The organism is Staphylococcus sp. acrmy, from assembly GCF_022690565.1.
Classification (GTDB): Bacteria; Bacillota; Bacilli; order Staphylococcales; family Staphylococcaceae; genus Staphylococcus; species Staphylococcus caledonicus.
In genome coordinates, this window is record NZ_JALCVE010000008.1 from 57672 (window position 1) to 106555 (window position 48884).

48 protein-coding genes, 1 rRNA gene and 2 pseudogenes (1 of these 51 only partly in view) are annotated in these 48884 nt (G+C 32.9%); 21 read left to right on the forward strand and 30 right to left on the reverse strand.

The genetic code is table 11. The features are described 5' to 3' along the window. Window positions 1-893 carry the 3' portion of an aldehyde dehydrogenase gene (locus FH144_RS09160; RefSeq protein ID WP_242315300.1) on the forward strand. Its footprint begins 490 nt before the window's first position, so 893 of the gene's 1383 nt are visible here — the last part of the coding sequence; its start codon lies beyond the left edge, outside the window; its stop codon occupies window positions 891-893. 85 nt (window positions 894-978) lie between these two features. Here the strand turns inward: FH144_RS09160 and pglS are convergent, their stop codons facing one another. Both pglS and FH144_RS09170 read right to left on the reverse strand, forming a co-directional pair. Next, window positions 979-2019, reverse strand: coding sequence for a 6-phosphogluconolactonase (pglS, locus tag FH144_RS09165; RefSeq protein WP_242315301.1), 1041 nt, complete (start codon window positions 2017-2019; stop codon window positions 979-981). A 154-nt stretch (window positions 2020-2173) separates the two neighbouring features. Continuing rightward, complete coding sequence (locus FH144_RS09170) at window positions 2174-2347, reverse strand: hypothetical protein (RefSeq protein WP_107507706.1); 174 nt, start codon at window positions 2345-2347, stop codon at window positions 2174-2176. A 335-nt stretch (window positions 2348-2682) separates the two neighbouring features. Here FH144_RS09170 and FH144_RS09175 point away from each other — a divergent pair, with 335 nt between their 5' ends. Continuing rightward, the gene (locus tag FH144_RS09175) at window positions 2683-3723 is read left to right on the forward strand and encodes a C45 family autoproteolytic acyltransferase/hydrolase (protein ID WP_242315303.1); all 1041 of its coding nucleotides are present in this window, start codon (window positions 2683-2685) and stop codon (window positions 3721-3723) included. 89 nt (window positions 3724-3812) lie between these two features. On the opposite strand, the gene FH144_RS09180 is transcribed toward FH144_RS09175, so the two are convergent. The 3 genes from FH144_RS09180 to FH144_RS09190 form a co-directional block, all read right to left on the reverse strand. Continuing rightward, entirely contained in the window at window positions 3813-4655 is an 843-nt protein-coding gene (locus FH144_RS09180; RefSeq protein ID WP_242315305.1) for a DUF4097 family beta strand repeat-containing protein, read from the reverse strand. Further along, entirely contained in the window at window positions 4652-5209 is a 558-nt protein-coding gene (locus FH144_RS09185; RefSeq protein WP_242315307.1) for an HAAS signaling domain-containing protein, read from the reverse strand. The genes FH144_RS09180 and FH144_RS09185 overlap by 4 nt, the downstream gene beginning before the upstream one ends. 96 nt (window positions 5210-5305) lie before the next feature. Beyond that, window positions 5306-5791: a hypothetical protein gene (locus FH144_RS09190; RefSeq protein ID WP_198612377.1), complete on the reverse strand. Its 486-nt coding sequence runs from the start codon at window positions 5789-5791 to the stop codon at window positions 5306-5308. 214 nt (window positions 5792-6005) lie between these two features. On the opposite strand from FH144_RS09190, the gene FH144_RS09195 reads away from it, so the two are divergent. Next, a complete protein-coding gene (locus FH144_RS09195) occupies window positions 6006-6566 on the forward strand; it encodes a thioredoxin family protein (protein ID WP_242315308.1) in 561 nt (186 codons plus the stop codon). Between the two features lie 125 nt (window positions 6567-6691). On the opposite strand, the gene pmtD is transcribed toward FH144_RS09195, so the two are convergent. The 7 genes from pmtD to FH144_RS09230 form a co-directional block, all read right to left on the reverse strand. Beyond that, window positions 6692-7420 (reverse strand): phenol-soluble modulin export ABC transporter permease subunit PmtD, encoded by a 729-nt coding sequence (pmtD, locus tag FH144_RS09200; protein ID WP_242315310.1) that lies wholly within the window; start codon window positions 7418-7420, stop codon window positions 6692-6694. Next, window positions 7421-8293 (reverse strand): phenol-soluble modulin export ABC transporter ATP-binding protein PmtC, encoded by an 873-nt coding sequence (pmtC, locus tag FH144_RS09205; RefSeq protein WP_107508288.1) that lies wholly within the window; start codon window positions 8291-8293, stop codon window positions 7421-7423. After that, window positions 8293-8979 carry a phenol-soluble modulin export ABC transporter permease subunit PmtB gene (gene pmtB, locus FH144_RS09210; RefSeq protein WP_242315313.1) on the reverse strand — a complete coding sequence of 229 codons (687 nt, stop codon included), beginning with the start codon at window positions 8977-8979 and terminating at the stop codon, window positions 8293-8295. Before pmtB ends, pmtC begins: the two co-directional genes overlap by 1 nt. Continuing rightward, complete coding sequence (gene pmtA, locus FH144_RS09215; RefSeq protein WP_242315315.1) at window positions 8976-9875, reverse strand: phenol-soluble modulin export ABC transporter ATP-binding protein PmtA; 900 nt, start codon at window positions 9873-9875, stop codon at window positions 8976-8978. Before pmtA ends, pmtB begins: the two co-directional genes overlap by 4 nt. After that, window positions 9872-10252 (reverse strand): PSM export ABC transporter transcriptional regulator PmtR, encoded by a 381-nt coding sequence (gene pmtR / locus FH144_RS09220; protein WP_107508285.1) that lies wholly within the window; start codon window positions 10250-10252, stop codon window positions 9872-9874. The genes pmtA and pmtR overlap by 4 nt, the downstream gene beginning before the upstream one ends. 163 nt (window positions 10253-10415) lie before the next feature. Further along, entirely contained in the window at window positions 10416-10592 is a 177-nt protein-coding gene (locus tag FH144_RS09225) for an SE1626 family protein (protein ID WP_242315317.1), read from the reverse strand. Between the two features lie 177 nt (window positions 10593-10769). Then, on the reverse strand, window positions 10770-10865 hold the full coding sequence (locus tag FH144_RS09230) for a Trp-rich small protein (RefSeq protein WP_242315319.1): 96 nt from the start codon (window positions 10863-10865) through the stop codon (window positions 10770-10772). A 195-nt stretch (window positions 10866-11060) separates the two neighbouring features. Here FH144_RS09230 and FH144_RS09235 point away from each other — a divergent pair, with 195 nt between their 5' ends. Then, on the forward strand, window positions 11061-12347 hold the full coding sequence (locus FH144_RS09235; protein WP_242315321.1) for an aminotransferase class I/II-fold pyridoxal phosphate-dependent enzyme: 1287 nt from the start codon (window positions 11061-11063) through the stop codon (window positions 12345-12347). Between the two features lie 75 nt (window positions 12348-12422). Here the strand turns inward: FH144_RS09235 and FH144_RS09240 are convergent, their stop codons facing one another. From FH144_RS09240 to groES, 5 genes are all read right to left on the reverse strand, one after another. Then, window positions 12423-12647, reverse strand: coding sequence for a hypothetical protein (locus FH144_RS09240; RefSeq protein ID WP_242315331.1), 225 nt, complete (start codon window positions 12645-12647; stop codon window positions 12423-12425). Window positions 12648-12960: 313 nt separating this feature from the next. Next, complete coding sequence (locus FH144_RS09245; protein ID WP_242315384.1) at window positions 12961-13332, reverse strand: DUF2992 family protein; 372 nt, start codon at window positions 13330-13332, stop codon at window positions 12961-12963. A 703-nt stretch (window positions 13333-14035) separates the two neighbouring features. Then, the gene (locus FH144_RS09255; protein ID WP_242315333.1) at window positions 14036-14479 is read right to left on the reverse strand and encodes a GNAT family N-acetyltransferase; all 444 of its coding nucleotides are present in this window, start codon (window positions 14477-14479) and stop codon (window positions 14036-14038) included. Window positions 14480-14842: 363 nt separating this feature from the next. Further along, a complete protein-coding gene (groL, locus tag FH144_RS09260) occupies window positions 14843-16462 on the reverse strand; it encodes a chaperonin GroEL (protein WP_242315334.1) in 1620 nt (539 codons plus the stop codon). Between the two features lie 49 nt (window positions 16463-16511). Further along, window positions 16512-16799: a co-chaperone GroES gene (groES, locus tag FH144_RS09265; RefSeq protein ID WP_242315336.1), complete on the reverse strand. Its 288-nt coding sequence runs from the start codon at window positions 16797-16799 to the stop codon at window positions 16512-16514. A 176-nt stretch (window positions 16800-16975) separates the two neighbouring features. On the opposite strand from groES, the gene mroQ reads away from it, so the two are divergent. Beyond that, entirely contained in the window at window positions 16976-17716 is a 741-nt protein-coding gene (gene mroQ, locus FH144_RS09270; protein WP_242315338.1) for an intramembrane glutamic endopeptidase MroQ, read from the forward strand. Window positions 17717-17778: 62 nt separating this feature from the next. Here mroQ and FH144_RS09275 read toward each other — a convergent pair whose 3' ends face one another. Continuing rightward, window positions 17779-19431 carry an SdrH family protein gene (locus FH144_RS09275; RefSeq protein WP_242315340.1) on the reverse strand — a complete coding sequence of 551 codons (1653 nt, stop codon included), beginning with the start codon at window positions 19429-19431 and terminating at the stop codon, window positions 17779-17781. A gap of 185 nt (window positions 19432-19616) precedes the next feature. Here FH144_RS09275 and FH144_RS09280 point away from each other — a divergent pair. The 6 genes and pseudogenes from FH144_RS09280 (at window position 19617) to agrA (ending at window position 24652) form a co-directional block, all read left to right on the forward strand. Further along, window positions 19617-20240, forward strand: a pseudogene (locus FH144_RS09280) (nitroreductase family protein). 136 nt (window positions 20241-20376) lie between these two features. Then, entirely contained in the window at window positions 20377-21162 is a 786-nt protein-coding gene (locus tag FH144_RS09285) for a carbon-nitrogen family hydrolase (protein ID WP_242315386.1), read from the forward strand. Between the two features lie 735 nt (window positions 21163-21897). Beyond that, a complete protein-coding gene (locus FH144_RS09290) occupies window positions 21898-22464 on the forward strand; it encodes an accessory gene regulator AgrB (protein WP_107508275.1) in 567 nt (188 codons plus the stop codon). A 2-nt stretch (window positions 22465-22466) separates the two neighbouring features. Then, on the forward strand, window positions 22467-22607 hold the full coding sequence (agrD, locus tag FH144_RS09295) for a cyclic lactone autoinducer peptide AgrD (RefSeq protein WP_242315342.1): 141 nt from the start codon (window positions 22467-22469) through the stop codon (window positions 22605-22607). A 26-nt stretch (window positions 22608-22633) separates the two neighbouring features. Next, complete coding sequence (gene agrC / locus FH144_RS09300) at window positions 22634-23923, forward strand: quorum-sensing sensor histidine kinase AgrC (RefSeq protein WP_242315344.1); 1290 nt, start codon at window positions 22634-22636, stop codon at window positions 23921-23923. Window positions 23924-23935: 12 nt separating this feature from the next. Beyond that, on the forward strand, window positions 23936-24652 hold the full coding sequence (agrA, locus tag FH144_RS09305) for a quorum-sensing response regulator AgrA (protein ID WP_242315346.1): 717 nt from the start codon (window positions 23936-23938) through the stop codon (window positions 24650-24652). 52 nt (window positions 24653-24704) lie between these two features. On the opposite strand, the gene FH144_RS09310 is transcribed toward agrA, so the two are convergent. The 7 genes from FH144_RS09310 to FH144_RS09340 form a co-directional block, all read right to left on the reverse strand. Next, window positions 24705-25670 carry a carbohydrate kinase family protein gene (locus FH144_RS09310; protein ID WP_242315348.1) on the reverse strand — a complete coding sequence of 322 codons (966 nt, stop codon included), beginning with the start codon at window positions 25668-25670 and terminating at the stop codon, window positions 24705-24707. After that, window positions 25671-27158, reverse strand: coding sequence for a sucrose-6-phosphate hydrolase (locus FH144_RS09315; RefSeq protein WP_242315351.1), 1488 nt, complete (start codon window positions 27156-27158; stop codon window positions 25671-25673). It abuts the gene before it with no gap. Window positions 27159-27259: 101 nt separating this feature from the next. Continuing rightward, window positions 27260-28210 (reverse strand): LacI family DNA-binding transcriptional regulator, encoded by a 951-nt coding sequence (locus FH144_RS09320; RefSeq protein ID WP_242315353.1) that lies wholly within the window; start codon window positions 28208-28210, stop codon window positions 27260-27262. 105 nt (window positions 28211-28315) lie between these two features. Beyond that, window positions 28316-29560 carry an ammonium transporter gene (locus tag FH144_RS09325; protein ID WP_242315355.1) on the reverse strand — a complete coding sequence of 415 codons (1245 nt, stop codon included), beginning with the start codon at window positions 29558-29560 and terminating at the stop codon, window positions 28316-28318. Window positions 29561-29737: 177 nt separating this feature from the next. Next, window positions 29738-29962: a sulfurtransferase TusA family protein gene (locus tag FH144_RS09330; protein ID WP_107508267.1), complete on the reverse strand. Its 225-nt coding sequence runs from the start codon at window positions 29960-29962 to the stop codon at window positions 29738-29740. 19 nt (window positions 29963-29981) lie between these two features. After that, window positions 29982-31058 (reverse strand): YeeE/YedE family protein, encoded by a 1077-nt coding sequence (locus tag FH144_RS09335; protein ID WP_277953165.1) that lies wholly within the window; start codon window positions 31056-31058, stop codon window positions 29982-29984. A 246-nt stretch (window positions 31059-31304) separates the two neighbouring features. Then, entirely contained in the window at window positions 31305-31943 is a 639-nt protein-coding gene (locus tag FH144_RS09340) for a redox-sensing transcriptional repressor Rex (protein WP_107508265.1), read from the reverse strand. 238 nt (window positions 31944-32181) lie between these two features. On the opposite strand from FH144_RS09340, the gene FH144_RS09345 reads away from it, so the two are divergent. Beyond that, window positions 32182-34119 (forward strand): ABC-F family ATP-binding cassette domain-containing protein, encoded by a 1938-nt coding sequence (locus FH144_RS09345; RefSeq protein ID WP_242315360.1) that lies wholly within the window; start codon window positions 32182-32184, stop codon window positions 34117-34119. Between the two features lie 432 nt (window positions 34120-34551). Here FH144_RS09345 and tsaD read toward each other — a convergent pair whose 3' ends face one another. Genes tsaD through tsaE form a run of 4 tightly spaced genes read right to left on the reverse strand, consistent with a single transcriptional unit; the run spans window position 34552 to window position 37114 of the window. Further along, window positions 34552-35577 carry a tRNA (adenosine(37)-N6)-threonylcarbamoyltransferase complex transferase subunit TsaD gene (tsaD, locus tag FH144_RS09350; protein ID WP_242315362.1) on the reverse strand — a complete coding sequence of 342 codons (1026 nt, stop codon included), beginning with the start codon at window positions 35575-35577 and terminating at the stop codon, window positions 34552-34554. Continuing rightward, window positions 35570-36034 (reverse strand): ribosomal protein S18-alanine N-acetyltransferase, encoded by a 465-nt coding sequence (gene rimI, locus FH144_RS09355; protein ID WP_242315364.1) that lies wholly within the window; start codon window positions 36032-36034, stop codon window positions 35570-35572. Before rimI ends, tsaD begins: the two co-directional genes overlap by 8 nt. Beyond that, complete coding sequence (gene tsaB, locus FH144_RS09360) at window positions 36007-36672, reverse strand: tRNA (adenosine(37)-N6)-threonylcarbamoyltransferase complex dimerization subunit type 1 TsaB (protein ID WP_242315365.1); 666 nt, start codon at window positions 36670-36672, stop codon at window positions 36007-36009. The genes rimI and tsaB overlap by 28 nt, the downstream gene beginning before the upstream one ends. Then, window positions 36653-37114: a tRNA (adenosine(37)-N6)-threonylcarbamoyltransferase complex ATPase subunit type 1 TsaE gene (gene tsaE / locus FH144_RS09365; RefSeq protein WP_242315367.1), complete on the reverse strand. Its 462-nt coding sequence runs from the start codon at window positions 37112-37114 to the stop codon at window positions 36653-36655. Before tsaE ends, tsaB begins: the two co-directional genes overlap by 20 nt. Window positions 37115-37638: 524 nt before the next feature. On the opposite strand from tsaE, the pseudogene ilvD reads away from it, so the two are divergent. The 9 genes and pseudogenes from ilvD to ilvA all read left to right on the forward strand — a co-directional run bounded on the left by ilvD (window position 37639) and on the right by ilvA (window position 48324). After that, window positions 37639-39327: pseudogene (ilvD, locus tag FH144_RS09370) on the forward strand (dihydroxy-acid dehydratase). 17 nt (window positions 39328-39344) lie between these two features. Further along, entirely contained in the window at window positions 39345-41126 is a 1782-nt protein-coding gene (gene ilvB, locus FH144_RS09375; protein ID WP_242315368.1) for a biosynthetic-type acetolactate synthase large subunit, read from the forward strand. Next, complete coding sequence (locus tag FH144_RS09380) at window positions 41123-41371, forward strand: ACT domain-containing protein (protein WP_107508257.1); 249 nt, start codon at window positions 41123-41125, stop codon at window positions 41369-41371. The genes ilvB and FH144_RS09380 overlap by 4 nt, the downstream gene beginning before the upstream one ends. Before the next feature lie 125 nt (window positions 41372-41496). Further along, entirely contained in the window at window positions 41497-42501 is a 1005-nt protein-coding gene (ilvC, locus tag FH144_RS09385; RefSeq protein WP_242315370.1) for a ketol-acid reductoisomerase, read from the forward strand. A gap of 19 nt (window positions 42502-42520) precedes the next feature. Continuing rightward, on the forward strand, window positions 42521-44056 hold the full coding sequence (locus tag FH144_RS09390) for a 2-isopropylmalate synthase (RefSeq protein ID WP_242315372.1): 1536 nt from the start codon (window positions 42521-42523) through the stop codon (window positions 44054-44056). Next, window positions 44053-45096, forward strand: coding sequence for a 3-isopropylmalate dehydrogenase (gene leuB / locus FH144_RS09395; RefSeq protein ID WP_242315374.1), 1044 nt, complete (start codon window positions 44053-44055; stop codon window positions 45094-45096). Before FH144_RS09390 ends, leuB begins: the two co-directional genes overlap by 4 nt. 15 nt (window positions 45097-45111) lie before the next feature. Further along, window positions 45112-46482 (forward strand): 3-isopropylmalate dehydratase large subunit, encoded by a 1371-nt coding sequence (leuC, locus tag FH144_RS09400; RefSeq protein ID WP_242315376.1) that lies wholly within the window; start codon window positions 45112-45114, stop codon window positions 46480-46482. A 2-nt stretch (window positions 46483-46484) separates the two neighbouring features. Beyond that, window positions 46485-47054, forward strand: a complete 570-nt coding sequence (leuD, locus tag FH144_RS09405) for a 3-isopropylmalate dehydratase small subunit (protein WP_242315378.1) — start codon at window positions 46485-46487, stop codon at window positions 47052-47054. 13 nt (window positions 47055-47067) lie between these two features. Then, window positions 47068-48324, forward strand: a complete 1257-nt coding sequence (ilvA, locus tag FH144_RS09410; protein WP_242315380.1) for a threonine ammonia-lyase IlvA — start codon at window positions 47068-47070, stop codon at window positions 48322-48324. Window positions 48325-48793: 469 nt separating this feature from the next. Here ilvA and rrf read toward each other — a convergent pair. Beyond that, window positions 48794-48884 (reverse strand): 5S ribosomal RNA (gene rrf / locus FH144_RS09415); the annotation flags it as partial.

Consider the following 48884-nt stretch of genomic DNA (forward strand, 5'->3'; position numbering starts at 1 on the left):
CCGTCGTCGAAGGCGGTATTGAAGAAACACAAACATTAATCCATCTTCCATTTGATTATATGTTCTTTACTGGCAGTGAAAAAGTAGGTCAAATTGTTTACGAAGCAGCAAGTAAAAACTTAGTTCCAGTGACACTTGAATTAGGTGGTAAATCACCTGTAATTGTTGACGATACTGCTAACATTAAAGTTTCAAGCGATCGCATAAGTTTCGGTAAGTTTACGAATGCAGGACAAACTTGTGTGGCACCTGATTACATTTTAGTTAATAAGAAAGTTAAAAATGAGCTTATTGAGGCGCTTAAACAAAGTATCCAAGAATTCTACGGTGCTAATGTTGAAAATAGTCCTGATTTTGGTCGCATAGTTAATGATAAACATTTTAATAGACTGAATGATTTATTAAAGGTGCATGAAAATAATATTGTTTCTGGTGGGCACACTAATGCTGGGGAACGTTATATTGAGCCAACTATATTGGATGGTATTACCCCTGCTTCAAAAATTATGCAAGAAGAAATCTTTGGTCCATTATTACCTATCATTACTTATGATGATTTAAATGAAGCATTTGATATTGTTCAAAGTAAAGCGAAACCACTTAGTCTTTATCTATTTAGCGAAGATGAAAATACAACGCACCGTGTGCTTAATGAACTGTCATTCGGCGGTGGCGCAATAAATGACACCCTTATGCATCTTGCTAATCCTAATTTACCGTTTGGCGGTGTAGGGGCATCAGGTATTGGACAATACCATGGTAAATATACATTTGAGACATTTAGTCATAAAAAATCTTATATTTTCAAATCTACACGCTTAGATTCAAGTATTATCTATCCACCCTATAAAGGAAAATTGAAATATATTAGAACCTTCTTTAAAAATTTATAAATGCTAAGATTAAAAAACGCGAAGAGGTTGGGAAACCGATAAACGGTGTTCCAACCTCTTCGCGTTTTATATTTTATTGAAGTTTTTATTTATCTAAGAAGCCGACGAATATGCCTTCAGGGGCTATGTGTTTATTATCTTTTGCCGTTAATTTACCGCTGTTAGTATCACGGCTAAATACAGTTACTTTATAATCTCCTTCTTGGTGCGCACACACTAAGTATTCATCAGATTCAGTAATATTGAAATCTCTTGGGAATTCTCCACCACTTTTAACAATTTCAACTGGGTTAAGCGCAGCGCCATCTTCAGCTACAGTAAATACTGCAATACTATCATGGCCACGGTTACTTACATACAAGCTTTGTTGGTCATGTGATAAGCGTACGGCAGCTAATTTAGTATCGCCATCAAAGTCTTCAGGAATAGTTAAATGACGCTCAAGTTCTTCAAATTGACCATCGTTATATTGCATGACACTCACATAATTAGATAATTCATGCACTACGTAGGCATATTTTCCATTTCTATGAAAAGCAATATGTCGTGGACCATCTTGATCTTTGAATTTTGTAATTTCATGCTCTTTGAAACCTTCATCACCAAATGTATAAGCGACTACTCTATCTGTTCCTAAGTCTGTAGCTACTACATATTTTCCATCAGGTGTTTCATTAATATAATGTACATGAGCATTGTCTTGACGTTCATGACTACCAGTAGTATAGTCATGCGCTAATTCTTCAATTAATTTAACTATTTCGCCAGTTTCTTTATTTAATTGGTAAATACGTGCCAGTCCTGCTCCGTATACCGCTTCAAATAAGAATTTACGATTTCTTGATACAGAAATATAACATCCTGTGCCTTGAGATGACTCTAAACATTTATTAATTAAAGTTAACTGTCCTTCATCATCTTTTTTAAAAGCAGCTACACCGCAGTCATCGCCTTCTTTAGTAATCGCATATAGGAAATCTTCTGTTTGAGCTAAATATGTTGAAGCTTGTATGTCATAACCTGTTTCAACTGTTTCAATTTGTCCTGAATCTTCATTTAATTCAAAACGATAAATGCCTTTGCCTTCTTTTTTCGTATATGAACCAATATATCCTCTCGTTGACATATAAATACCTCCATTAAGTTAATATCTTCATTTTATAAGACGATAGACACTTATGCCAATGATTCTTACTTTATACGTAATGTTATGTTAAATATGTTGATAAAATAAAAAACCAATAACCTCAATGAATGAAGTTACTGGCTTTTATCACTTATTATGCGTTATTGCTCTCGATATCAGATACAATTTCTTTTGTTTTTCTTTCGATATCTTCAAAGTCTTTTTTGAAGATGTAAGCAAATGCAACTACACCTACACCAACTACTAATGAAGTAATAGCTACAAAGCTTAATACGAATTTGCATAAACCTTTAATTAAATCCCACATTTACGTTTCACCTCTGAAATAGAAATAAGTATGTTTACAATATTATATATTATCATACTTACTGTTATGGTTAAATAGATACCTTTTTCATCTTTTTTATAAACATAAGTACATTTCTTATAAATTCACTATTTTAAACGATTTGCATGGTTAATATTTCAAGCCACCCACCAAGATTTAAACGTATTCAATACTTTTCTATAAGTACCACTAAACACAGTATCCCCTCCTTGTGTTTTTGGTTAATCTTGCTATCATGTTTAGTATAGTTATATCTTTAATTGAATTCAATTAACCTTATATTACAAATTATTAAATTTTCAGGAGGCCTTCTCATGCAACAAGTTAAATCAGATATTATGACTTTTCGAGGGTCACATTTCGATTTAGGAGTTAAAACTGCGCAATGGTTGAAACAAACTCCTTTATTAGAAAATCGTGAGCGAGAATGGAAAAAACGTATGCCTCGTTTTGATATAGATGTCGTAGAAACACACGCAATCTTCCAAACGTATGCACCAGAAATTTGGGAAGAATTGATGGGGATGCAAGAAGTCCTTAATTTACCTACCAAGCAAATGATATTAAACTTTGGACATTATCGCTTTACAGACCTAAAAGAAAGCGGATGTACTGTTTTTCAAGGTCAAGACTTTATGGTGCGTAATTATGACTATCATCCTGCGACTTATGATGGAAGATATTTATTGTTTCAACCTAATGACGGAGGGCTTGCTCAAATAGGACCTACTTCACGTGTAACTGGACGAATGGATGGTATGAATGAAGCTGGATTATCAATGGGTTATAATTTTATGCATCGTAAACATCCTGCTAATGGCTTTGTTTGTTATATGATTGGTCGTTTAGTTTTAGAATATTGTAAAGACGTTGATGAAGCCATCCGCTTTTTAAAAGAAATACCTCATAGAAGTTCATTCAGCTATATCTTAATGGATAAACATTTAAACCATGCTATCGTAGAAGTTACACCACGTTCTTTTGATGTAAGACATGATCATGTGTGTACCAATCACTTTGAATTATTAACGCATGAAAATCGTAACTATACTAAAGAATCTAAAGAGCGTCTCGAACGTGCAGTTAATCAAACTTCACAAGATTTAGATCAGTTCACAGCCTTTAAATTATTTAATGACCCGCAATATGAAATATATAGTAAACTATTTAGAAGTTGGTCAGGAACAATACACACTTCTATGTATGAACCTCAAAAATTAATTGCTTGGATGACTTTAGGCGAGAATCAAACCCCTACTGCAATCGACTTTAATGCTTGGCTTCAAGGTAAAGAACTTGAACTCACACAGTTCACAGGACAACTAGATACTGATTTAACATTCGCTAATTATTAAAAAGGAGCAGAACGACGAAAACTAATATAATCTCGAAGATTTCATCGTTCTGCCCCATCCTCTATTTTTCAAAATGAGTCGTGAGTTACTTATTTAATTATTATATCATCTTTAATAGTGTAAAACTCTATCACATTATCACTTTGACCTACTTTACCTTTTTCGAAATATTTATTATTAACTTTGGCTTTACCAGCGCCAGGATATAATTTTAATAACGTATTTTCAGGTTTGGTTTTATAGCTAAGATGAATACTTCCTTGTTTGATAGATGCTTTAATATCACTTTCTGAAGCCATATGTTTAAAATCAATAAAGCCTTTCTCGACTAAAAAGAGTGAATCTTTCACATTACTTTCATTCACTCGCATTTCAGAAACATTTCCTTTAAAACGACTATTTTTTATAATGCTATTATTTATATTTAAATTTGCCGTTTCATTATTAAAATTCACATTTTGTACTTTAGCATTTGAAATATTTAATGGTCCACTATCTTTCCTTATGTCAGCGTGTTTAAGCTTAATATCATGAATATTCAACCTACCCACACCAGAGTTTATATTTAAATTTTTAATTTTATCCTCAGGAATAGTAATACGAATATAATTTTTACTTTGATTAAATGGGTTAAGATTAAAGCTATATCCCCTCTTGGACGATCTTCTTTCAACAATTGACAATTTATCATTTTTAGCCTTAACTTTTAAATCATTGTTTCCATAAAATCTTACACGATAATCCTTACCTTTTGTAATCTCAATTTTTGAACTGAAACTATTAACATCGAGTTGAGTGATTCTTTCATCATCAAATTTTTTATTAAATTTAAACTTTTTATACACATCTTTCTCATGTACAAACCATACTAACGTGGCTGCTAAAAAGAAACCTATAAAAATGACTAATCCAACAATTATTATTTTCTTCATTGACGAATTCTTCCTTTAACTGTTTGGATATACCAAGACAAATATTTTAAAACTAATCTATATATATTCTGAGTCGTCTTTATAATCAGGACTAGCAATATAATACCGATGCCTGCATAAGAAATACTAAAAAGAATGTTACTAAATGAATTAGGAATGCCTCTCACTATACTTGATATTATAAGTAGCAATGGAAGACAGAGTAGAGATAGTGAAAATAGAAAAGCAAAAAACAATACAAATAAGAATATTAAAATTGGTATGATAATAAAGAAAAAAGAAATGGCGCCTAAACTTAAAGAAGCCATAATGGCTCTGATAATGTTACGTAAATTAGGCGTCACTTTCGCGTATGAAATTGCTTTTTTAGCTTTTGCTTCTTTACCAATAATGTGCGGTTCTTTTAGGTTAGATAATATCTCTTGTTCCGATTTACCTCTATTCTCTTGTTCGTAAAAATAATTTTCATAGTCATTCATTAATGTATCTTTTTCATCACGAGGCAATTGATCTAGTTCTAACTCAAGTTCATTTAAGAATGTAATCTTGTCCATTTTATTTCACGTACTTTCATCTTTGGTTTGTCGAAAAGAAACGATTCTATCTATATCAGTTATGTCTTTGCTTACTACCACTATGCGTAAAATAATTTAACGACTAAAGAATTCAATCCTTTTAATAATATTATCTTTATACAATATTGATAATTTCATATGGTGCTCTTTATCGATGTAGACAAGCGCATCATATCCTTTACCAACTTTGTCTTTACGATATTCATTACCTAAATAATTGATAGCCTTATTGATATGATCTCCAATTTTAACATCAAAGTTTGTATTAATATCACTATCTTTCACTAGGATAATACCTTTTACTGTATTATGTTTATTCTTTACTTTTACAGTTAAATTTTTATGATTTTCATCATTATAAAATTTATATCTATCTAACTTAATATGTTTATTAATTATGTATCCTTCGTTATTAAAGTCCTCATCTAGTTGTACATCATTTATTTTAATATCTGTGAGATCAACTGTTTTTTCATTTTTATAAATTGTTAAACTCATAACGACAATAAAAGAGATAATAGTAAAAATTGTAAATATTATCCATCTATTTTGAATGCGCAAACTTACCACCACTTTTGTCTTAATAAATTTAATATATCATATCCTATATCTTTGCTTCATCAATATTGTAATTTATAAATCTTACATATTTGTTATATATGAAGTAAATATGTTTTTAAACCTTTTGTATTCGCTTTTAATAAAAGTATTATAAATATCTATCACTTTGAAAACTTGTTATACTGATTAAAGTTAACTTAAGGAGGTTTTACTGATGATTAACCTAAAAACATACTTTAATCATAGTCAACCAATCGATGACTATATTGCTAATATGACTGTAAATAAAGATAATGTCTTACACATTTATGAAGCTTTTAATATGCCTTCAAATGATAAAAGAATTAAAGATTTAAAGGATGCTTCATATTCAAAAATCTTAGTAATTAGCGAAGACTGGTGTGGCGATGCAATGATGAATCTACCCATACTAAAACACATTAGCGAATATTTAAATCTTGAAGTGCGAGTTTTCCATAGAGATGAAGATACGCAACTAATTGATCAATATTTAACAAATGGAACTGCTCGTTCAATTCCTATCTTTATCTTTTTAAATGATAATTATGAAGAAGTTAAAGTATGGGGACCTAGAGCAGATGAAGCTCAAAAATTTGTGTCTGAATTAAGAGCACAACATTTTCCAGATAAAGATGCTCCAGATTATGAAACTAAGGAAAAAGAAGTTCATCATGAAATAGCCTCAAAATATAAAACAGATTCTGAATTATGGCGCCATGTGTATGACTCTATTGTTAATAAATTATCAAGTTAATAGGTAGTAAGAAGGAGCGAGACTGAAATCGTATGTAATTTCAAAAATCTTATCGTTCCACTTCGTTAAAGTTATCTAAATTAAAACTGGGACATTTTTTATTAATGTCCCAGTTCTTTTTAGGCTTAAATATCTCTTTTAGCAGCGTATAACAGATTAGCAATAAATAATACTACAATTGAAGCAATTGAGATGAACCATTGCCAATTTGTAAATTTAATATTGTCTGTTGATGATTTCTCAGTTAAATAACTGAATGGGATATACTTAAGTGATTTTTGAATATCGTCTCCCCATTCTGGAATTAAACCGATAAATGGTTGTATGAATGGCACGATGAATACTAAGAATATACCTAATGTGAAAATAACTGCTGGTTTTTGAACGATTAATGTAATTAAAAATAACAATAATCCAAAGAACAGTAAAAAGATTAGGTAGAACCAAATATTAGTTAAAAACTTATCACCATCTATATTTTTACCATCAGTAAATGATTGAATAATTATCATATTGATATAAGTAATGAACGTAAAAATAAATGAAATTAAAATAATTGAAATTGTTTTAGCTATCACATAGCCTATTCTACTTTTCAATTTGTTCATATACAGTTGGATTGTACCTTGAGAATAGTCACGAGTAATAGTTTTAATAACTACGAGTAATCCAAAGAATAGAAACATCCAATTGGCCATTGGTAAAATCATTGAATAATCTACTTTATCACTATTACGTACAAATAAAACTGTCATGCCAGCGAGTAAACCCCAGATAATAATTAAAGCAATATATGTTAAGTAACTTTTAAAGAGACTAATAATATCATATTTTACTAATTGTAAATTCCTCATTTATTTGTCACCTCTTTGATTAATATTAAAGTAAGTATCACGAAGCGAACTTTTACGTGTTTCAAGATATTTAGGATAGATATCTTTTTGCGCAAGTGCTTTGATTAACGCTTGATAATCTTGTTGAGCTTTAATCATTATTTCGCCACTATTTTTGTGAGATTGTAGTACATTAAAGTGCTCTGTTAAGTATTCAAGTGCTACATTAAAGTCTTCTGTATCTACTTTAACTGACGTATAATCTTGTGCGCCGCCGTCTTTCATATTCACATCTTGCACAAAGTTGCCATCTCTTAAGAACACAGCTCTGTCGCAAATCAATTCAATATCCTCAAGTTTATGACTGGAAATTAAGATTTTCATTCCTAATTCATTTACTAATGATTGAATAGTTTCTAATACGTCAATTGAACCATCTGGGTCCATTCCATTTGTTGGTTCATCTAAAATTAAGTACTTAGGTTTATTCATTAGTGAAACTGCAATTGCTAACTTTTGTTTCATACCCATTGAATATTTTTTAACCTTTTTCTTAATATATGGTCTCATGCCAAATGCATCTATAATTTTATCTGCATATTGTTTATCAAAACCATCGCCTAATACTTGCGCAAATAGTCTCAAATTATATAGGCCTGTTTTATTATCATATAACTTTGGATGTTCAATTAAATAACCTACATTTTCATTATCGTTAAGTTGAACTTTTCCTTTAAAATTAATAATATTTCCATTCATTACTTTCATTAAAGTTGTTTTACCAACTCCATTTTTTCCTATTAAACCTACGATTTGGCTTTCTCCAAAATCGAAATTGATATTATCTAAAACATTGTTAGTGCCATATGTTTTAGTGATGTTTTCTAATTTCATCAAAACCCTCCTTCAGTGTTATGAGTATGTTTTTTAATACGTTTTAATTGAATCAAGTAATTGATAGCCATCCAACCGGCGCTAAGGATAAGCACTCCATAATTTAGATACACCATGAATAGGTTACTATTAAATTCATTTTTAAAGACTAATGAATTGATGGCTGAAAAGATAATCATTACTGCAAATGGAATAACTAACATCATTAATATGATGTAAGCTGTATAAGATATGTATTCACGCTTTTTCTCAGTATTTTTATTAAAAGCGATTGGAATACTTAGGAAGTGAACTGCTATAAACGAAATCATCGTTGAATAACGTAAGGAATTAACTTCCACATTTGCCGCTTGGAAATTGTATAAACCGATGATAATTGCACCGATTAATGTAAGTACAATACATGAGATATAATTTGCGTTTAACATATCTTTTTTTGATACTGGCAAACTTTCATAGAACAGATATGAAGTTTTGCCCCCGAGTCTTCTGTTTATTCTAAATAAATGACCTGAGTCGAGTATGCTAATTAACATTAATGTAATAGCTATCGGCGTATAAAAAAGAAATTTTAATTCAAGCTTAGATAACACCATGACATATAGTGGATATATTACAAGTAAAATAAGGTACAAAGCGATTGTCCAACTACGTAATTTAAGATTTCTAATTAACAGTTGTTTCATTGTTTCAACTCACTTTGATGCCCATCTTTATTGATGTTACTATTATCTGATTTCTCTAGAAAAATCATTAATTCTTCAATACTTGGGTGTTTTATATCCACTTGCGATCCAAATAATTCTTTAAAGACCTGTGCATGTTGCGTAAAGCCTAAATATCCAGTTGTCTTTTCTTCTTTATATAGCAATAACTCGTTTAGTTCCTCGTCTAAATCTTTAGAATCACCACGAATAATAAAATGTTCTTCTTGCAATTGGTTACGATATCCTTGTAATTTAACTTCACCATCTTTTAAATAGACTAGATAATCAGCAATTTTTTCTAAATCTGAAATAATATGTGTCGAAATAAATACTGTTTTATTTTCATCGATTAGTTCTGCTTGAAGAATCTCTAGAACTTCATTTCTTACTATTGGATCTAGCCCTGCAGTAGGTTCATCAAAGATAAACAACTCTGCATGATGACTTAGCGCTAATGCTAACGATAGCTTCATCTTCATCCCCGTAGAAAAGTGTTTTATCTTAGTTTTATACGGTAAATTAAATTTAGTTAAATAATGTTGAAATAATGAAGCATCCCACTCGCTATAAAAAGGTGATATTATATTTTCAAGTTTTTTTATTGTCCATTGCTGGTTAAAATAAATTTCAGAATAAACAAAACCTATTTTGTTCTTAATTAGTTGGGGAACTTGAGACATTTTCTTCCCTAAAACTGTTATTTCACCGCTATCACTTGCTAATAAATCCATGATTAAGCGTATAACTGTTGTTTTACCTGCCCCATTTCCACCAATAAAGCCTGTCACAAAACCTTGAGGGACACTGAAGGATACATCTTTTAATGAAAATGTCTTATTATGATAATTAACATTTTTTAATTCGATGGCGTTCATTCTTCTTCCTCCTCATAAATTAAAGTAAGTATTTCCTTTAATTCTTTAAGAGGCATCCCTATAGTTTTAGCTTCTTTAGTAATAGACCGAGCTAAATTCTCAATGACGAAGAATTGTTTTTCTTTTAAGATTGAACTATCTTGCTCTTTAACAAATGTTCCTTTACCGCGAATCGTTGTAACGAAGCCTTCCTTCTCTAAATCTTCGTAAGCACGTTTAGTAGTAATTAAACTTACTCGCAAATCTTTAGCTAATTCCCTCATTGAAGGTAAATGACTTCCCGCTTCAACATAACCTTTTAAAATATTCTCTTTAATTTGTTGTTTAATCTGTTCATATATAGGTCGTTCGCTGCTGTTTTTCAAGATTATCTTCATCGCTGTCCCCCTTCATCAACTGTATATAAACAATATATACACTATATACAGATTTGTAAAGTATTATTACTAAAAATTATGTATATCATAGTTATCATTCCATTTTCTCTATAAGAAAAGACTCTTTAAAAGTGTTCACACTTAAAAAGAGTCTATTAAATAATCATTTTTTATTTTTTCTTCTATCGTTACTTCTATTTATAAATGCACATATCATAAACATAATCGCAGCTAATAATAATTTTACGCCTTGATTCTCATGTCCGGTAGCTTGTAAATAATAACCTACTATAAATAAAATAATTGCTAACCCAACAAAGATCTTTGTTAAATGCTTCATCAATTTCAGTCACCTCAATATCATTATTATAACAAATGAACTATCTTGTATGTATACTTCATCTATTTATTAGAAATTGAAATTTATTGCGCTTATGTTAAAATTGAGATATCCACAGATTACATTACACAACCCCTAACTTGCAGCACCAAGTTAGGGGTTTTAGTGTAAGGTCATCTAATTATCTTTCCACTTTGTTTCTAACCAAATTCGAAAAATAACTAGTATGCCTCCAGTAATTAGTGTCATCATACCATCCAAAACCCACGACATTACACTACACCTCCACAAAGTAAAGTGTCATATCTCTCGATGACCTGTTTCAATTTTAACATAAAAAGCGAACAAATGTTCGGTTTTAAAAGAAAATAATCTTCTCATCCAGGCATCTCATACAAGAACGCTTTATCTTTAGTTCAAATCAAGATATTATAATATTGTATATTAAATTAAAGTGAGGTTATCAATATGAATCCTTTAGCACAAAACTTAAATGATCAACTCGTAGACGCGCGTCCTGAAATCTTAAGTATGCTATCAAGCTTAGGACAAGCAATGTATTATCCTAAAGGCATCTTATCTCAATCAGCTGAAGCCAAATCAACAAAATATAACGCTACAATCGGTATGGCTACATATAAAGACAAAAAAATGTATGCTGATGCTTTATATGGTGTTTATAATCACCTTTCTCCAGATGAAGTCTTTCCATATGCTCCACCTCAAGGCATAGAAGGCTTAAGAGATTTATGGCAACAAAAAATGTTAAAAGAAAATCCTGATTTATCTAAAGAATCAATTAGTCGCCCAATTGTTACTAATGCCTTAACTCATGGCCTTTCATTAGTGGCTGATTTATTTATTGAAAATGGAGATACTCTATTATTACCAGCACACAATTGGGGCAACTATAAATTAATCTTTAATACTCGCCATTCTGCAAATATTGAAACATACTCAATTTTTGATCATGAAGGTCATTACACTACAAATTCTTTAGTTTCTACATTGAAAAATTATAATCAAGATAAAGTTACTTTAATTTTAAATTATCCTAATAATCCAACAGGCTATACACCTACTAGTGAAAAGGTTGCTACAATTGTGTCAGCCATTGAGGAATTAGCTAATAAAGGTACTAAAGTTATCACAGTAGTAGACGATGCTTACTATGGTTTATTCTATGAAGATGTCTATAAACAATCCATTTTCACAGCAATTAATAATCTTAATAATAACAACATCTTACCTATCCGTTTAGACGGTGCGACAAAAGAATTCTTTGCTTGGGGATTACGTGTTGGATTTATTACATTTGGTGTAAATAATGAAACTGCTAAAGACGTATTGGAAGCTAAAGTTAAAGGGCTTATCAGAAGTAATATTTCAAGCGGTCCTATGCCTTCTCAAAGCGCAATTAAATATGTTCTTGAAAATCATGAACAATTTGATAAAGAAATTCAACATAATATTGATACATTGCATGAACGCTACAAAGTCACTAAAGACGTGGTTTATGATGATAAATACAAAGACCACTGGCAAGCTTACGACTTCAACTCAGGCTATTTCATGGCTATTAAAGTAAAAGGTGTAAACCCTGAAGAGTTACGTGAGCACTTAATTAATAAATATTCAATTGGTGTGATTGCGTTAAACGATACAGATATTCGTATTGCATTTAGTTGCGTTGAAAAAGATGACATTCCACATGTATTCGATTCAATCGCACAAGCCATCGATGATCTAAAATAATATTATATAATATATAAATATGCATCCGAAAAGTGAGACGGAAGTCGCCTTTCGGATGCTTTTTACTGTTTAAAATTAATTATTTCTTTTCACTAAAAAATTCAGTATTAACCATATTACTTGAATCAAAAATGGTACGCTAAATAATCCAATTAATAACCATATAAATGCCATAGATTCCCTGTGTGTAGCAGTAATTAAACCATTATTTAAAGAATATATTATTATAGCTAAAAGTAATATAAGCCAAAATACAGTTATCCCCCACCAAAGTATCCATGATAACTTCGATAACTTCATTTAACCATCTCCTTTTATTACTACCATATCATTTAAACAAGAATCATGATCGCATAAAAAACGTTTCCCACGAGTTTAATTTACTCATGAGAAACGTCTTATAAAAATTAATTAAAATGTTTTTTATAAAATCTGTTACAGTTTCAATAGCTTTATTACAACTTTCACAGAATTATGTTACTTATATAACAAAGCTTTTAAAGCTAGATTTTGACTTTAAATCATATCATTATTTTAAGTTTTTATATTCTATTAATACATAATAATATTATTGTTTTTAAGCGTGCATACACTCATCAATGAATTTAAAACATTAATGTCCTTTATGCTTTTCTTTAGCTTTATTTTTCTTAATTTGTCTCTTTCTCTCTTTAATTAAATCTCTATTCGCCTTACCTTTCTTCTTAGATTGTTTTTTATTTAATTTTTGCTCTTCTTTTATAGCTATTTGAGCTTTAGTAAAATCTTTTTTCATTTTTTGTTCTTTTGCTACTTTTCTTTGTAACCTTTTCGGGTTAATTTTTCGTTTTTTCTCTTTAGTTCTTACACTTGTTTGCGTATTGTCGATTATTACTAATAAATAATTCTCGATAAAATAAAAGATTTCTTCCTCATTTGATTCTGAACCAAAGGTAAACTTTGCAAATTTAGATTTATTTCCTACTTTGTATTCAACTAACCCAATAAAGAATTAACCATCATGAAATATAGATAGCTCCATGCTATCCCTCCTCTTAAATATTTCAGAAATGAGGGACGACCTGAGGAGGAAGGTTACTGACAGATACCTCTATCTGTATTGGGACTACCAACCCAATTGTGTTTTTACATTTCTATAACTAGTTTAAAATAAATAGTAAAAATTTCAATAGTATAATCAATCTACTTACACTATGTAACCACTAATTTCATATCCGTCCATTGGATTTTTTCCATTTCAGTAAACTTAATATTTTTATAAACTTTAACATTATATTTCATATAGATAATGATTCTATCTTTTTATTCATTATAATATTTTTTCATCTAGTTTTACTTTTAAGTACGCACTACCTATTATGATTACTATACTAATAACTATATAAACTTTTTTACCTTTCAAACGTTCATTCCTCTGATATGAATTAATAGCTAAGTTTTATAATAAAAATAACATATATCAAAAATTTTCTACTACATCTTTTAAATAGTCTTATGGTAAAACATATGAGTATGAATTTGCATTTTATTAAATAATACAAAAAACGTTTCCCACGAGTTTAATTTATTCATGAGAAACGTCTTATAAAAATTATTTAAAAGATTTTAAGTCAACAAACCTATATTACATCATACCTAGCCATATATCATTGTGAAAACGAATTTACATAGACATATGTGTGCAAACTTTATAAATTTTTTGTAAATCCAACTGTAGTATTATAATAACCACTATTATTATATAAATTGTGAGCCGCTAATCTCTCTTTTCTATCACCGCTATTAAGTGTTATAACTTTGCAATTTAATTGTTTAGAAAAATTTTCGGATTCACGTAATAATTTATTGCCGAGACCTAGACCTCTATAATTAGAATTTATAACAAACGCAAGTACTCTCATATACTTTCCATTTCTTTCATAAAACAACATTTTACACATACCAGATAAGCCAATAATTTTATTGTTTTTAATTAATAATAGTAAATAATAATCTTTATGGTTATGTATTTCAGTTAGTCTCTCTATCAATTCATTTCTATTTGGTGAATATCCCAAATCTTTAAATAATTCACTCAACTCATCTAACTTTTCAAAATCGTCTTCATTAAATAATCTAGTATATACACTCATTAAATATTTTTACCCCTTATCTGTATCCTATGTACTTTTCTTTTTATAATATTTTTCTTTTTCATCAAGTTTTACTTTTAAGTACGCACTACCTAATACGATTACTATACTAAAAACTATAATAACTATATAAACTTTTTTCTATTCAAAACGTTCATTTCTCTGATGTGAATTAATAGTTAAGCTTTATAATAAAATAACATATATCAAAAATTTTCTTCTACATCTTTTAAATGGTCTTATGGTAAAACATATGAGTTCACATTTTTTTAAATAATAAAAAAACGTTTCCCACGAGTTTAATTTACTCATGAGAAACGTCTTAAAAAATGATTTTAAAGGTTTTAGGTCAATGTCCCTATATTACATCATACCAGGCATGCCGCCCATACCTGGTTTATCATTGCTATCAGGTTCTGGGATATTAGCAACTACTGCTTCAGTTGTTAAGAACATTGCAGCTACACTTGCCGCATGTTGTAATGCTGAGCGTGTTACTTTAGTAGGGTCTACAATACCTTCTTCAAGCATATTGACCCATTCATTTGTTGCTGCGTTGAAACCTACACCTGCATCTGCATTTTTAAGTCTTTCAACAATAACTGAACCTTCAAGTCCAGCATTTTCAGCAATTTGGCGAACTGGTGCAGATAACGCTTTAAGCACGATATTTACGCCAGTAGCAACATCGCCTTCTGCATCGATGTCATTCACTTTATTATAGATATTAACTAGTGCTGTACCACCACCTGCTACAATACCTTCTTCTACTGCAGCACGTGTTGAGTTTAATGCGTCTTCAATACGTAATTTACGTTCTTTCAATTCTGTTTCTGATGCTGCGCCAACTTTAATTACCGCTACACCGCCAGCTAATTTAGCTAAACGCTCTTGTAATTTTTCTCTATCGAAGTCTGAATCAGTTTCTTCAATTTGAGATTTGATTTGGCTTACACGAGCATCGATACTGTTATCATCGCCATCACCATCAACTACTGTAGTGTTGTCTTTAGTAACTTCAACTTTATTTGCACTACCAAGCATATCAAGAGACGCATCTTTTAATTCTAATCCTAAGTCATTCGTAATTACAGTCGCACCTGTTAAGATAGCTAAATCTTCTAACATTGCTTTACGACGGTCACCAAAGCCAGGAGCTTTAACTGCAACTGCTGTAAATGTGCCACGCATACGGTTTAAGACGATATTAGTTAACGCATCGCCTTCAACTTCATCTGCCACAATTAAGATTGGACGACTAGATTGAACGACTTGTTCTAATAAAGGTAAGATATCTTGAAATGAAGAAATTTTCTTATCAGTCACTAAGATATAAGGTCTTTCTAACTCAGCAATCATTTTATCTGAATCAGTAACCATATATGGAGATTGGTAACCTCTATCAAATTGCATACCTTCTACAACTTCTAATTCAGTATCTAAACCATTAGATTCTTCAATAGTAATAACACCGTCATTACCAACTTTATCCATTGCTTCTGAAATGTATTTACCGATTTCTTCATCCGCTGCAGAAATAGCACCTACTTGCGCAATTTCATTTTTATTTTCAACTTTTTGAGAAATATCATTTAATGCTTCAACAGCTACTCTTACTGCTTTATCAATACCTTGACGTAAACCTACAGGGTTCGCACCACTTGTTACGTTTTTTAGACCTTCTTGAATCATAGCTTGAGCTAATACAGTAGCTGTAGTTGTACCGTCACCGGCAATTTCATTTGTTTTATTAGCCACTTCTTGAACTAATTTCGCACCCATATTTTCATATGGATCTTCTAATTCGATTTCTTTAGCGATTGTTACACCGTCATTAGTAATTAAAGGCGCTACGTATTCTTTGTCTAAGACAACATTACGTCCTTTAGGTCCAATTGTTACTTTCACAGCATTCGCTAATTTATCTACCCCGCGTAACATTGCTTGACGCGCATCTTCTGAAAATTTAAGATCTTTAGCCATTCATTTTACCTCCATTATTGCTTAAAATTTTTCAATATCGTTTTATATTTTATTTTTCAATGATTGCTAGTAAATCATCTGCGTTTAGAATTAAATGTGTTTCATCGCCACGTTTTACTTCAGTACCAGCATATTCTTGGAATACAACTGTGTCGCCTTCTTTAACCTCTGGAGCAACTTTTTCACCATTATCTAAAAGGCGTCCTGAACCTATGGCCACGACTACACCTTCATTTGACTTTTCTTTTGCGCTATCAGTTAATACGATTCCACTTTTAGTTGTTTGTTCTTGTTCTTTTCTTTCGATAATCACACGATTTCCTAATGGTTTAAGCATGATTGTTCCTCCTTAACGGGTCATTTTTAGCACTTAAATATCACAAGTGCTAATCTATCATTTATATTAATCAAAGTTGGTCAATATTTCAAGCGATATGATTCTATTATACTTTGTATATAACTTAAATTTACGATAAACTAATTGAAGTTGAAATTCTAATTTGGAGGTTACAAATGGCACGAATTTGGGTAGCAAGTTTAACATTAGTTATATACGCATTAGCACAATTTTTACCCCTGATGTTACAACAAACCCCGCTTTTTAGTGATTTATCAGGAATGGCGTTAGCCAAAGCTAATATATATACACAAGTCATACTCTTTATCATAGCTGCAATTTTAATCATTTGGTTAAATTTAATTATTAAGAATCCAACTTCTCTTGAAAAAGGATTCAAAGAACCTAAGCGCTATATCATGCCTTGGGCGTTGTTAGGGTTTGTGATAGTGATGGTCTATCAGATTATGGCCGGTGTCATTAACATGTGGATTTTCGGTCAACCACAACAAAGTCCAAATACTCAAAAAATCATGGCTATCGCAAGACAACTACCTATTTTTATACTTCTTATTTCTTGTGTAGGTCCAATACTTGAAGAATATGTCTTCAGAAAAGTTTTATTTGGTGAAATATATAATAAAATCAAAGGTAATAGAATTGTTGCTTTCTTAATAGCTTCTATTATAAGTTCACTACTTTTCGCACTCGCACATGATGATATGAAATTCCTCCTTATCTACTTTGGAATGGGAATGTTATTCTCACTAGCATATGTATTAACAAAACGTATCGCAGTACCTATCTTCATACATATGTTCCAAAATGGCCTTGTCGTTATCATGCAGTATTTCTTTGGAGACACATTAAAAAATTTACAAGAACAAACTAATTTTATTTTTCATCTTCTATTTTAAGTCACATAAATACGCATCTTATCTGCCCTATCCTTTAACAGCAGATTGAGATGCGTTATTTATTATGTGGATTTTTTAAAACGTTTATAAAGATAAGCTCCTGTGACACCAGCAAAGATAATTATAATAGAAGTAATCAATGCGATATTAATATTCTTATATTTATCATTATTATTATTTGCAGACTCTTTATCATCCTCATTTGAATCAATGATTTTATCTTGATCATGACTATGAATATCCGCTTCTTCATCGGATTTTTTATCGCTCGGTTTTTTCAAGTCTGGCATAGAACCTATTTCACCAGTAATCAGTGCTAGCACTTGTTCATCTAAATTTTTATAATAGTTCTTAGCATTTAAAGGATTAAAGTATTCAAATCTAAAATAGTTAGAATCTCTTTGTAGCGAATTTAAATATTCATTATTAAAAGACTGTTTTCTAAACAATCTATAGAAGTCTTGATCAGTTACATATTCCTCATTATTACCTAAACGATTGATTTGATTAATAATAAATGGATTATATTTATATGAACCTGTGGCTAAACTTTGAAATCTATTCAACAATGTAGCGGTAGAATTATCATTTCTGCCTCTGTAATTAACGTTACCATTGTCATCATAATTATTATTGTTAGCATGTGAATACCCATTAGATAAATCATCACCGTAATGCCATTGATGACGATTTGAGCTATTCATTGAAAAATCATTCTTGTCATTGTGTTGATTAGTATTATTTTGACTGCCATTGTGATAATGAGGATAAACATGATGAATAACTGAATCAGTCACATTATTATGTTGTTCATTGTAGCCATTCTGAACATTCTTATGTGATTGCTTAGTTCCGGATGTTTGTGAATGATTGACGTTTGAGTGATTTCCTTGAGAACCATTATTCGTATTTGAGTTATTATTATTTGAAGTGTGAGAACCATGCTGATTATCAGTACGATGTTCAGTATTCCCATTCGACGTATTTGAACCATTATTTTTACCTGATGAATTGCCATTATGCTTAGGTGGTTGATGAGAATTATTAGAATTCGAATGGTTATCGCCTTTGCTTGGCTCTTCCTTACTTGGTTCTTCCTTGCTTGGTTCCTCTTTACTTGGCTCTTCTTTACTTGGCTCTTCTTTACTTGGCTCTTCTTTACTTGGCTCTTCTTTACTTGGTTCTTCTTTACTTGGTTCTTCTTTACTTGGCTCTTCTTTACTTGGTTCTTCTTTGCTTGGCTCTTCCTTACTTGGTTCTTCTTTACTTGATGCCTCTTCACTAGAGGTATTGTCTTCTGTACTACTATTATCAGTGTTTCCTTGAGGCTTCTCATCTTTGCTTACATCAGTAGTTGTGTCTGGATTATTATCTTGAGTACTATCTTCTTTTTGATTAATTGTACCCGCTTGTTGAGAGCTAGGTTCTTTATTTCCATTTGTATCGCCTTCTTGTTGAGAAGAACTGTCTGGAGAGAGTTGACTCTCGTTATCAATAGAATTACTTGGTTCATTAGTATTTTGAGCATTTTCAGATTCATTCATTGAATCATCATTAGACGCTTTAGAAGTATCAGATTGATTACTTTGATTAGCTTCTTGGTCTTTAACATGCGTGTTTGCCTTGTCAGTAGATTCTTCTGCATAACCTTGGTGACCAATCAAAGTTGTCCCAATCGCTAAAGCGATACTAGTATGCGCTATTTTCTTTTTCATCAATCTTCACCTCCTCATGTCTCTTATCAATTCTAGTATAAAGAATAAAATTAAAGAATGCATTCATATACACTGAATGAAAAAGAATATTAATATTTTTGACATTTTTTGTTATATAATATTTTACTTATTTCGGTATAATATTTATACTTAGAGTGTATCTTAAAACAAAGGAGACAGATATTATGGGTTTATTTAACAAAGAAAATACAAAACCATTTTTAAAAGAAGTAGAAAACAGACGTACGATTTATAATACTGAAACAACAATTTCTATTAAAGATCAAGAACTAGAGGAAATTATTGAATAAGTGGTAAAATTCACACCTTCAGCATTTAACTCACAATCAACACGTATTGTTTTACTATTAAATGATCAACACAATAAATTCTGGGATAACACTAAAGTTGCATTAAAAAATAAAATGGGAGCAGATCGTGATTTTGCGCCTACAGAACAACGTATTGATGGATTTAAACATTCTTACGGTACAATTCTTTATTTCGAAGATAAAGATGTTATTAAATCATTAGAAGAAAAAATGCCAAACTATGCAGATTACTTTGAATCATGGTCAGTTCAAGCGAATGCAATGCACCAATTCGCAATTTGGATGGCATTAAGTTCAAAAGGTATTGGCGCTTCATTACAACATTATAATCCATTAGTTGATGAAGTTACTGCAAGAGAATTTGATATTCCATCTTCATGGAAATTAATCGCTCAAATGCCATTTGGTGATATTCGCGAACAAGCTGGCGAAAAAGAAATACAACCTACTGAAGATCGTATTATTATTAGAAAATAATCGTTTCTTCTCTAATAACAGTCTGGGACATGTCATTGTCCTGGACTGTTTTATTATGTAAAAAATATCTCAATTTTTGATTTTCAAAGCTTCCTTTAGTAAATTAGAATTAATCTAGCAATGAGGGGCGATAATGATGAAGATTCAAGTATTTCAGTTTTGTGTGGAATATGGTGATGTAGAAAAAAATGAACAAAAAATAAAAAATTGGTTCGATAAAGAACTAAATCCTGAAACTGAAGTTGTGGTTTTACCAGAAATGTGGAATAACGGTTATGCATTAGATCAACTAACTGATAAAGCAGATAAAGAATTAAGCCGTAGCTTCCCTTTTATTCAAGATTTAGCTCAAAAGCATAACGTAGATATTGTAGCTGGGTCAGTATCAAATAGTCGAAACGGTAAAATTTATAATACTGCCTTTACTGTATCGAATGAAGGTCATCGAATCAGTAAATACGATAAAGTTCATCTCGTGCCTATGTTAAATGAACCGACATATTTAGAAGATGGCAAAGCAGTGCCAGAACCTTTTACATTGTCTTCAGGCGTTTCCGTAACACAAATTATTTGTTATGATTTACGTTTTCCAGAGTTATTAAGATATCCTGCTAGAAAAGGCGCACAAATTGGGTTTTATGTAGCACAATGGCCTACTGCACGTTTAAATCATTGGAGAGTGTTGTTACAAGCTAGAGCTATTGAAAATGATATGTTTATTGTAGCTTGTAATGGTACAGGTAATGATGGAAACACTGATTATGCCGGCCATTCAATGATTATTAATCCTAATGGAGGTATCTTGGCAGAACTAGGACAGGAAGAAGATAGCATTTATGCCGAACTTGACTTAAATGAAGTAGACACTCAAAGAAAGAATATTCCAGTCTTTGAAAATTTAAAACTAGAGATGTATAAATAAGAATCGGTCAACTTAAAAAGTCGTGAGTTTGGGAGGGACTCACGACTTCAACTTGTTATTAAGGGAATGTTTTTACAGTTAATTATAACTTTTGGGGATGTTATTAATTATGAAAATTGTTCATTTCAGTAAATACTTAAATTTACGATAGCTCACACTTTGAAAACAACTAACTTCTATATTTAATAATAGCTAAGTTAATTATCTTCCACTGAGTTTAAAACTTCAGCGAACGTTTACACATATTCATTAATAAGTTGGGAGGGCTTATTAATGAATGTAATCTACTACACGAAGAAAACAAAGTTAAATGAATACTTTACAATGAAATTTACAATATCGACAATGCGCATTAAAACATTATCGATAACGAAGCATTAACTAAAGTTCATCAACACTCCTTCCAACTACAAGCAAAGGTTAGCATGATTTTGCAACTACAAACAAAACCACTTAAAACCCTTACCAAAACAAAAAATAATAATTTTAAAGACTAAGATTATTAAGTTTTTATCACATCTATGTGATATAAGTTTATTAAATCATATGTTTCATTTTATTTTTTAATTATTTCTCAACTTACAATTTTTCCTGCTAAATTGTAAGTTTTTATATGTTAAAATATTACATATAAATTATTTTCGACAGTTAAGTATTTTTTTCAAACAGTTACGCATTAGTCCCCAGACTGGTTGCACTAAATTGTATAATAGCTACAAGGAGAGTGGCACGATATTGAAAGCAATTGATAAAAAGATTGAGCAATTTGCAAATTACTTACAAAAGAGAAACAACCTTGATCACATTCAATTTTTAAAAGTGCGTTTAGGGTTACAAGTCGCGGTAAGTAATATTGCAAAAACAATTGTAACTTATGGTGCTGCGCTCATATTCCACACATTTCTATACACTCTTATAACACATGTTTGTTACTTTTTAGTTAGACACTATGCACATGGGGCTCATGCGAAATCATCGCTGCTATGTCATATTCAAAATTTAATTTTGTTTGTTGCATTACCAGCAATGGTTGCCTTTTTTCAAGTAAATGTGGGTATAATGTATACGGTTGCATTACTAGGGTTGGTACTTATAGTGATATTGGCGCCAAGCGCTACTAAAAAACAACCGATACCTCCCCCTTTAGTAAAACGAAAAAAGGTTTTAGCAATCATTCTTACAGTAATTTTGATAATTATTTCTTTTGTAGTACCAGAACCATTTAAACAATTAATTTTATTAGGAGTAACTCTTGAAAGTATTACTCTACTACCAATCTTTTTTCCTGAGGAGGATAAATAATTATGATGTTTTTTGCTGATTTATTTTTCAAATTTTTCACTGCTATTTTAGAAACTCTTGGTAATGTTGCTGCTTACAAACCATGCTTTGGTTATTTTGATGAAGCTGAAGTGCCAGAAGAATTAACTAACTTAAAAAGATAATATTCGTTAGAGAGTGTGGGAGAAATATGGATGTAATATCTAATGTGCCATTAGCTTTTTTTCAAGGATTTCTCTTATTTTTAATCGCTAAAATCATTTTAGACATAAAGTATACTTTAAGGGATTATTTAGCCATTTTAGTGGTTATAATCCCTTCTGCTTTTTTATATTATTTTATAGGTAGTATCTCAATTTTATACTTACTGATAGGTTGCGGATGCATCTTATATACCAAGGTAAAGCTTTATTCAGTAATAGCGGTTCTAAGCAGTGCTATCTTAATGTTTACTAGTAATTTTGTAGGTTTTTTAGTTGTAGTCTTTTTAGAAAAAATCGTACATAACACCTTAGTGGTTTTCGTGCTATTTATTATAGCTTTTTCTATCATTTCAATAGGACTCGCTTATTCATTTAGATTTTTACTAAAAAAATTAAAACAATCTTACTTATCTATTAATAGTACATATCTAACGGTTATTTCTGCAGTTTTAATCTTATCTTTTATAATTTTGTATGCTTATTCGCATATTACGAATGTAAGCGAAAATTCGATTAAATTATACGGCCTTATTTTCATTGGAATTATTTTTTCATTCACTATCATAATCACCTTCATTTCTCACTATACGTTACGTGAACTTCGTTATAAACGTAATGTTCAAGAGATTGAAACGTATTATGAATATACGTTACAAATCGAAGCAATTAATAATGAAATGCGGAAATTCAGACATGATTACGTGAATATTTTAACCACTATGTCGGAGTATATTAGAGAAAATGATATGAATGGCTTAAAAGAATACTTTGAAGACAATATCGTGCCGATGAAAGATAATCTGCAGATGAATTCGATTAAAATTAATGGTACTGAGAATTTAAAAGTACGAGCAATTAAAGGTCTCGTGACTACTAAGATTCTACAAGCTCAAGAAAAGAACATTCCTATTAGTATTGAGGTGCCAGAGTTAGTTGAACATATTGAAATGAATACGATTAATTTAAGTCGAGTGATTGGCATTATTATAGACAATGCTATAGAAGCGTCAGAAGATCTTGATGATGCCCTAATCAGAATTGCCTTTATCAATACCGAAGCCTCTGTCATGTTTATTGTGATGAACAAATGTAAAGAGAATATGCCACGTATTCACGAGTTGTTCCAAGAGCGCTTTTCAACTAAAGGAGAAAACCGTGGCTTAGGTTTAAGTACTTTGAAAGAAATTACAGATTCTACGGAAAATGTGTTATTAGACACTACCATCGAGAATGAATATTTCGTTCAAAAAGTAGAAATTATAAATAATATGTCATAAGGACGTGATATCTTGAAAATATTCATTTGTGAAGATGATGTTAAACAACGTGAAAATATGGTTTCAATTATTAATAATTACATAATGATTGAAGAGAAACCTATGGAAATCGCATTAGCTACAGATGATCCTTATGAAATTATCGAAAAGTCTAAAGAAACGAACGATGTAGGCTGTTACTTTTTAGATATTCAATTAGAAGCAGATATGAATGGAATCAAATTAGGGAGCGAGATACGTAGGTATGACCCTATTGGAAACATTATATTTGTGACTAGCCATAGTGAATTAACATATTTAACGTTTATTTATAAAGTATCGGCAATGGACTTCATTTTTAAAGATGATCCTGATCAATTAAAATCAAGAATTATTGATTGTTTAGAAACCGCACATACACGTTTAAAATTACTATCTAAAGAAAGTACGATTGAAACTATTGAATTAAAACGTGGCAGTAATTCAATTTATGTACAGTACGATGATGTGATGTTTTTCGAATCATCATCTAAATCTCATCGTCTCATTGCGCATCTTGATAATCGTCAAATCGAATTTTACGGTAACCTGAAAGAATTAGCGCAATTAGATGACCGCTTCTTTAGATGTCATAATAGTTTTGTAGTTAACCGTCACAATATAGAGTCGATTGATTCTAAAGAACGAGTGGTTAATTTTAAAAATGGCGAACACTGTTATGCTTCAGTTCGTAATGTTAAAAAAATATAATACATTAAAGCCAGCTGTTATCTTAATTATCAGCTGGCTTTATATTTATATGTTATTGTCTAAGTTCTTTCTCAACTTCTTCAAGTGTAGGGATACTTTCAATTGCGCCATATTGTGTAGCTACTTTAGCGGCTACTAAGTTACTAAACTCGAGGATGTTTTGTCCTTCATTTTCAAAAAGATCAGAAATAGTTGTGGTAGTACTGTTCAATATTCTACTTATTGCTGCGCCTATAAAGGCATCTCCAGCACCGGTTGTATCAATCGCTTTGACTTTGAAACCGTCATGATGAATGCTTGTGCCATCTTTAAGAATGATGCTTGCGCCTTTTGCACCTTGAGTGTAAATAACAGCTTCCACACTTCCTTGGAACAACGACTGTATCGCTCGTTGTTCATCTTGTTCTCCAGTTATAAATTCAATTTCTTCGTCAGAGACTTTTATAATATTAGCTTTAGGGATAAATTCTTGGATGGCTTGTTTACATGCTTCAGCGCTATCCCATAAAGGTAAGCGTACATTAGGGTCAAAGACGATTGTCCCCTCTGCTGCTTTAAATTTCTCAATCATCGTTCTATGTGCTTCTTTCATCTCACTTTCAACTAAATCGACTGAACAGAAGTGCATGATATCATTTTGATTAATTGTTATGTCATCTAAATATGCTGGCTTATACAGCATATCTGCTGAAGGTTTACGATAGAATGAGAAGTCCCGTTGTCCATCTTCTTTTAAACTCACAAATGCAAGAGCAGTATTAGCTATTTCTGTGCGTTTAATATATTGTGTCCCTACACCAATTTTATTGAGCGTCTCTACTATAATGTCCCCAAATGCGTCATTTCCCAGTTGTGTAACCATTTCAGCGTGTCCACCTAGTTTCTGTACCACACAGGCTACATTCGCTGGTGCACCCCCTACTTGGCGACTAAATTGTTCAACATCTTTTAATTCAGAATTTGTCACATTTGGAATAAAATCGATTAATGCTTCACCTAATGCATATAATGTTCTCATTTAATCCTCACCTTTAAGTTCATATTTTGTAAACTCTAAATAGACTTGTCTTGATTCAGTTGATGTCTTGATGCCTGTTGAAATGTCATCAGGAAAAATTCTTGAAGTAAGCACGCGTTCTCCATCATTACAAAATATTTCGATACTTGAGGTATCTACAAAAATTTGTAGTTGCTTTAACGGAGTATCTAAGGTAGTACGTCTTGTTACATCTTCTACATTATCTGGTAATAAGCCACTTTCAGAACGATCCAACGTGATAGTTTGTTGCTTACTATTGTACGTAATTAAAGTCGAATTTAATTTAGAAGTACGTAATTCAAAATAAAGTTCTGATGCTTCATTTTCCAATATATCAATGATTAGTTCATATTGTTTACCCTCATAAGGTCTTAGTGTAGTTGGAAATTTATTAGCATAGCCTAGTGCTGTTTCTTTATTTCGTCGTAATTTCTCTAGTGCTTTAAGCGGGCGTTGACGTAATTTGCCATCTTCAATAGTTAGTTCTCTTGGTATTGTTAAACAATGTGCCCATCCTTCACTATCAGTAGGATAATTGATTTCAGGTAAGCCCATCCAACCAATTAAAATACGTTTCCCATGTTCATCAGTAAACGTTTGAGGAGCATAGAAATCGAAACCATTATCAAGTTCTATAAATTCACCATGATTGAACTGAAGTGTTTCTAAGTCTAAATTTCCAATTAGATATCCCGATTGATAAATATTTCTAAATTTATCACCTTGAGCGTCAATACCTTGAGGACTAAATAAGATAACATCTTTATTATCTAATTCGAAGTAATCTGGACATTCCCACATAAAACCAAAGTCTTCTAGCTCAGTCTTCAACTCTCCTACTAATGTCCATTCCTCAAGCTGATTGTTCTCGGCTTTATATAGTAATAGTCGTCCTAGTTCTTCATTATTCTGTACACCTATAATCGCATAATACTGACCGTCTTTTTGAAATACTTTTGGATCTCGAAAATGACTAGTGTAACCCTCAGGTTGATGAGCTATGACTGGCTTGTCCAGTTTTTTAACAGTTCCATCTTCTTCTACTTTCGCTAGCATTTGACTCGCTACTCGATTCCAAGATTCATCTCGATGGTTACCGGTATACATATAATACAGTTGCCCTTCATATTCAAAAGCGCTACCACTATAGACGCCATGACTGTCATATAGCGTATCTGGCTTTAAGATAGCACCTTGAGGCTCAAAGGTTACTAAATCTTCACTAGTGTAATTAAACCAGTATTTTAACCCGTGAACAGCTCCTAAAGGAAACCACTGATGTGATACATAATATTTGCCCTTAAAATAGATTAATCCGTTTGGATCGTTAAGTAAGCCTGTTTCAGGTTGAATGTGAAATGTCTGACGATACATTGACGTTTCGACTTGTTGCTTTAAAGTATCTAGTTGTGATTGATCTACGTCTTCCAAACGACGATAGCGTTCTTCTCTTGACCACTCTGTCATATTAATCCTCCATTTATAGACAAATTGATATCTTCTTTATCTCTATTTTAGCATTGCGCATGGTATCGGTTCCATATATTTTAAATAAATACTTCTATTTTTTATATCTCAATCGATAATACCGTTTCTTGAACTACATTTTTTGAGAAAATTAATTCATGTAATTGTTTCATTGCTTGTTTACCAGCTTCAAAGTAATTAAATTTAACTGTTTTAATCGTTGGAGATACCAGTTGTGTCATCAGGTCTCCTCCAAAGCCATATATTTGTGGCATATCAGAACTATCGCCACTTTCAGAACAATACTTATGAATAGCTAACGCAATAGAATCTGTAGCCCCTATAAGAACATCCATTTTAGGTAAATCTTTTAATACTTCGGCTACGTCACGCATCGCCTCTTCATATTGGAACGACGTTTTAAAGAGCCGTGGTTTAATCTTATATGCGTGTAGCTCATCGATAATTCCTTGTTTCCGCTTCACACCTACTGCGATATCGTCTTCACTCACTCCAAAGAAACACGCTTCACGTAGTTGTTGTTGACCAATACGAGTACCCACGAGTTGACCTGCTTGGTAGTCGTCATGAATGACGCTATGTAATTTATCATGAGCTTGACCTACTAATATAACCGGCACATCTATCTTATCAATGACCTCTAAATGTTGAGCCGTTAAAGTAGTAGCCATTAGCACAATACCGTCTACTTTACTTCTCGAAAATGTTTCAAGTGCCATAATCTCAGCTTGAACATCTAAGCCAGTATAGTTTAATAGCAATTGATATTGATGTTCCTGACATACATCTACGATACCTTTTATCGTTTCATCAACAGCATGTGAATTCATTCTCGGTATGATGGCTCCGATTAAATTCGTATGTTTGGCTCTTAAACTTTGGGCAAATTGATTGGGTTGATAATTATGTTCAGCAATAATACGACTTAATTTTTCTTTAGTATGTGGACTGACTGATCCATCATTTAGGAAGCGGGAGACCGTACTTTTAGACACTCCCGCTAGCTTTGCGATATCTGATATATTTTTCATTAGTATAATCACCTAAATTAGTAACAATTTAAGATATATTTTATCACATATATAATCACTCAAAGTAAAATTTTGTTATAGTTTTTGAATTTTAAATGAAAATAATTAATATCTTTTATTTAATTTATTAAGTTCACCGTAGAAGTAAGCTTTTTCTCCATGAACAAGTTGATCTAAACCTCTCTCATTTTCTTCTTTAGTTATCGCTAATGGTGTACATTTTTGTAGTACTTTTCCAATTATCCAAGTTAAAACAATAGTATATAAGACAACCACTACCACTGCACTTAATTGAATTAATACTGTATGTAAATGGCCGTTGTAAACGAAACCATTGATAACATCAGGATTAACTTCTTTCGATTGAAATACGCCGGTTAAGACTGCTCCTACTACGCCACCAGCTCCATGGATACCAAATGCATCTAATGTATCATTATATTTAAATTTTTCTTTAATCACATTAATTACAATGTAGCAAACGACGCCACCAATCATAGAAATAATATAGGCATTAAAATAATTAACGTAACCAGCAGCCGGTGTAATCGCTACTAAACCAGCAAGCATACCTGATAACAACCCAAGTAAACTCAATTTTCTAGTCAAAATATATTCGAGCACTAACCAACTAAAAGCGCCACCACTCGCTGCAATGACAGTATTCACAAATGAAACAAGCGCGATATTGTTGAATGCGTAGGCACTGCCAGTATTAAATCCATACCATCCTATCCATACTAAAATACCACCAATTAAAGTAATTAATAAATTATGCGGTTGGATTTTTTCAGTGTCTTTATTTTTGCCGAGCATTATAGCAAGAATAAGTCCTGATACACCTGAGGTAATATGTGCAACTGTTCCTCCGGCATAATCAAGTGCATCTAGTTGTTGAATCCAACCGCCACCCCACACCCAATGTGCTACTGGAGAATAAATCAGTACCACCCAAACTAAAATAAAAATAATAAATGGGATAAATTTCATACGTTCTGCAATAGAGCCTGAGAGTATTGAAATAGCAATCGTGCAGAACATCATTTGGAATAACATAAACAAAGCGAATGGGATATGCGGACTTAATTGTTCATTAATACCAAATCCTACATGTTGTAACCCTAAAAATTCAAAATCTCCTATCACTAGATTCCCTGTTCCAAAACTTAATGAGAATCCAACCGTAATCCATACGAAAGTAACGATAATCATTGCTGCCATACTTTGCATTACTGTATTAAGTACGTTCTTCGATTGGACAAGCCCTCCGTAAAAAAGACTTAATCCTGGTGTCATAAGCCATACGAGTAAAGTACAAAGAAATAAAAAAATTGTGTCATCCATCTTCATTATTACCACTTCCTTTGAAAATATCATAATGATACATTTCGAAGTTGGCAAAAATACGTAAGATAAAATGACACAATTTGTAACTAAATATAACATAATCATATTGGGACTTGTTAATCTTTTCAATTATTAAAAATTGATTACTAGCGTCCCAACTGAATTAAATTTATCACATCATTATGCTTTTTGAACTGTAATCGTCCATGAAGCGTCGTCAAGTTGTTCATAATTTGTAACAGGATAACCTTGTTCAGCTGCCCAGTTAGGAATCGCTTCAGTGGCTTGTGTGCAGTCGAAATCAATTTTTAATTCATCGCCATTATCTAATGACTGCATTTTCTTTTGTGCTTCGATTAATGGGAATGGACATACCATACCTACTGTACCTAATTCATATAACATCTTTATTCCTCCTTAAAATTTAAGTCGTTTGAGGTTGTTGTGATACAGATTGAGTAGATTGTTTTTGTAACTTTTTCATAGGTCTTACAAAAATGAAATAACTCATAAACCAAGTACCTAAAATCATAGATACTAAACCAATCCAACCTTGCCAGCTTAACGCTGCTGTTTCAACTAGACCATTACCAATTGAACAACCGCCTGCTACTGAAGCACCGAATCCCATGCAGATGCCTCCGATAGCACTGTTACGGATTGTAATTTTGTCTGGTAAACGCCATTTAAATTCTTTAGCACCTCTAGCCGCTATATATGAACCAGCAAATATTCCTAGGATTAAAAATACACCCCAGTCTATAAATTTTAAATCTCCAGTTATTAAAAATTGAATTAAATTCGCAGATGGTGTTGTAATACCTAGACCGCCTTCACGACCTGTTGAATAGCTCATCGGCCAAGCGATTAATGCAATGATTCCCACTGCAATACCAGCTAAAAATGGATGATATCGCTTTTCAAACAAATAGTGTCTTATGCCAGTATATTTCTGTTTAAGTTTAGACACAGCTACTTTTGGTTTAGGTTTGCGCAATGTACGCACAACTAATGTAATTGTAATAATTAATAAAACTAAGACTAAAATCCACGCTGGAATACCAGTCGTTTGTGACATACTTGCATTAACATTTGTCGGTGTATTGACCTTTTCCATTAAAGGAAGTAAAATACCCGTCTTCGTAACTGCAGCGGATAAAGCATATAAAATTAAGGCTACCCAGCTACCAATAAGGCCTTCGCCAGCTCGGTACCAAGTTCCTGTTGCACATCCTCCAGCTAAAACAATACCGATACCAAAAATAAATGAACCGATAATTGTCCCGATTACTGGAAATGTTTCATGAGCTATTGTTATGACTCCGAAACTCGTTAAAGCTAATAAGCCGATACTTTGAACGGTAATGGCTACTAATAAAGCATAAAACATTTTATTATTCTTTTGCACATACATATCTCTAAAGCCACCTGTTAAGCAAAAACGTGTACGTTGCATAACAAAGCCTAGTAGTATTCCTACGATAAGACCGCTAATAATCATCCATGTCAAAAGCAATTCATCCTTTCCCGATTAATTTACTAAGATATTATAATAGAAAGTTACACTTTTGGCAATACAAGACGGTTATTTACATTAGTGAACATCATTTATTGGTTTGCAAGATCACAAATTATTAATGTCTTAGTCTTTTATTTTTATAAAATTATAGTTAGACATAAATAAAGCTCTTTAATCTATGGATGCGATTAAAGAGCCTTACTTATTTCTCTGTCATTTTTGTCGTATTTAATTTGAATAATTTTTCATAAAGAATAGTAGTGATTGAAGTTCAATACCTAAATCTATATGATGAACTTGTACGCTACTTGGCGTTTCAACTCTAGCTGGTGTAAAATTTAAGATACCTTTCACATTTGCTTCTACTAAGTTATCAACTACTTGTTGAGCTACATTTTCAGGAGTAGTGAGGATAACCACACTAATTCCTTTCGATTCGAGAACTTCTTTTAAATTATCCATATCGTGAATCGTTACATCGCCTATTTGAGTTCCAATGATGTTTGAATCAATGTCAAAGGCTTCAGTAATTGTCATTTCATCGTGTATAGAAAAGTTATACGTTAGAAGTGCACGTCCTAAGTTACCAACACCTACGATGCCAATGTAAATATTATCACTGTCACTAAGTTCTGATTTGAAGAATTCTAGTAAGCTATCAATATTATAGCCATAACCTTTTTTACCTAATTCTCCAAAATAAGAAAAGTCTCTTCTAATAGTGGCCGACTCTATATTGAGTGCTTCGCTAATCGTTTTAGAGTTCACTCGATCAATTCCTTTAGACTTCAAAGTATTAACGAATCTATAATATAACGGTAGTCGTTTCAAGGTTGCACGAGGAATCTTAGCATGATTTTGAGCCATTTTTTGTGTCCCCCTTTTGTTTGAATTTTTAATCTATGTATCCAAACTAATTAGAGTGCAATTAGTCATTACTGTGAAATCTATATTATGCCCTATAATGAATACTGGAATATTATACCTTAACACTTTTTAAAAATAAATATCTTAGTTTCATGAAAATATGTTATACGGTAAAATATAGAGTAATATACAACGGAAAATTTAAAATAAAATAATAAATATAGAAAGGTGAAACTTAATGATACTCTTGCAATTAAACGATATTTCGAAGTCGTTCGACGGTGAAGATATATTCACACGTGTTAATTTCGAAGTTAAGACCGGAGAACGAATTGGCGTCGTTGGTCGAAATGGTGCCGGCAAGTCTACATTAATGAAAATTATTGCAGGTGTTGAAGATTACGATAGTGGCCATATTTCTAAAATTAAAAATCTTAGTATCGGCTATTTAACTCAACAAATGACTTTAAATTCATCAGCTTCAGTTTTTGAAGAAATGTCGAAGCCATTTGAACATATTAAAAAGATGGAAGCTTTAATTAAAGAAGAAACGGATTGGTTAGCAATACATGCTAACGACTATGAAACCACTGAATATCAGCAACACATGGAGCGTTATGAATCTTTATCTAATCAATTTGAACAATTAGATGGCTATCAATACGAAAGTAAAATTAAATCAGTGTTACATGGACTTAATTTTACTGAAGAAGATTTTAATAAACCTATCAACGACTTTAGTGGCGGACAAAAAACACGCTTATCTCTTGCACAAATGTTACTAAGCGAACCCGATTTATTACTACTGGATGAACCGACGAACCATTTAGACTTAGAAACGACTCAATGGCTAGAAGATTATTTAAAGTATTTTAATGGCGCAATAGTTATTATTAGTCACGATCGTTATTTCCTAGATAAGATTGTTACTCAAGTATATGACGTTGCATTAGGTGATGTTAAACGCTATGTAGGTAATTATGAACAATTTATAACACAACGTGATAAATACTATGAAAGTCGTATGCAAGAATATGAGAAGCAACAAGAAGAAATTAAACGTCTTGAAACATTTGTTGAAAAAAATATTACACGTGCATCCACAAGTGGTATGGCTAAGAGTCGTCGCAAAACATTAGAAAAAATGGAACGCATTGATAAACCAATGTTAGATGCTAGAAGTGCTAATATTCAATTTGGTTTTGAACGTAATACGGGTAATGACGTCATGCATGTGCGTGACCTAGAAATTGGTTATAGCTCCCCTATTACTCAACCTATTAATTTTGAAGTTTCAAAAGGCGACCATATTGCAATTATCGGACCAAATGGCGTAGGAAAAACGACTTTGATTCAAACGATTGCGAATCGTCAACGTAAATTAGGTGGCGAAGTCACATTTGGGGCTAATTTACAAATTGGTTATTATGATCAAAAACAAGCTGAATTTAAATCAAGTAAGACCATCTTAGATTACGTATGGGATCAATATCCTAATATGAATGAGAAAGATGTGCGTGCGGTACTTGGTCGTTTCTTATTCGTACAAGACGATGTTAAAAAAATTATTAACGATTTATCCGGTGGGGAAAAAGCCCGCTTACAACTAGTCTTACTTATGCTACAAAGAGATAATGTGTTAATCCTTGATGAACCGACGAACCATTTAGATATCGATTCAAAAGAAATGTTAGAACAAGCCTTACAATATTTTGAAGGTACTATTTTATTCGTTTCCCATGACCGTTATTTTATAAATCAATTGTCTAATAAAGTCTTTAATCTCAACAGTGAGGGTGGGAAAATGTATCTAGGCGATTATCAGTATTATATTGAAAAAACAGAAGAAGCAACTGCGTTAAAAGCTTTCGAAGCGGAACGCAATCCAAGTGATACATCATCTTCTCAACCTGATAATGAAAAGTTAAACAATGCCTATGACACTCAAAAACAACAACGCAGAGAACAACGAAAACTAGAACGTCAAATTGAACAGTGTGAAACTAAAATTGAAGAATATGAAGAATATATTTCACAAATTGACGAACTACTCACCCAACCTGAAGTATTTAGTGATCCTGAAAAATCAGCAGAATATGCAAATCAAAAACAAGAAACCGAACAAAAATTAGAACAAGTTATGGTAGAATGGGAAGAATTACAAGAAAAGTTATAATACACTTTATCAATCCAATAACTAGGAAAAGTTCACAAACTTTTTCTAGTTATTTTTATTCGATTTCACTCAGAATGTTATAAACAGTAAAAACCTTATAATAACAACTATCCACAAAGTTATCCTAGTTATCCACAAGTAATATGTAACTTATTTACATTTCTTTTACACAAAATTTAAGCTATATCCACACTGTTAAACACCGTTTATCCACAACTTATACACTTTCTGTTGATAAGTACACACGTTCCCTATTGACTTGGGCATAGTATTTAGACGTCCTAATTATCTCTATTCTTAATTTTTTTCTTCTTTTACCGTAGACAATTGGATATAAAAAATACGTTGTTTAATAACTAATTACTTTACAAATAAAGCGCTAAGCTATTATCAATTACTGATAGTTAGCTTAACGCTTTTATTAGATTCCTTTTATTCAATTGTAGCTTCTTCAATATCAATGTTGTTTTGACCATTTAAATCTAATCCTGCTGTAATACCCGCTTCATAGAAGTAATAACCCGCTGCACCAATCATCGCTGCATTATCTGTACAAAGTTTTGGGCTTGGAATAGATAGTTTAATGTCATTTTCTTCACATAACTCAGTTAGACGCTGACGTAAGCCTTTATTACTTGCGACACCACCTGCAACAATTAAGCGTTTTACATCATATTCCTGACACGCTTTAACTGCTTTAGTACTTAATACATCAACGACGCTTTGTTGAAAGCTCGTAGCCACATCTGCTTTAATAATCTCTTCATTTTTTTGACGTTGATTATGCAATTTATTAATAACTGCACTTTTCAAGCCACTAAAACTAAAATCATAGCTATCTTTTTCTAACCAAACTCTTGGAAAATGATACGTGTCATTACCAGTAGCGGCTAATTTATCAATTTCCGGTCCTCCTGGATAAGGTAAATCAATCGTGCGTGCAACTTTATCATAGGCCTCGCCTACTGCATCATCACGCGTTTCACCAATCACTTCGAAATTCATATGTGATTTCATATAAACTAGTTCAGTGTGGCCACCTGATACAATTAATGCCATTAAAGGAAATGTTAACGGATCTTCAGTGTTATTAGCATAAATATGGCCGGCGATATGATGAACAGGAATGAGCGGTTTATCATAGGCAAAAGCTAACGCCTTCGCAGCATTAATGCCGATTAATAATGCGCCAATGAGTCCTGGCCCTTGTGTAACTGCCACCGCATCAATCTCTTCCATCGTCACATTTGCAGCTTCAAGTGCCTCTTCCACCGTTGCTGTGATACCTTCCACGTGATGTCGACTCGCCACTTCTGGAACTACTCCGCCAAAGCGCTTATGACTCTCAATTTGACTTAATATAATATTAGAGAGTATCGTTTTACCATTTTCTACAATACTCACACTTGTTTCGTCACAACTTGTTTCTATAGCTAAGATTAGTACGTTCTCATTCATTTAAATTCACCCACATCACTAATGCATCCTCGCCTTCTCCATAATAGTTCTTTCGTTTACCACCAAATTGAAATCCTAGATTGGTATATACATGTTGTGCCACAACGTTAGTGACTCTAACCTCTAAACTCATGACTTCGCATGTATGTCTAGCATAATCCATTACATATTTGAGTAATAATTGCCCTAAGCCATAACCTCTATAATCTTTGCGTATAGCTACCGTAGTAATCTGTGCTTGATCAATCACTATCCATACGCCTAGATAACCGATAATTTCATTTTGGAAAATGATTACAAAATATTTAGCGAAATGATTCTCGTTAAGTTCATGATAAAATGCATCGATTGTCCATGAACTATCATTAAAACTTTCTCGTTCTATATCAAAAACACTTGGCACATCGTCAACTTGCATTGCTCTAATTGTTAATTCTGATTCTGTTGGTTTAACCAATTGCGTTCCGCCTCTGATAATTTAATATAATTTGGTACAAATGAATGAATATTTTCAGGTTGAGTAATAAGCTCTTTCATTACTTGAGCTTGTGGTAGATTATCAATGATTTGTCCATTAAGCTTATCTGCCAACTTGCTAGCATCTTGCCCAATAAAAATATAAGACTGATTGAGGTCGGCTAGTTTCACATGAAGGTCATTAAGTGACAGGTATTGATCTTCTAATATAGTTGTTAATTGACCATCTAAATATTGATAAATGCCTGTGTAAACCGCTTCACGTCGTGCATCAAATATAGGGACTAATAATCTATCGTCTTTATTTTCGATAGTTGCTGCTAAGGCTTTAAGAGAAGATACACCATATAAATCTGTTTCTAAAGCATAGGCTAGCGTTTTCGCTTTAGTAACACCAATTCTCACTCCGGTATACGACCCTGGCCCTTTCGCTACTACAATACCATCAATTTCTCTTTTGTTAATACTTACTTGGTCAAACAAACTTTTGATTCCTGGCATAAGTTGGCTTGAATGATCTTGTTTACTATCAGTTGTCAGTTCAGCGAGTACTTCGTCATCTGATGTTAACGCTATAGACATAGGTCGGTTAGACGTATCAATTAATAGTAATTTCATGCTCCACTGCCTCCTTTATTAAATTGTAATGCTTCCCAATAGCTTGAATATCTATATCACGCGTAGTTTCATTAACGGTTTTAATATGAATCGTTAATTGTTCTTGAGGTAATAAATCTTGGATAAATTGACTCCATTCAATAACTGTAATTGCCTCATCTTCAAAATATTCATCAAACCCTAAATCTTCATCTGAATCTTCGAGACGATAACAGTCCATATGGTGTAGTTTTAATTTACTACCTTTATAAGATTTAATTATATTAAAGGTTGGCGAATTAATGTTTCTCTTTACGCCAAGATGCTTTCCTATAAATTGAGTTAAAGTCGTTTTGCCAGCACCTAAGTCACCATTTAATAGAATGACATCTTTAGCGTGTAAATGTTGAACTAGTATTTCAGCAAAATGATTCATTTCATCTAAATTTTTAATACGTATCATTAGTCCTACGCTCCTATTCATACTATTTTAAATACAAATTATAGAACTTTATAGTTGCAGTTAGTCACTTCAATATCAATTTCATTGAAATAGTGATTGATATTAAGGAGATTTTGTACGAAATTTTAACTTATTAATTGTAACAAAATTTAGTTAAAATTTCTCACCATTCATATAAAAATTAATCAAACTATAATTTTTAGAAAATTCTAAAAAGAGTATTGACTTAGAATATCTATTGTAGTAAATTAAGTTTATCAAATTTTTAAACAATTCTAATTATTTAAATAACTACCATTCAAGGAAGGAGTATAATAAAATGACTCAACTTACATATCTACCACATAATGTAACTGACAATTTAATTATTATTTTATTATACTCGCAAGGGCTGGAACTTTAGTGTAGAAACATACTAAACGTTTAAGTCCTATTTCTCATTGAATGGGACTTACAGACGTCCCAATTATTTATTGGGGCGTCTTTTTATTTTGATAATAAAAGATTTTACGGGGGAATTATTAATGAGAAGTGACATGATAAAAAAAAGTGATCATCAAGCACCAGCTAGAAGTCTTTTACACGCTACAGGCGCACTTAAAAATCCAACTGATATGAACAAACCATTTGTAGCTATTTGTAATTCGTATATTGATATTGTGCCAGGTCACGTTCATTTGCGTGAATTAACAGATATTGCTAAGGAGGCAATCCGTGAGGCAGGCGCCATTCCATTCGAATTTAACACAATCGGTGTCGATGATGGTATCGCTATGGGACACATTGGCATGCGTTACTCCCTTCCATCTCGTGAAATCATTGCAGATGCTGCTGAAACCGTTATAAATGCCCATTGGTTTGATGGTGTATTTTATATTCCTAACTGCGACAAGATTACGCCAGGTATGTTACTTGCTGCTGTTAGAACAAACGTGCCGGCTATCTTCTGTTCTGGTGGTCCTATGAAAGCTGGTTTATCTGCACAAGGTAAAGCACTAACATTGTCATCAATGTTTGAAGCGGTCGGAGCTTTTAAAGAAGGTTCAATTTCTAAAGAAGAATTCTTAGATATGGAGCAAAATGCTTGCCCTACTTGTGGTTCTTGCGCAGGAATGTTTACAGCTAATTCAATGAACTGCCTTATGGAAGTATTAGGTTTAGCACTTCCATATAATGGCACAGCACTTGCGGTAAGTGAACAACGTCGCGAAATGATACGAGAAGCTGCATTTAAATTAGTAGAGAATATTAAGAAAGATATTAAACCACGTGACATTGTTACTCGCGAAGCAATTGATGATGCCTTTGCCTTAGATATGGCCATGGGTGGTTCTACTAATACTGTCCTTCATACCTTATCTATCGCTAATGAAGCTGGTATTGAGTATGATTTAGAACGCATTAATGAGATTGCTAAAAAAACACCTTATTTATCTAAGATTGCACCAAGTTCTTCATACTCAATGCATGATGTTCATCAAGCTGGCGGTTGTCCGTCCATCATTAATGAACTTATAAAAAAAGAAGGTACACTTCACCCTGATCGTATTACAGTGACTGGCAAAACATTACGTGAGAATAACCAAGGTAAAGAAATCCAAAACTTTGATGTTATTCATCCACTAGATAATCCATATGACAAAGAAGGCGGACTGTCAGTCTTATTCGGTAATCTAGCACCTAAAGGGGCAGTAATTAAAGTCGGTGGTGTGGACCCATCTATCAAAACATTTACTGGTCAAGCCATCTGTTTTGATTCACATGATGCAGCGGTTGAAGCTATCGATAATAAAACTGTGCGTTAAGGTCATGTAGTGGTAATTCGATACGAAGGCCCTAAAGGCGGACCAGGTATGCCAGAAATGTTGGCACCAACTTCTTCAATTGTAGGTAGAGGACTTGGTAAGGACGTAGCCCTTATAACTGATGGCCGATTTTCAGGAGCAACAAGAGGTATTGCCGTTGGACATATTTCACCTGAGGCAGCATCTAATGGCCCTATCGGTTTAATACGAGACGGCGATGAAATTACCATTGATTTAATCAACCGTACACTTGATGTAAATCAACCTCAAGAAAAACTTTATAAACGTAGAGAAGAATTAGAACCATTTAAAGCAAAAGTAAAAACAGGATACTTAGCAAGATATACTGCATTGGTTACAAGTGCAAATACTGGTGGCATCATGCAAGTCCCTGAAAATCTTATCTAATATAAGGAGTGTTCACTATGAATAATAAGGAAAGTAATGTACTTAATCCAGAAGCAACTGTAGACCCTGTACAATATACAGAAACGTTAGAACCACAAGCACTTGAAGAAGAAACGTTAAATGCATTGCGTACAGGCTCAGAATTATTAGTAGAAGCATTATTACACGAAGATGTGGATTTCATCTTCGGTTATCCTGGTGGCGCCGTTTTACCTCTATATGACACTTTTTATGACGGTAAAATTAAACATATTTTAGCACGACATGAGCAAGGCGCGACACATGCTGCAGAAGGTTATGCACGTGTCTCTGGTAAAACTGGAGTGGTCGTAGTAACTAGTGGTCCTGGAGCTACGAATGCGATTACTGGAATCACAGATGCTTATAGTGATTCCCTACCATTAGTCGTATTTACTGGCCAAGTAGCAACGCCAGGTATCGGAATAGATGCTTTCCAAGAAGCTGATTTATTATCTATGACTACGCCAATTACAAAAGCAAATTATCAAGTGAAAAATGTAGACGACATCCCTCGAATCATTCACGAAGCCTTTTACCTAGCTAACTCAGGTCGTAAAGGCCCAGTGGTAGTAGATTTCCCAAAAGATATGGGTGTACTTTCTACAACTGCACCACTTGAAAATGAAGTAAACTTACCTGCTTACCATGTTGAAAAAGAAGTTAACGAAACTGATATTAAACAATTATCAGACTATCTAGCTAAAGCTCAAAAACCACTAGTTTTAGCTGGTGCAGGTATTAATCACTCTAAATCAAATACGTTATTAACCGACTTTGTCACACAGCATCAAATTCCAGTTGTAACGACATTGCTTGGATTAGGCGCAATTTCATATGAAAGTCCCCTATTCTTAGGTATGGGCGGAATGCATGGATCATACGCTAGTAACATGGCACTTACAGAATGTGATTTACTCATCAATTTTGGTAGCCGTTTTGATGATCGTCTTGCAAGTAACCCAAATGAATTTGCGCCTAATGCGACTATTGTCCACGTTGATATCGATGAGTCAGAAATTAATAAAGTCATCGCTACAGATTTAGGTATAGTTGCAGATTGTAAAAAAGTTCTAGAAGCTTTATCACACACACATACAGCTACTGACTCTCATAAAGAATGGATCGAGCATTGTCGTGAGAATAAATCACTTCATCCATTTAAATATAGTAAAGCAGACGAAACATTTTGCAGACCTCAAGAAGCAATTGAATATATCGGTAAGATTACACATGGTGATGCTATTGTTACCACTGATGTAGGTCAACATCAAATGTGGGCTGCTCAATTCTATCCATTTAAAAATTATGGCCAGTGGGTTACAAGTGGTGGCTTAGGAACTATGGGCTTTGGTATTCCATCAGCTATTGGTGCTCAATTAGCTGCACCTGATAAAACGGTAGTTTGTTTCGTAGACGATGGTGGATTCCAAATGACTAATCAGGAAATGGCACTACTCCCTGAATATAATTTAAATGTCAAAATTGTATTAATTAATAACGGAACATTAGGTATGGTAAAACAATGGCAAGATAAATTCTTTAATAAACGTTTTTCTCATTCAGTCTTTAATGATCAACCTGATTTCATGAAAATGGCAGAGGCGTACGGCGTACAAGGTTACTTAATTGATCAACCAAATAAATTAAAAGAAACACTAGATGAAGCTTTCGCATATGAGGGCCCTGCATTAATTGAAGTGAGAATCTCACCTACTGAACCTGTAAATCCAATGATTCCAAGTGGTAAAGCAAACCATGAAATGGAGGGTCTTGAATGAAGCGAACATTACATTTAAAAGTTACAGATCGAGTAAGCACTTTAAACCGTATTACTAGTGCATTTGTAAGACTACAATATAATATCAATGAATTAACAGTTAAACCTGCAAAAGAACAAGGATTCTCAGATATGTTTATTGTGGCAGATATCGAAGATGAAAAGATTTTAAAAGTTCTTATCGCCAAATTAAGAAAACAAGTAAGCGTATTAGAAATCAAAGATGTTACACCTGAGGAAGTTTAAATAAATCTACATTGATGCGCTAGCATGATAAATAAAAGATATTGAATGTCTATCATCAACATGCGTAGATTTTATATCTATAAAAGTTAGAATATTCAAATTATTTTAAAATTGGAGGAAGTATTATGACAAAAGTTTATTATAATGATTCAGTTAAAAAAGACGCATTACAAGGTAAAAAAATCGCAATCGTAGGTTATGGTTCTCAAGGACATGCACACGCACAAAACCTTAAAGATAATGGTTATGACGTAGTGGTTGGTATCCGCCCTGGTAAATCTTTTGACCAAGCAAAAAAAGATGGATTTGAAGCCTTTCCAGTTGGCGAAGCAGTAAAACAAGCTGACGTAGTAATGGTGTTATTACCAGACGAAATCCAAGGTAACGTTTATAAAAATGAAATTGAACCTAATTTAGAAGCTGGTAATGCCCTAGCATTTGCACATGGATTTAACATTCACTTTGGCGTTATCGAACCACCTGCCGATGTAGATGTATTTTTAGTTGCTCCTAAAGGGCCTGGCCATTTAGTTCGTCGTACATTTGTTGAAGGTACTGCTGTACCAGCATTATTTGGCGTTCAACAAGATGCTTCAGGTAATGCACGTGATATTGCCTTAAGTTACGCCAAAGGTATCGGTGCAACACGAGCTGGTGTTATCGAAACTACATTTAAAGAAGAAACTGAAACAGACTTATTCGGTGAACAAGCTGTATTATGTGGCGGTATCCACAAATTAATCCAAAGTGGTTTTGAAACTTTAGTAGAAGCTGGCTATCAAAAAGAACTAGCTTATTTCGAAGTATTACATGAAATGAAATTAATCGTTGATTTAATGTATGAAGGCGGTATGGAAAATGTTCGTTATTCTATCTCAAATACTGCTGAATTCGGAGACTATGTTTCTGGACCTAGAGTTATCACTCCAGACGTAAAAGATAACATGAAAAAAGTTTTAGACGATATTCAAAATGACAACTTTGCTAATCGTTTTGTTAAAGATAATGAAAATGGCTTTAAAGAATTTTATGAATTACGTGAACAACAACATGGTCACGAAATTGAAGCGGTTGGTCGTGACCTAAGAGAAATGATGCCGTTTATTAAATCTAAAAGTATTCAACAATAATTAGTAAGGAGTGATTGAAATGAAGAGCCATATTCAAATTTTCGATACTACGTTGAGAGATGGTGAACAAACACCAGGTGTGAGTTTTTCATTTGATGAACGTTTAAAGATAGCTAAACAACTTGAAAAATGGGGAGTCGATGTCATTGAAGCTGGCTTCCCCGCTTCAAGCTCTGGAAGTTTCAAATCTGTTCAGGCAATATCTAAGGCTTTAACTACTACAGCAGTTTGTGGATTAGCACGTTGTAAACAATCCGATATCGATGCAGTCTATGAAGCAACTAAAGATGCTATACACCCTCGTGTACATGTATTTATAGCAACTTCACCTATCCACTTAGAACACAAATTAAAAATGTCTCAAGATGAAGTTTTAGAAAGTATTACCAAACATGTAAGCTACGCTAAACAATTCTTAGATGTTGTTCAATTCTCACCAGAGGATGCGTCAAGAACAGATATTGCATTTTTAATTAAATGTGTTCAAACAGCTGTTGATGCAGGTGCAAGTATTATTAATATTCCTGATACAGTGGGCTATAGCTATCCAACTGAATATGGCCTCATTTTTAAATCTTTACTAGAACATGTTAAATCAGAACACAAAGTGATTTATAGTGCACATTGCCATGATGACTTAGGTATGGCGTTAGCTAATAGCTTAGCCGCAATTGAAAATGGCGCAGAACGTATTGAAGGCACCGTTAATGGTATTGGTGAACGTGCAGGTAATACTGCCTTAGAAGAGCTAGCTTTAGCGCTTTATGTCCGTCGAGATCACTACGGTATTGAAACACAGTTAAACCTGGCTGAAACTAAAAATACTTCAGATATCATCTCAAGATATGCAGGTATTCGCGTGCCTAAAAATAAAGCGATTGTAGGCCAAAATGCTTTTAGTCATGAATCAGGTATTCATCAAGATGGTGTACTTAAAAATCCTGAAACCTATGAAATTATGACGCCACAATTAGTAGGTATTAGTAAAAATGAATTACCTCTAGGCAAACTATCAGGTAAACATGCGTTTAGTGAGAAGCTTAAATCTTTAGGCTATGATATCAAAGCAGAAGATCAAGTCACATTATTTAAGCAATTTAAAGCGATTGCTGATAAGAAAAAAGATGTCTCTGATAGAGATATTCACGCGCTAATTCAAGGTTCTGAACATGAACAAAATTCAATTTATCATCTTGAAACATTACAACTTCAATTTGTATCACACGGATTACAAAGTGCTGTAGTTGTTATTAAAGATAAAGATGGTAATACGTATCAAGATTCAAGTATTGGTACAGGATCTATTGTTGCAATTTATAATGCAGTTGACCGCATTTTCAAAAAAAAGAGTGAATTGGTTGATTATCGAATTGATTCGGTTACAGAAGGCACCGATGCGCAAGCTGAAGTGCATGTAGATCTTAAAATTGAAGGTCAACCAGTCAACGGTATTGGTATCGATCATGATATCTTACAAGCGTCTTGCAAAGCTTATGTCGAAGCACATGCAAAATATGTTTCAGAATTCATTGAGAAAGAAGGCACCCAAGTATGACATATAATATTGTAGCGTTACCAGGAGACGGGATTGGTCCTGAGATTCTTAACGGTAGTATAGAACTATTAGATCTTATTAGTAAAAAATATGATATTTCTTATACCCTCAAGAATTTTAATATTGGAGGAACAGCTATCGATTCACATGGCACTCCCCTTCCTGATGAAACATTAACTGCTTGTGAACAAGCTGATGCGATTTTACTCGGCGCTGTTGGCGGACCTAAGTGGACTGACCCTAACAATCGACCAGAACAAGGTCTACTTGCTTTGCGAAAAGGTCTAGGATTGTTTGCTAATATCCGACCAACCAAAGTTACTGATGGTACAAGTCATTTTTCTCCATTGAAAAAAGAACGTGTAGAAGGTACCGATTTAGTAATCGTACGTGAATTGACTAGTGGTATCTATTTCGGAGAACCTCGTCAAATTAGCGATACTGCTGCATTAGATTCTCTTACTTATACCAAGGCAGAAATTGAAAGAATAGCTAGAGTGGCATTTGAATTAGCAAATAATCGCAAGAAAAAATTAACTTCTGTAGATAAAGAGAATGTACTAGCTTCTAGTAAATTATGGAGAAAAACAATCAATGAAGTAAGTAAAGACTATCCTGAAGTAGAACTAAATCACTTACTTGTAGATGCGTGTAGCATGCATTTAATTACAAATCCTACACAATTTGACGTCATCGTTACTGAAAATTTATTTGGTGATATCTTAAGTGACGAAGCCTCGGTTATCCCCGGGTCACTAGGTTTGTCCCCTTCTGCCAGTTTTAGTCAAGAAGGGCCAAGATTATATGAACCTATACATGGCTCGGCACCTGATATCGCTAATAAAAATATCGCTAATCCATTCGGCATGGTTCTTTCTCTTGCGATGTGTTTACGTGAAAGTTTAGAACAAGAAGATGCTGCATTAGAATTAGAACAATCTGTCTTCAACTTAATTAGAAAAGGTATAACAACGCAAGATTTAGGTGGCACTTGTACTACTACTGAAATCTTCAATCATTTAAAAGCCAATTATCAATAAAGGGGGAATAATTTTATGGGGCAAACACTATTCGATAAAGTTTGGAATAAGCATGTTTTAACTGGAAAAGAAGGTGAACCTCAACTTTTATATATAGATTTGCATTTGATTCATGAAGTTACTTCTCCTCAAGCTTTTGAAGGATTGAGACTACAGAATCGTAAATTAAGACGTCCAGATTTAACTTATGCAACATTAGATCATAATGTGCCTACGATTGATATTTTTAATATTAAAGACGAAATTGCAAATAAACAAATTACCACATTACAAAAGAATGCTAAAGATTTTGGTGTGCATATATTTGATATGGGTTCAGATGAACAAGGTATTGTACATATGGTGGGTCCTGAAACTGGTCTCACACAACCGGGCAAAACTATCGTCTGTGGTGATTCCCATACAGCTTCGCATGGAGCCTTTGGAGCTATAGCTTTTGGAATAGGTACTAGTGAAGTTGAGCATGTTTTTGCTACTCAAACACTTTGGCAAACTAAACCTAAAAATCTAAAAATTGATATTAACGGTAAACTTCAACCTGGCGTTTACGCTAAAGATATTATTTTATATTTGATTAATAAGTATGGTGTCGATTTCGGTACAGGCTATGCTCTGGAATTTACTGGAGAAACTATCAAATCTTTGTCAATGGAAGCTCGTATGACGATTTGTAATATGGCAATCGAAGGTGGCGCTAAATACGGTATTATGCAGCCTGATGATGTGACCTTCGACTATGTTAAAGGTCGTCCTTACGCTCACAACTATAATCATTCCCTTCTTGAATGGCGTCAATTATATTCAGATGCGGATGCAATTTTCGATAAAGTAATTGAACTAGATGTAACTGATTTAGAACCACAGGTAACTTGGGGTACTAATCCAGAAATGGGTGTAGGAGTGAATAGTCCTTTTCCAGAAATAAAAAATATTAACGATGAACGTGCATATCATTATATGGATTTACAACCTGGACAAACAGCTTCTGATATTGATTTAGGCTATGTATTCTTAGGATCATGTACAAACGCTAGACTTTCAGACTTAATTGAAGCAAGCCGTATTGTAGAGGGGAAACAAGTTCATCCTAATATTACAGCTATCGTAGTCCCTGGTTCACGTACTGTCAAAAAAGAAGCTGAAGCAATTGGATTAGATAAAATATTTAAAGATGCTGGGTTTGAGTGGAGAGAACCGGGTTGTTCAATGTGTTTAGGTATGAATCCAGACCAAGTTCCAGAGGGCGTTCATTGTGCATCAACAAGTAATCGTAACTTTGAAGGCCGACAAGGTAAAGGTGCTAGAACTCACCTAGTCTCTCCAGCTATGGCTGCTGCAGCTGCTATTCATGGCAAATTTGTTGATGTAAGAAAGGTGGTCGTATAGTTATGGATATCCAACCTATCCCAACTTATACTGGAAAAATTGTACCTTTACTCAACGATAATATTGATACTGACCAAATTATTCCTAAAGCCCATTTAAAGCGTATTACTAAAAGTGGCTTTGGTCCCTTTGCTTTTGATGAATGGCGCTATCTAGCTGATGGCTCTGACAATCCTGATTTTAATCCAAATAAACCGCAATATGCTGGAGCTTCAATTTTAATTACAGGAGATAATTTCGGTTGTGGTTCTAGTCGTGAACATGCTGCATGGGCATTAAAAGACTATGGTTTCAATATTATTATTGCTGGTAGTTTCAGTGACATCTTTTACATGAACTGTACTAAGAATGGGATGTTACCAATTGTATTAGATGAGGATGCTAGAAATTATTTAGCAACTCAGGAAGAAATAACTGTAGATTTACCAAACCAAAATGTTTCTAGCAAAGATAAAACATTTAACTTTTCAATTGATGAAACTTGGAAAAATAAATTGGTAAATGGTTTAGATGATATTGCAATTACACTTCAATATGAAGAACTTATAGAAAAATATGAAAAAATGAAGTAAGGATGGGTATATTATGACAGTAAAGATGACAGTGAGTGCTAAAGATATAGATGAAGCCTATTTAAGAATTAAAGATATTGTAAAAGAAACGCCTTTACAGTATGATCACTATCTTTCACAAAAATATGACTGTAACGTATATTTAAAAAGAGAAGATTTACAATGGGTGCGCTCTTTTAAGTTACGAGGTGCTTATAATGCAATCTCAGTATTAGATGATAATGCGAAAGCGAAAGGTATTACCTGTGCAAGTGCCGGAAATCATGCTCAAGGTGTAGCCTATACAGCTAAGGCGTTAAATTTAAACGCTGTAATCTTTATGCCAGTTACTACCCCATTACAAAAAGTTAATCAGGTTAAATTTTTTGGTGCAGATAATGTTGAAATTATTTTAACTGGAGATACATTTGATGATTGTCTTAAAGAGACGTTACAATATACTGATAAAAATCAAATGACGTTTATCGACCCTTTTAATAATATTAATACTATTTCTGGCCAAGGAACATTGGCTAAAGAAATCTTAGAACAAGCGGAGCAAGATAATGTAACATTTGATTATCTCTTTGCAGCAATTGGTGGTGGCGGCTTAATTTCAGGGGTTAGTACTTATATGTCTCAATATAGTCCTAATACTCAAATTATTGGCGTAGAACCTGCAGGCGCAAGTAGTATGTATGAATCTGTAGTCGTTCATAATAAAGTAGTTACTTTAGATCATATTGATAAATTTGTAGATGGCGCCTCTGTTGCCCGTGTAGGCGATATTACATTTGATATTGCTAAACACAATGTAAATGACTATATCCAAGTTGATGAAGGCGCAGTATGTTCTACAATTCTCGATATGTATTCAAAACAAGCTATTGTTGCGGAACCAGCTGGTGCCTTAAGTGTGGCTGCGTTAGACTTCTATCGTAACGAAATTAAAGGTAAAACCATTGTTTGTGTTGTTAGTGGTGGTAACAATGATATTAACCGTATGAAAGAAATTGAAGAGCGTTCTCTTCTGAAACATTATTTCATACTTAATTTCCCACAACGTCCTGGAGCGCTTAAGGAATTTGTAAACGATGTATTAGGCCCTCAAGATGATATCACTAAATTTGAATATTTAAAGAAATCATCGCAAAATACTGGTACTGTTATCATCGGTATTCAACTAAAAAACCATGAAGATTTAACTCAACTAAAAAATAATGTAAATCATTTTGACCCTTCAAATATCTATATCAATGAAAATAAAATGCTATATTCATTATTGATTTAACAATAGATTTAGAAGTGCTATTGATGAATAAATTACTGAGAAGCTAGGTGTACATTTTAAATGTATATCTGGCTTCTTATTTTTTATTATTCATTACGGGAATGTTTGCTTTGTTTTTTATTTTTTAATTTACTTGCTTAGTAATATTATACTCTACTCTAGCGGAACGTAATCTGCTACCATCGGCGCTATGGAGCTTCCTTTGCTTTGAGGCAAGCGTTCGCATCTTTCTTCATTTTCGTCTCTCGTTGGCTCATTTAGCGCAACTAAATTCGCTTCTCTCTTTTCTCAATTCATCAGCTTCAATCGCTTTCTCTTCGCAAAGCTAAATAGACGCTGGCATATTCTCTCCGAAGTTTATAAATCTTATTTTCTTACTTACTTTCTTTTTGCCTTCGGCTTGAGTTTTATATGTTTTCTTTTACTTAAAAATAGACATAAAAAAAGAGACCTTTCGGTCTCAATATTTGCCTGGCAACGTCTTACTCTAGCGGAACGTAAATCCAACTACCATCGGCGCTAAGGAGCTTAACTTCTGTGTTCGGCATGGGAACAGGTGT

What these genes read in the sequence shown, in the direction of transcription:
- pglS (WP_242315301.1), bottom strand. Translation starts at nt 2,019, where the DNA reads ATGTCAACGAGAGGATATATTGGTTCATATACGAAAAAAGAAGGCAAA.
- FH144_RS09170 (WP_107507706.1), bottom strand. Translation starts at nt 2,347, where the DNA reads ATGTGGGATTTAATTAAAGGTTTATGCAAATTCGTATTAAGCTTTGTA.
- FH144_RS09175 (WP_242315303.1), top strand. Translation starts at nt 2,683, where the DNA reads ATGCAACAAGTTAAATCAGATATTATGACTTTTCGAGGGTCACATTTC.
- FH144_RS09180 (WP_242315305.1), bottom strand. Translation starts at nt 4,655, where the DNA reads ATGAAGAAAATAATAATTGTTGGATTAGTCATTTTTATAGGTTTCTTT.
- FH144_RS09185 (WP_242315307.1), bottom strand. Translation starts at nt 5,209, where the DNA reads ATGGACAAGATTACATTCTTAAATGAACTTGAGTTAGAACTAGATCAA.
- FH144_RS09195 (WP_242315308.1), top strand. Translation starts at nt 6,006, where the DNA reads ATGATTAACCTAAAAACATACTTTAATCATAGTCAACCAATCGATGAC.
- pmtD (WP_242315310.1), bottom strand. Translation starts at nt 7,420, where the DNA reads ATGAGGAATTTACAATTAGTAAAATATGATATTATTAGTCTCTTTAAA.
- pmtC (WP_107508288.1), bottom strand. Translation starts at nt 8,293, where the DNA reads ATGAAATTAGAAAACATCACTAAAACATATGGCACTAACAATGTTTTA.
- pmtB (WP_242315313.1), bottom strand. Translation starts at nt 8,979, where the DNA reads ATGAAACAACTGTTAATTAGAAATCTTAAATTACGTAGTTGGACAATC.
- pmtA (WP_242315315.1), bottom strand. Translation starts at nt 9,875, where the DNA reads ATGAACGCCATCGAATTAAAAAATGTTAATTATCATAATAAGACATTT.
- pmtR (WP_107508285.1), bottom strand. Translation starts at nt 10,252, where the DNA reads ATGAAGATAATCTTGAAAAACAGCAGCGAACGACCTATATATGAACAG.
- FH144_RS09225 (WP_242315317.1), bottom strand. Translation starts at nt 10,592, where the DNA reads ATGAAGCATTTAACAAAGATCTTTGTTGGGTTAGCAATTATTTTATTT.
- FH144_RS09230 (WP_242315319.1), bottom strand. Translation starts at nt 10,865, where the DNA reads ATGTCGTGGGTTTTGGATGGTATGATGACACTAATTACTGGAGGCATA.
- FH144_RS09235 (WP_242315321.1), top strand. Translation starts at nt 11,061, where the DNA reads ATGAATCCTTTAGCACAAAACTTAAATGATCAACTCGTAGACGCGCGT.
- FH144_RS09240 (WP_242315331.1), bottom strand. Translation starts at nt 12,647, where the DNA reads ATGAAGTTATCGAAGTTATCATGGATACTTTGGTGGGGGATAACTGTA.
- FH144_RS09255 (WP_242315333.1), bottom strand. Translation starts at nt 14,479, where the DNA reads ATGAGTGTATATACTAGATTATTTAATGAAGACGATTTTGAAAAGTTA.
- groL (WP_242315334.1), bottom strand. Translation starts at nt 16,462, where the DNA reads ATGGCTAAAGATCTTAAATTTTCAGAAGATGCGCGTCAAGCAATGTTA.
- groES (WP_242315336.1), bottom strand. Translation starts at nt 16,799, where the DNA reads ATGCTTAAACCATTAGGAAATCGTGTGATTATCGAAAGAAAAGAACAA.
- mroQ (WP_242315338.1), top strand. Translation starts at nt 16,976, where the DNA reads ATGGCACGAATTTGGGTAGCAAGTTTAACATTAGTTATATACGCATTA.
- FH144_RS09275 (WP_242315340.1), bottom strand. Translation starts at nt 19,431, where the DNA reads ATGAAAAAGAAAATAGCGCATACTAGTATCGCTTTAGCGATTGGGACA.
- FH144_RS09285 (WP_242315386.1), top strand. Translation starts at nt 20,377, where the DNA reads ATGAAGATTCAAGTATTTCAGTTTTGTGTGGAATATGGTGATGTAGAA.
- agrD (WP_242315342.1), top strand. Translation starts at nt 22,467, where the DNA reads ATGATGTTTTTTGCTGATTTATTTTTCAAATTTTTCACTGCTATTTTA.
- agrC (WP_242315344.1), top strand. Translation starts at nt 22,634, where the DNA reads ATGGATGTAATATCTAATGTGCCATTAGCTTTTTTTCAAGGATTTCTC.
- FH144_RS09310 (WP_242315348.1), bottom strand. Translation starts at nt 25,670, where the DNA reads ATGAGAACATTATATGCATTAGGTGAAGCATTAATCGATTTTATTCCA.
- FH144_RS09315 (WP_242315351.1), bottom strand. Translation starts at nt 27,158, where the DNA reads ATGACAGAGTGGTCAAGAGAAGAACGCTATCGTCGTTTGGAAGACGTA.
- FH144_RS09320 (WP_242315353.1), bottom strand. Translation starts at nt 28,210, where the DNA reads ATGAAAAATATATCAGATATCGCAAAGCTAGCGGGAGTGTCTAAAAGT.
- FH144_RS09325 (WP_242315355.1), bottom strand. Translation starts at nt 29,560, where the DNA reads ATGAAGATGGATGACACAATTTTTTTATTTCTTTGTACTTTACTCGTA.
- FH144_RS09330 (WP_107508267.1), bottom strand. Translation starts at nt 29,962, where the DNA reads ATGTTATATGAATTAGGTACAGTAGGTATGGTATGTCCATTCCCATTA.
- FH144_RS09335 (WP_277953165.1), bottom strand. Translation starts at nt 31,058, where the DNA reads ATGATTATTAGCGGTCTTATCGTAGGAATACTACTAGGCTTTGTTATG.
- FH144_RS09340 (WP_107508265.1), bottom strand. Translation starts at nt 31,943, where the DNA reads ATGGCTCAAAATCATGCTAAGATTCCTCGTGCAACCTTGAAACGACTA.
- FH144_RS09345 (WP_242315360.1), top strand. Translation starts at nt 32,182, where the DNA reads ATGATACTCTTGCAATTAAACGATATTTCGAAGTCGTTCGACGGTGAA.
- tsaD (WP_242315362.1), bottom strand. Translation starts at nt 35,577, where the DNA reads ATGAATGAGAACGTACTAATCTTAGCTATAGAAACAAGTTGTGACGAA.
- tsaB (WP_242315365.1), bottom strand. Translation starts at nt 36,672, where the DNA reads ATGAAATTACTATTAATTGATACGTCTAACCGACCTATGTCTATAGCG.
- tsaE (WP_242315367.1), bottom strand. Translation starts at nt 37,114, where the DNA reads ATGATACGTATTAAAAATTTAGATGAAATGAATCATTTTGCTGAAATA.
- ilvB (WP_242315368.1), top strand. Translation starts at nt 39,345, where the DNA reads ATGAATAATAAGGAAAGTAATGTACTTAATCCAGAAGCAACTGTAGAC.
- FH144_RS09380 (WP_107508257.1), top strand. Translation starts at nt 41,123, where the DNA reads ATGAAGCGAACATTACATTTAAAAGTTACAGATCGAGTAAGCACTTTA.
- ilvC (WP_242315370.1), top strand. Translation starts at nt 41,497, where the DNA reads ATGACAAAAGTTTATTATAATGATTCAGTTAAAAAAGACGCATTACAA.
- FH144_RS09390 (WP_242315372.1), top strand. Translation starts at nt 42,521, where the DNA reads ATGAAGAGCCATATTCAAATTTTCGATACTACGTTGAGAGATGGTGAA.
- leuB (WP_242315374.1), top strand. Translation starts at nt 44,053, where the DNA reads ATGACATATAATATTGTAGCGTTACCAGGAGACGGGATTGGTCCTGAG.
- leuC (WP_242315376.1), top strand. Translation starts at nt 45,112, where the DNA reads ATGGGGCAAACACTATTCGATAAAGTTTGGAATAAGCATGTTTTAACT.
- leuD (WP_242315378.1), top strand. Translation starts at nt 46,485, where the DNA reads ATGGATATCCAACCTATCCCAACTTATACTGGAAAAATTGTACCTTTA.
- ilvA (WP_242315380.1), top strand. Translation starts at nt 47,068, where the DNA reads ATGACAGTAAAGATGACAGTGAGTGCTAAAGATATAGATGAAGCCTAT.